This window comes from Pseudomonas sp. WS 5071 (assembly GCF_012985765.1).
GTDB lineage: Bacteria > Pseudomonadota > Gammaproteobacteria > Pseudomonadales > Pseudomonadaceae > Aquipseudomonas > Aquipseudomonas lundensis_A.
This window is the reverse complement of sequence record NZ_JAAQWY010000028.1, coordinates 1-57,671: the sequence shown is the minus strand read 5'-3', so window position 1 is coordinate 57,671 and position 57,671 is coordinate 1. Positions and strand designations below refer to the sequence as shown.

Sequence of the window (57,671 nt, the reverse complement as noted above, 5' to 3'; positions counted from 1 at the left end):
CAGAAACATGGCCAGTCCGACTTCTTGCACGTTCAAGCCTTTGCGCACTCTGGGTAGTGGTACAGAAAGGCTTTTTAAGCGCTGATACTTTGGTTTCGCGACCTACCCACAAACAGACCAGGCCAGGTTGTTCGCGAAGCCGCAGTAGGTACGCTATGTCTCGTAGCAGGTGTGCCATTGATGGCCCATGGTGCTAATAACATTTATGAAAACGGGCGCAATCTTTTAGTGGATCGATCTGATACAGAAGGTCCCGTCAGGAAGGGTTATCAAGCAATAACAAAGTCGGCGGGCTATGAAGACCGCGAGGGGAATTTAGCCTACAGTTCCGTTGACTTAGGCCTGTCTGTCTATGGCCTTACTCGACACTTATTAAAGCCAGGTGCCTGGCGTTTATTTAGATATGTCAGAACGGACTATGTGCGCTCTTATAAGGAAATGGGGGTTGGCGCATGGGGCCTTGAAATACAGACTGATTTCCAAACAGGAAAGCAGATCTATCAAGAGGTCAAAAAATGATTATGTGGGTTTTTCCTGCGCTGGCCGTGTGCGGCATTTTTTTTGCCTACTGTCTAAAAATACATTTTTCAGGGAGTGACTTAAGTAAAAGTAAGCTTTTTTTCTGCTTGATCTTTAATGGCTTCTTTGTCGTGCCCTATATAGAGATTATTGAAAATAATTATTTTCCATTTTTAGGGTGTCGACCCGACATCATGTCAGAACGCCCATTTATCGGCTGGGTGGCTTTTGGTTGCATTTTCATTCATTCCTTTTCACTGCCTGTTAAGCGGAACGTTAAATGGTTGTTTTCAAGGACGTGAACTCACACCGTATCAATACCCATTAAGGAAGATTTTCATAGACGCGTCCTGGTTATCCTCACTGGATTACGCAGTGGCTACAGCTCATCTCGTGCGACTATCACTGCATTGCTGAACAGACCGCGCACTAGGGTCTGTACGAAATGTTTTCGAGCGAAGGTTAGGCAAGGCGAAAACTGGCGAGGAAGCGGAGTTTACGGGGTGTAAATGAGCATTCCGAGCCTGTTTTCAACGCGGCATAACCGAGCGCAGATACATTTCGTACAGAGCCTAAGGCTTCCAGAACTTCCCTGGGCATCGTCATGCACAGTTGCCTCCTGACAAGGCGTAAATCGCCATTGGTGGGATGCGTCCTTTCACGGGTGTCAGCGCAAATCCACACGTCCTTATAAACCGCAGGCAACCCGAGGGTATTCATGCGGCACAAGACCGCGGAGGGTGTTCAACCAAGCAGTGGATGTTATAAGGTAACCATTGATGCAGGTATTAACCTGCTGCCATTCCGACTAATCCTTGCTTGCGATCCTTTCAATGCCCCACTCGTCCCCTGTTGCGCCGCCCCAGTCACAACGCTTGCTGTCCATCGACGCCCTGCGCGGTCTGGTGATTCTGTTCATGCTGCTGGACCATGTGCGTGAAACGTTCTTCCTGCACCGCCAAGTGGCCGATCCGATGGCGATCGACAGCACCGACCCCGCACTTTTTATCAGCCGCACCCTCGCCCACCTCTGCGCACCGGTCTTTGTGTTGCTGACGGGGCTGTCGGCCTGGTTGTACGGGGAGAAATACCACGGTAAAGCCGATGTTGCGGCGTTTCTGTTCAAGCGTGGTCTGTTTCTGGTGGTACTTGAATTCACGCTGGTCAACTTCGCCTGGACCTTTCAACTCCCGCCCACTGTGATCTACATGCAAGTGATTTGGGCCATTGGCGTGAGCATGATCGCGCTCTCGGTGCTGGTCTGGCTGCCCCGCCCTGCACTGTTTGCAGCAGCGCTGGTGATTGTGGCCGGGCACAACTTGCTGGACAGCCTTCATTTCCCTCAAGGGTCATTTCTGCATGTGCCGTGGGCGATCCTGCATGACCGAGGCTGGATCGACTTCTCGGGCAGCCTGCGCCTGCGCACGTCGTACCCCGTGTTGCCGTGGATCGGTTTGATTGCGCTGGGTTACTGCATCGGCCCATGGTTTTCGCGTGGCGCCTCAGCCCACGAGCGTCCACGCAATTTGTTGCGCGCTGGCGTGGGGTGCTTACTGGGTTTCCTCGTCCTGCGCCTGTTCAATGGCTATGGCGAAGCACCCTGGGTCCATTACGAGCAGCTGTCACACAGCGTCATGAGCTTTTTCAATATCACCAAATACCCGCCTTCGTTGCTGTTCCTGACGCTGACCCTCGGTGTTGGGTTGCTGCTGTTGCTGGCCTTTGAACGCGCGCAACAAAGCCGCTGGATCAGCACGCTGGCGGTGTTTGGCGCGGCGCCGATGTTTTTTTACCTGCTGCACCTGTACGTGCTTAAAGTGCTGTACTTGCTCAGCAGTGCCGTGTTCGGGCTCAATCAGGGTGCATGGTTCGGGTTCGATCACATCAGTGCCATCTGGCTGACCGCCATCGCACTGACCGTCGCACTGTATTGGCCGGTGCGCTGGTTTGCAGGGCTCAAGGCACGTCGCCGCGACATCACCTGGCTCAAGTATTTTTGAGGGCGCGAAGAGCCTGCGCGTGAGCACCCTTTGAACGGTTTATGGATAAATGACATGCAACGTAATTCAGTGCTACGCAACCGATCAGCGTGGCTGATTGCACTGGTCAGCCCTTTGGCTATGGCCGAGTCGGCCCAATCGCAAAGCCAGGGGGTTATCGAGGACAGCACCTGGAGCGCGGTTAACCGCACGGTTTATGACAGCCGCGAATACCGGCATGGCGCGCGCAACAGCGGTTCACGTAATGCCTACAAATCCCGGTATGCGCGTAATGGCTATGCCGAGGAATGGGCCTACGGGCTGATGAGCTCCCTGCAATCGGGATTCACCCAAGGGCTGATAGGTGTCGGCGTCGATGCTCACGCGTACCTGGGGGTCAAACTCGACAGTGGCGGCGGACGTGCGGGTAAAGCCCGCTTGCTGGGGCTGGATAACGAAGGCTATCCCAAGAACGACTTTAGTCGCGGCGGGGCCGCGTTGAAGCTGCGCCTGTCCAATACCGTCGTGTCATGGGGCGAACAGCGGGTCAAAACGCCGGTGTTCAGCTCTTCAGACAGCCGCCTGCTGCCCGAAACAGCAACCGGGGTGTTTCTCAGCAGCAGTGAATGGGAGAACGTGAGGATGGTCGGCGGGCATTTCACTGAAAGTACCGACCGTAATGCCAGCAGTCATCATCAGGGGTTCGTGGTCAATTACTCCAATGCGATCAAGGGCAATGCATTCGACCTCGCCGGGGTGGTCTATACCCCTAGCAAACAAGTGAGCACCAGCGTGTATACCTCGCGCTATGAGGACACCTGGAACCAGCAGTACATGGGGGTTATCGTCAGCCAGCCCCTCGATGAACAGCGCGCACTGGCGTTCAATTTCAATCTGTACCGCACGACCGACACAGGCAAAGCCCTGTCCGGCGCCCTGGACAACACCACCTGGAGCCTGCTGTCCAGCTACTCAAATGGGGCGCACCGCTTCAGCCTCGGGTATCAAAAGGTGCATGGCGATACACCGTTTGACTATGTGACCCGCGGCGCGATCTTTATCACCAATGCTGTGCAATTATCTGACTTCAATGCGCCGAATGAGCAGTCCTGGCAACTGCGCTACGACCTGGACATGTCGCCGTGGCACCTGCCGGGCCTGATGCTCAGCGCTGCGTATGTTCGGGGCAGCGACATTGACGGCAGCCACTTCGACCCGCGTGGCGGTTACGCCTATCTGGGCTATGGCAAAGACGGGAAACACTGGGAGCGGGATCTTGAGGCGCGCTATGTGGTGCAGAGCGGCGTCGCCAAAGGCGCAGTGGTGTCACTGCGCCATAACGTACACCGCGGTAACACCGCGCAAGCAGAACTGGATACGGATCAGATCCGCCTGGCCCTCGAGTATCCCCTCAGCGGGCGTTTCTGAAGCTTCACGGGCAACAACCGCACGCTGTCATCGCCCGACCGAGCCGTCTATCAGTGCATGTTGCCGTGGTCATGCATGGCGTCGTGACCGTGCATGCCCTTGTGGTTCATCGGCATGCTATTCAATGCCCGGGCTTTGGCCTGCACCTCAATGGACGCTTTGGTGCCCTGTGTATCTTCAACCGTCAGCGTGAGCGGAACGGTATCGCCTTCTTTGATTTGACCTTTCAGGTCAATGAGCATGACGTGATAGGCCTCGGGCTCGAGCGCCACGGTCTGGCCAGCTGGCAAGTTAATGGCCTCCACCGGGCCCATGCTCATCACGTCGCCATTCATGCTCATCTGGTGGATCTGCACGGTCTTGGCGACGGGGGACGTGACGGCCAGCAGCTTGCTGTCTGTCGTCGAGGTGATGCGCATAAACGCACCGCTTGACGGCTGCCCCGGCACGGTGGCGCGCACCCACGCATCATCCACAGTGGTTTGGGCCGAGACATGCAGGCTCATGCCCAGCAACGACAACATCAGGTACTTGACGGGTTTCATAGTGTTGGCTCTCAAAGATGCGTTGAATCAGCAGACGGACATCACGGTAAGCAAATCTTCGGTGCACTGCTTGGCCGACAACGAAGGTGAAAGCCCCAGGCGCAGCACGCCCCGTGAGTCAAAGACAAAACTGGTGGCGGTGTGCGACAGCGTGTAAGTAGCGCCGCTCGGCACCTTCTCGTAGAAGACTTTGAACTCCTTGGCCGTGGCGGCTGTTTCTTCCAGCGTGCCGGACAACGCCATGAAGGTCGGGTCGAAGGCCTTGACGTAGGCATCCAGCACCGCCGGGGTATCACGCTCAGGGTCCAGGGTGATGAACACCACCTGCAGCCGGTCGCCGTCCGGGCCCATCATCTTCTTGATTTGCGCCGCCCGCGCCAGTGCGGTAGGGCACACGGCCGGGCACTGGGTGAAACCGAAGAAAATCATCGGCATCATGCCGCGAAAGCTGCCCAGCATCACGTCGTTGCCTTGAGCATCGTGGAGCTTGAACTTGCGCCCCAGAATCTCGTTGCTTAAATCCTTACCGTACTTGTACGACAAGCCACTGCCGGGGTCGCATCCGGCAAGTACGCCCAGACTGAGCAAGCCCAGGCCCTGAACAACACGGCGGCGAGTCAGTAAATCATTCATGTGAAGGTTCCTTTGGCGCACGACAGATCACCGATTCAAACCACGAACCGGTGAAATTCGGCGTTTTGGCGTTACAACAGAGGATCGATATCAGGGTGACGAGTTTCATGGGCGCAGAATTTACCACTCTCAGCCCTCGGGAGCACGTGGCGTTAGACAAGAGGTGGCAATGCAATGGCATTGATGCCTGCCGGACGCACATTTTTTTCACGTCAATTTCATACCCGGCACGCCATTGTGCGCGCAGCCCGGGAGGACGTTCATGCAACCGATTCAGCGATGCGTCAGGTTCTGCCGTTTAGCATCGATCGCGGCCAAACGACGCACCTGTCAGCGGCGATTTTCATCAGGATTGAGTCCGGACTGCGATGAACCACAGCAAACACACGTTTCAGGCCTTAACACCCCTGTTGCTACTGCTGGTGACGACCGCATTACTGCTGTTGCTGGGGCTAGGTGCGCGCGAACTCTGGGGCCCTGAAACCCGCTGGGCCACTATCGCTTTGCAAATGCTACAAAGCGGCGACTACCTTGATCCCTACCTCAAGGGCACGCCTTACTACGATAAGCCATTGCCCTCTTACTGGCTGATCACGGCCACTGCGGGCGTACTGGGGCGCCTGGATCACTGGGCGTTGCGTCTGCCTGCAGTGATTGCCGCCTGGTCAAGCGTGTGGTTGCTGTATTTGATCGGTGAACGCCTGTTCCGCAAAGGCACAGGGCTGATTGCCGGCTGGATGCTGGCCACAACCTTTTATTTTCTGTTTTGGGCACGCGTGGCCACAGCCGACATCCTCACCGTCTGTGGGGTGCTGGCTGCTGTGTGGTGGTATTGGCGCGCACCCGATGACACGCGCTTGAGCCGTTACTGCGTATTTTTTTTGTTGCTGGCCCTGACGTCGCTGTTCAAGGGGCTGATTGGCTTCATCTTGCCGGGGCTGCTGTTATTGCCGCATCTACTGGGCGAGCAACGCTGGAAGCGCCATTTCAATCTGCGCTTGTGTGCCGCCCTGTTGCCGGCCGCGGCCATGTACATGCTGCCGTTCATGCTTTCTCACCTGTATGGCGCGCCGACCTACGGCGAAAGCGGCCTGGGGCTCGTTCTGCGGGAAAATGTGGTGCGTTTTTTCCAGCCTTTCGACAACGTTGGACCGATTTATACCTACCTGATTTATTTGCCGGTCTACACCTTGCCCTGGGCACCCTTCTGGATGATCGGCGCGTGGGTGGCCGTGCGCCACTGGCGGCAGATTGAACCCGAAGCCCGCTGGCTGGTGGCAGGTCTGGGCTTGCTGTTTCTGTTCTTCACGGCCAGCGGCAGCCGCCGCAGTTATTACGTGTTACCGCTGGTGCCCTTCGCACAGCTGCTGGCCGCCTGGTGGGTGACCCGCAGGCTGGCGCATGGCAAGGGCCAATGGCGGCGCTGGGGCATGGCGTTTGCAGGCACGTCTATCCTCATGCTGGCCGTGCTGGGCGTGGTTTACCCGTGGACTAACAGCGGGGGTGGGATCATGCAGTTTGGCGCTGATGTCAAAACAGCGGCAAGTTACCAAGCCCCCTGGGAGAAATGGCGCATGGTGATGATCGACGTCGACAACAAACTGCCCTTGTATGTGCAGAACGATGGTGCGCCGTTCTATTTCATTGGGGGCGCGGCGGATTACCCCCACGACGGCAGCAGCGCTGATTTCATGGCCTGGCTCGACCACTCCAGCGGCCAGCACTTTGACCCCAGACGCACCCTGATTTTCGTTCAGCACGGTCATGGCAAACCCCTGCCGCTGAGCTTCTTACAGGCCGACCATCAAACCGTTACGAGCCAGCCCAACATGGGGCAGCGACTGCTTCATCAGCACGGCGATGAAAGCGTGGCGTACGTGCCTGTGTCGCCTTGAGTCAGCATGGCACGTTGCCCGGCAGCGGGTTAAGACTCAACGCGAAGCGTCAACGCCAAGCCCTCGCAGATCTTCAAAGAATGCCTTGCCCTTGGGCACTCGATCAGAGGCTTTGGGGATCGCCGGCCCTTGCGCCTCCTTACCCTCCACGTACCAGTAACAATGCGTGATCGCCCGTGTAATACCGACGTAAGCCAAGCGCAGCACTTCATCTTTTTGCGCGGTGTCGTAGGCCTCGGGGTCGCCTTCATTGCCCAGGCCCGCCATGCGGTAGACCTGATTTTTGTAGGGCGATGAGGTCAGGTGCTGACAGTCTCCAAGCAGAAACACAGCATCGGCTTGCAAGCCTTTTGCGCTATGGAACGTCAATTGTCTCAGCCTGCGCGCTTCAGGTGGCAATCTAGAATCCACATTAACAATCGACTGAATATCCTTTTCAATCAGTGCCTTATCGCTGCTTTTTCGAAACAGCATTAATACCCGATCACCTGCGTTGTAATGCTCGGTCAATTTCGCCACCAAAGCGGCATCGTCCCTGTCCAGTACTTGGACGGGGACCAGCGGTTTAGCTTCGCCACAGGCCTTGGCCCGTTTACCCGGTATGGAAGGCGCGGCACGGACGATATGTTCTGCGGCATCAATGATGTGCTGCTGGCTACGGAAGTTGTCACTGAGCATGACCCGCGTCGTGGACGGCGAGACAAACGTTTTGTCGAAGGCCATGAAGTATGTGGGCGAACTGCCCCGCCAGCCGTAGATCGATTGCCAGTCATCGCCCACACACAACAAGGAAGAGCGTTGCGCAGCCCGCCCCACATGCATGGCGGGGCCACGGCTGCGAATTTCGCGCAGGCTGGCGCGCAACCACGAAACGATTTGCGGCGAGACATCCTGAAACTCATCGATCATCACGTGCGACAACGGGCGCAACTGCTCGTGGCTGAGCAGTTTGAAATTCTGCGCGGTGTGCTCCCCGAACAATGAAAACATGCGGTTGTAGGTCATGACCGGAGGCGTTTGTGCCAGCAGATGGCTTTCGAGCGCGCGCCAGAACAGGCTCAGCGCCTCGAAGAAAAAGCGGTCAGGGTCGTCTTTGGCAAACCGCATGTCGCCCACGGCAGATGCGACGTCCAGCCCCAGGTTCTCGATAAAGCTGGCGGCGGTCACAAAACAGTCAAGGAGCGGCGCCGGACTCAGTTCACCCTTGAGCTTGTATTCAACGCCTGGCCCGGCGCTGGTGTCCCCGGACAACGTGGATAATACGCGTCTGGATTGATCGTAAGATTCGAGCCATATCAAGGGCTTATCGCAGAAAGCTCGAAACAGCGTTCGCTTGACTGCCCATTCTGCACGCACGCTCAATTTGGCATTGGGCCTGCTAATCTGAGGATTTTCACGGGGATCGAAACCCAGCACCACCCACGCATCCAGTTGCGCAATGTAACCGTGGCAATGGAACGTCGAACCGTTGATGGTTACTGTTTCACGGCTCGGCTCGATGCCTTGAATCGGCCAGGCACCGGCGGCAAACCACAAGTCTTCGAGGGTGTCGCACAGTTCCTCATCACGCTTGGCCGCCAATTCTGTCACCGCCATGCGTTTTTGCACGTCCGGATGATCCCGCTCCAGTTCTTTGAGCTGCAACGCATGCCGGCACAACACGCCCATCGTCTCGCGAAAACGCTCATTTTGGCTGTACAGGCCGTGATAGCAGGCATTCAGCTGTTGGCGTTGAGCATCATTGATACGCAAATCAAACGGGTTGCTGTCGGCGTCATCATCGCTAGTGCCTCGGTTGCTGAGGGTTTCGAAGGCCTGCAGCTGCGCGTAACCCGGCAGGCTGCGCACCATCGGCAAGATCCGCGAGTGGAAGGTGCGCACCACGTCCCGGGCTTCCTTGAGGCTAAGCGTGCGCCCCCATAAGGCGAAGATTTCCTGCAGTTTGGCGATGAAATCCTTGCGCGATTCGCGGGTGAAAGTCACCACCGTCATGGAGCTCAATTCAAAACCGAGGTAGTGACTGAGCAGCAAAATGCGCAGTACCAGCGACGTCGATTTGCCCGCCCCGGCGCCTGCCACCACGGATGTGGAAGGTGTGTCGCTGAAGATCATCTTCCACTGCGCCGCGCTGGGCTGTGCAGAGGCCGATAGCCGCGCCGAGACATCGGCTTTGATCTGCTTTTTCAGTTCCGCGCCCAACGGCAGCCGCCTGTCATCGAACAGGTTGTCATCGATGCCCGGGGCACGCAGCACGTGCGAGCGGGTGTCATTGATAAACAGCACCTGACGGCCTTCTTCCAACCCGTCTGAATGCCCCTCTTCATAGCCGTAATCCACACCGGCACTGTGCCCGCTGCGAAAACCGTCCGCCTGCCCCTGCAGCCAGGACGCAGCATGTTGGGCGCGCAAGTGACTTAAACCGCTGCCAAACAGGCGTGCTGCCAGACGCTTGAGCAGCGGCAGTTGAGTAACCGGGGAAAGGGGTTCGGGCAAATCTGATGTGTGTTGCGGCACGCTGACTCCAGGGTGTGAGGCTGTCCGGGCGGATGGGCTATGTTCGCTCCATTGCGCCGGGAGTTCTAGTAATTGCTTGAGCATCAGCTGTTTAGCAGCCGTTTCGACCATCAAGGTTGAAGATTGCGCGTCGATAAGTATCGATTTAATTGATTGGTTTTACGTACTTTTTAAACTTTTTATCGATGATTCAGAGGCGCACACTTTCTCCATTCTCATTCGGGACACCGTTCATTCCCCCCCCGACTGACCAGAACAGGAGAGGCATCATGCTTGAACTCAGACCCTTCAACACCTTGGGCGGCGCTCACCACGGCTGGTTGGATGCGCACCACCACTTTTCGTTCGCCGAGTACTACGACCCGCAGCGTATGGGATGGGGCAATCTACGGGTATGGAATGACGACATCATTGCGCCCGGTACCGGTTTCCCGAAACACCCCCATCGCGACATGGAGATCATCACGTATGTGCGTGAAGGGGCCATCAGCCACGAAGACAACCTGGGTAATAAAGGCCGTACTGAAGCGGGCGATGTACAGGTCATGAGCGCCGGCACCGGTATAGCCCACAGCGAATACAACCTGGAGTCGACAGCAACAAAGATTTTCCAGATCTGGATTATGCCGAATCAGGCCGGGGACCCGCCTTCATGGGGTGCCAAGCCGTTCCCTAAAGGCCAGCGTGAAGGCTTTGTGACATTGGCCAGCGGTAAGGACGGGGATCAGGAAAGTTTGCGCATTCGCGCCGACGCCCGATTGGTGGCGGCCAACCTGAAAGCAGGTGAAACCGCGGAGTATCAGCTCGATCAGGGGCGACGCGCCTATCTGGTTCCTGCCACCGGCCTGATTGAGGTCAACGGGTTGCAGGCCAGCGCTCGGGATGGTGTAGCGATCGTCGATGAGCGCGTGCTGCGGGTAACGGCACTCGAAGACAGTGAGATTGTGCTGGTCGATGTGGCCTGAACAGGGTTACTCACAGGCCGTATTCCCACCCGGAACTACGGCCTCTTCTGCGCGCGCGGTGTATCAGGTCAAAGGGTTATCAATCTGGATATACAGTGAGAAGGCCCCTAGCACCATCCAGAAGATGGCAAACAGCCACGGGGAACGCACTGAAAACATCAATGATTTCTTGTACCCCTTGTGGGTGGATTCCATTTCGCAGAACAGCGGCGACTCGTCGTACGCCATCCCCATTTGCGGTTCACTGCTCAGCAGCTCACTTTGCTTGAAATGCCAATGGTCAATGATGTCGTACGCTGCGCGAATGCCCGGCCAGGCATTCAATGAAATCATCAGCCCCAGCACAGCCAGTAGCGGCGGCACGGTCAGGGTGAAAAACTTGCCCCACTCCGGGTTCAGGTTGGCCATGCACGATGCAAATGCAATCACCAGAAATGACTGGGCGGCCAGATAGGCGTCCGTTCGATGGGACAGGATGCTGGTTTCGTACTGTATTTCACGCCGGTAAAAATCCAGCCGGTCCTTGGGTGATCCGAACATTTTCGCATCATGTTCGGAATGCACCTGTTCAGGGGTTTCAGGGGTAATGATCTGGGTCATCCAACACGCTCACAGTGCAACTCGATGAGGTTTGGATGCCCCCGTTCGCGACAAAGTTCAGCGCGTTGCAAGACGTTCGGCAGTGGCCCTGCGGCGTTGGATCAGGTAACCGAGCACCGCCACGGGCGCCGAAGCCAGCATCACCTCCACCGTAATGTCCAGCGGGTGACTGATGTACGCCGATACCACCAGGCTACCGAGAAAGCACAACCCCAACTGCAGGGTGTTTTGTAGCGCTGCGGCCTTGCCGGAGTTTTCCGAAAATGGAAGCAGTGCATTGGCCACCACAATCGGGTAACTCGCGCCGTTCACCAGTGCCATCAGGCAAAACGGAATCAGCAATGTGGCCAATGTGGGTTGAGTCTGTGTCGCCACCACGTACAGCCCTACCATGCTTGCGCAGTAAGCCAACAGCAGCCATGGCAGCAAAGTGCGGCCTTTGATGTGTTGCAACGCGCTGCGGCAACTGTAGCCGCCGATCAAAAAGGCCAGCGTCGGGAAGGCGTAACTCAGGCCAATGTCATTCGGGCTGTAGCCCATGTCGCCCAAAATGAAAGGCGATGCCGTCAGCCAGGCAAAGAAACTCGCGGAACAGGCTGCAAATATCATCACGTTGCCGCTAAACGTTGATGAGCTGAGCAGTTGCCAGTAACTCACGCGCACGATGTTGTGTTGCTCAAGGCGCGGGCACACTTTCTCTTTAAGCAATAACGTGGGCAGCAACAGCATCACGGCGATGCCAAACAGAACAGTGAAGATCGCCTGCCAGCCCAAGTGATTAAGTACCAGCGCGCCCAATAAGGGCGCCAGCGCCGGAGACAAGCCCATCAACGGCATGATGCCTGCGAATACGCGGTTGGCTTTGTCGGCCGGGTAGCGGTCGATCACCAGTGCTTGCCAGGTAACCGCCGCGGCGCAGATGCCGATGGCCTGAATAAAGCGCAGGCTTAGCAGCCACACAGCATCGTTGACCCAAAGCATGCCCAGACAGCCCAGGGCAAACATCGTCAGCCCGGCCAGTAACACGGGTTTTCGTCCCAGCCGGTCCGACAAAGGCCCCCACAACAATTGGCCCACGGCAAAACCGGCGAGAAAAATACTTAAACTGGCGCCGACAGCGCCTGCGGACAATTGCAGTTCAGCGCGCAATGTGCCGAATGCCGGCAGGTACATGTCCATGGCCAGATAACCCAGCATGCTGAGCCCGGCCAGATAAAGCGTGAATCCCAACGAGTTTTTCATGTGCACCTAATACTTCCCATCAAACAATTTGTTGACTGGCGCGCATTATCCGGCTGAGGATCTGCTTGTGAAGCGATAATATTTTCTATTTGGCATCAATTAATTTGAAGGCAGCGCTGTGTGGTCTGAATACTCTCTGGATGTCATCGATGCCGTGGCCCGACATGGCAGCTTCAGCGGCGCGGCTCAGGAACTGCATCGCGTGCCCTCTGCCGTGAGCTATACCGTGCGCCAATTGGAAGTGTGGCTGGCGGTGCCATTGTTTGTGCGTCGCCATCGCGATGTAGAACTGACCGCCGCCGGGCAGCTGTTCGTGAAGGAAGCCCGCGATGTGATGAAAAAAATGCTGGGCACCCGGCGCTTGTGCCAGCAGGTGGCCAATGGCTGGAGCGGTCAGTTACGCGTCGCTGTGGACTCCATCACCAAACAGCCGCGCTGCCAACAGATGGTTCTCGACTTTTACCGCCACTTCCCCGATGTGGAATTAATCGTCCACTACGAGGTGTACAACGGTGTGTGGGATGCATTGGTGGACGGTCGAACCGACCTGGTGATTGGCGCTACCCGCGCCATACCGGTCGCGGGTAGCTTTGCCTTCCGCGACATGGGGCTGTTGCACTGGATCTGCGTGGCAAGCCCGGATCACCCGCTGACGGCGTTCGAAGGGTTGTTGAGTGACGAGCAGCTACGGCCCTATCCATCCTTGTGCATGGACGACACATCGCGCAGCTTGCCCAAACGTGACACCTGGACGCTCGACAACCAGCGGCGGATGATGGTCCCGGACTGGCCATCGGCCTTGGCCTGCTTGAGTGAGGGCCTGTGTGTCGGCATGGTGCCTGCCCATCTCGCTCGCCCGCTCATTGAGCAAGGGCGGCTGGTGGCCTTGCACTTGCAACGGCCCTTCCCTGCCAGCCCGTCCTGTATTGCCTGGGTCCAGAACAATCACTCGCCCGCCATGAGCTGGCTACTGGACTACCTGGGGGATACCGACACGCTGAGTCAGGAATGGCTCAACGACGCTGAAGAACAGGATCAGTGATCAAACACAATCGGATACAACGACAGCACCAGCAACAGCGCCATGCTGAGGTTAAACACCATGAGCCATCTGGGTTGGCTCAGTACCGAACGTAATGCGCTACCAAAGCCGGCCCACACGCAGACGCTGGGTAAATTGATGATGGCAAACACCAGTGCAATCACAAAGACGTTGGTGATGTAGCCCTGCGAGGGTGTGTACGTAGTGATCGCGCCCACCGCCATGACCCACGCTTTTGGATTGACCCACTGAAAAGCGGCTGCGCCCCAAAACCCCAGTGGTTTGCCGTGCGCGGTGTGTGTGCAGGATATCGGCCCGGAACTCGCGACTTTCCAGGCCAGATACAACAAGTAGGCCGCGCCGAGGTAACGCAATACGGTGTACGCCATGGGCACAGCCTTAAAGACGCCTCCCAACCCAAGCCCCACTGCCACGACTAAAAACATGAAACCGAAGCTGATACCCAGCGCATGAGGAAGGGTGCGACGAAAACCGAAGTTGACCCCGGAGGCCAACAGCATGGTGTTATTGGGGCCAGGCGTGATGGACGAAACAAAAGCAAACAACGTGAAAGCAGAGATCAACTCGAGGGAAAGCGGCATGAAGACGTCCGGCTGGCAAGGGAGAGATGAATGACACCCTAGCGGATCGCTTGCTGCGCCTTGCGCTACAGCTGAGCTGTATTTTTACCGAACACTTTGCGGGTCTTTACTGTTTTGAATACATGCATTTCACATGGTATTCACATTCCGGGGTCTAGATTGAACTCACTCCTTTAGTGAATCCCTCTTGGCCCGCTTCCCCCAGCGGGCCTTTTTTTGGCCGTGACTTCAGTCTTCCAGCGGTTTGGCAGGTTTAGCGGGTTTAACGTGCTTGCCGGACTTGTCAGGCTTGCCCTGAGTGCCAGGCGTGACCGACGTTTCAGGCTCCGTTTGGGCTTGCAACGTTTTTTCGGCAGGCGGCAAGGCATCGACGGTTTTAAACAGCGTTTCGAGGTCCGCGTCACCTTCAGACTTGAACTTGACCTCGCCGTCCTTACCGATCAGAAACACTTTGGCCTTATCAATGATCATGCCCGGTTTGAGTCCCCGGATCAGCGACATGGTTGACTGCGGCTCAAGGTCTTTGCCGTCACGCTTCCCGGTGATGCCAACAATGGTGTACAGCACCATGTTGCGCTCATCGAAAGCCTTTTTTTGAGCCGGGTCTTCGAGGGATTTTTTCAGGGTCGATAAGGTGGGGTCAGCCTCTGTGCGCGCCACAATCACCAGTGGTCTTGCCTTTGCGCGGTCCTGTTCGAGGGGGTTGGGGACTTCAACGGCGTGCGCCATTCCCGTGACCAGCACACTGGCGAGGATCATTGAGCGTATCAACATGCGGACCTCCTTTCTTGTCATCGGACCGGCGCGCAAAGGTCGTGAACACGGCATGAAAACCTCGGCTCAGAGCCGCTAAACAAGAGTCTAGGCCAAGCGGTTCATCACGCAACCGGGTTGCCGGACTTTGCCTTTCAAGCGTGATTTTTGCAACCGCACACCCTCCATGGGCGCTACAGGCTGCGCACCCAGCCTGGCTAAATGGTTTTGCGCGTTGAGCTGAAATGGCGGATCAGTCCCACGACCAGCACCAGGACGACCACCCCCAGGGCAATCGGCAAGCGATAAGGTTTTAAATCCCCTAACAGATGCTGCAGGAACTCTCCCGACCAATACCCTGCGCTGGCAAACAGCGTGGCCCACACCACCGCGCCTAACAGGTTGATGCACGCAAACTTGACGGGGGACACCTTACTCGCGCCAATCACCATCGGCCCCACCAGGCGCATGCCGTAAAGAAAGCGCACTGCAAAAATCGACACGGTCGGGTGGCGATTGATCAACGCCGTGACCTTGTCGATAGCGGCCTGTTGTTTATGCAAGCGCGGTAACAGGCGCTCACCAAAATAGCGTCCCGCCCAGAACAACAACTGATCACCCAGCATGCCCGCCAGGCTGGCATAGCCGATGACCGGAAGCAGTTTGAGGACATGCTGGTGAGCTGCCATGCCGCCCAGAATCAGGATGGTTTCGCCTTCCAGCAGGCAGCCGATAAAGATGGCCCAGTAACCGTAGGTGGCCAGTAGGTAATTGACATCGACGTGTTCAAACATGCGCGCTCGTGTGCTCCGTTATAGGCCGGGGACTTCAGGGTCAGTGCCGGTGCCTGTGATGAATATCCGGGAAGTGAGGATGAAAGTGGCGTACAGGCACATGGACATGTGCATGGGTATGGGGTTCCTGAGCCGGGTCATCTGCTTCGTGAGTGTGTTGATGGTGCTCATCATGGTGATGTCGATGGGTATGCTCCAGGCGCGCATGCTGGTGCTCATGTGCATGCACCTCAGTCAAGTGCAACCACACACCCAGCCCCATGAAGGCCGCCGCGACCCAAAACAGCCACGAGACCGATTCGCCCAGTATCACGATTGAAATCACAGCCCCCAAAAAAGGTGCCGTGGAAAAATACGCCCCCGTTCGCGCCGCCCCCAGACCGCGCAAGGCCAGTACGAACAGCACCAGACTCACGCCATAACCCAAAAAACCAATCAATAACGTCGGAGACAGCACCTGCGCCGAGGGCCATTGGGCACCCAGCGATGTAGCAATTGCGCAGTTCACCAACCCGGCACACAACCCCTTTGCCCCGGCAATGTAGAGCGCGTCAGACGCCGACACTTTACGCGTAAGGTTGTTGTCCACGGCCCAGCACAAACAGGCAAACGCCACTGCAAGCGGCCCCAGCCACGAACCCGTGTCGTTTGCACCCTGCCCTGACGGCAAGGACAGCACCACACCCCCCGCAATGATGGCCAGCATTCCCGCTACAATCCGGCGATCAGCATTTTCCTTAAACACCACCCACGCCAGCAGCGCGGTCAGTACGGGCTCCAGGTTCAGCATGAGCGAGGCCGTGGCTCCGGAGGTCAGCGTCAACCCGAACATGAGCGCCACAGGGCCCAATACGCCCCCAAAGGCAATTGCACCCGCCAACCATGGCCATTCACCTGCGCTCAGACCGGAACGCTTCCACCCGCGATCCCGCATGCAGCGCACCAACAACAGGCCCGCCCCGCTCCCCAAATACAGCAACCCTGCCAGCAGCACGGGCGACACGTCGGCCCCCAGCAGCTTGGCCAGCGGCGTACTGGCGCCGAACAGGGCTGCCGCAATGAGCGCGTAGAGGACACTTGAATTCATTTCACCCACTTCTGTCTCGGACCTACACACACCCTAGCCTAGCCCTCCCAAAAAACTTACATATAAGCCTGATACTTTCTTCCAACGATTTGGATAACCCCCTTCGAGTAAACTCCCCGAGGCCATAGGCTTCTGATTTTTCGAGGGTTTTATTAAGCCCCTCGATAAAAAATGTGCCCTCTCAAACTTGCGTCATCGCATAAGCCTCTATATATTCGTCCACCTGTCACACAGGCTGGGGGACTGAGATTCAGTAAAACCAGCCGGTTTGATCGCTACATAGCGCTACCGCCCGAATGGCGAAATTGGTAGACGCATGGGACTTAAAATCCCCCGTTCGAAAGGACGTGCCGGTTCGATTCCGGCTTCGGGCACCAAACATATCAAGGGCTTGCATGAGATTCTTCATGCAGGCCCTTTGTTTTTTTGTTCCGCAAAAAATCAAGCCGCTGCGCAATTCCGGTGCTACCGCCATCCTGCCGAACACCTACAAACCCATTAGTCCGCTTCATCTGGAACACGGTCTGGCCTTGTGCGCACCTGATTATCGGGCGCCATCCGACCCGCAAGTCTTTGTGATTGATAGTCCCCTAACGAAAAGCACAGGCTAGAGGGCTTCGCTCGGGTTTATATCATTCCGGATGATAATGACCTTCGCTGGGTTCGATTCGTGCGCCAGCACCCGCGCCAGCATTATCCGCCCCATCTCAACAGATTGGCGGACTCCCCCTCATGGAACAGTCACTTAAACATTTGCGCTTCCCACTGGCCGCTTTGGCCATCGTGGTGATGAGTGCATGCGGCAAAACTCCACAAGCGACTGCTCCGGCGCCTGCTGCAAAAGTCAGTGTGGCCAAAGTGCTTGAGCAGCCTGTGAATGAATGGGACGAGTTCACCGGTCGGCTGGAAGCGCCGGAAACGGTGGAAATTCGCCCTCGCGTGTCCGGGCAGATTGATCAGGTCGCTTTCACCGAAGGTGCGTTGGTGAAGAAAGGCGACCTGTTGTTCCAGATCGACCCGCGCCCGTTTCAGGCGCAAGTACGCCGCCTTGAGGCACAGGTCCAACAAGCCCGCGCCAATGCCACCCGCAGCGAAAACGAAGCCCAGCGCGGCGAGCGCCTGCGCCAGAGCAATGCCATTTCGGCCGAGCTGGCCGACTCGCGCAGCACCGCTTCGCAGCAAGCACGCGCCGCCGTCGCGGCCGTTCAGGCCGAGCTGGATCTGGCCAAGCTGAACCTGAGTTTTACCCGCGTCACCTCCCCGATAAGCGGGCGTGTGAGCCGCGCGGAAATTACAGCGGGCAACATCGTGACGGCGGATGTCACACCGCTGACCAGCGTGGTTTCAACCGACAAGGTGTATGCCTACTTTGATGCCGATGAACGTGTGTTTCTCAAGTACACCCAACTGGCCCGTGAAGGCCAACGTGGCCAGACCACACCGGTGTACCTGGGCCTGTCCAATGAAGACGGCAACCCGCACCTGGGGCAAATGAACTTCGTCGATAACCAGGTCAACCCCAAAACCGGCACCATCCGTGGCCGCGCGGTGTTCGATAACGCCGACGGCAGCTTCACCCCGGGCCTGTATGCACGCCTCAAACTGGTAGGCAGCGGGACGTATTCGGCTGTGCTGATCAACGACGAAGCCGTCGGCACCGACCTGGGCAAAAAGTTCGTGCTGGTCCTCGATGGCGACAACAAGTCGATCTACCGCGCCGTTGAGCTGGGGCCGAAGATCGAAGGGTTGCGCATTGTGCGTAATGGTTTGCACAAGGACGACACCATCATCGTCAAAGGCTTGCAGCGGGTGCGTCCTGGCTCGCCGGTCACCCCTGAAGTGATCCCGATGGCGACCGAACAAACCCTCGCTGCACTGGCGCTCCAACGACAAGCCCTGGAAGCCAGCAACCTGCCACAGGTCAAGCCCGCCAACAGCGCGCCGAAGCTGGCTGGCGTCGCGACTCCTCGTGGTTAAGGGACGATAACTCCGATGAATTTTTCTCAATTTTTCATTCAGCGGCCGATTTTCGCCGCTGTGCTTTCCCTGCTGATCCTGATTGCGGGCGGCATTTCGCTGTTCCAGTTACCGATCAGTGAATACCCGGAAGTGGTGCCACCCACCGTCGTGGTGCGCGCCAACTTTCCCGGTGCCAACCCCAAAGTGATCGGTGAAACCGTGGCCGCGCCGCTGGAACAAGCCATCACGGGCGTTGAAAACATGTTGTACATGTCTTCACAGTCCACGGCCGACGGCAAGATCACACTGACGATCACTTTCGCCCTGGGCACTGACCTGGACAACGCACAGGTGCAGGTGCAAAACCGCGTGACCCGCACCCAGCCCAAATTGCCCGAAGAAGTAACCCGCATCGGTATTACGGTCGACAAAGCATCGCCCGACCTGACGATGGTGGTGCACTTGACCTCGCCGGATCAGCGCTACGACATGCTGTACCTGTCCAACTACGCCATCCTTAACATCAAGGATGAGCTGGCGCGCCTGAACGGCATTGGCGATGTACAAATGTTCGGCATGGGCGACTACTCGTTGCGCGTGTGGCTGGACCCGAACAAAACCGCGTCACGCAACCTGACTGCAACCGATGTGGTGAATGCCATTCGCGAGCAGAACCGTCAGGTCGCAGCCGGTGCGCTTGGCGCGCCCCCTGCCCCGAATGCCACCAGTTTCCAGCTTTCAGTCAACACTCAGGGACGCTTGGTGACTGAAGAAGAATTCCAGAACATCATCATTCGCGCCGGCGATGATGGCCAGATCACACGCCTGAAAGACATTGCGCGGGTTGAGCTGGGCTCCAGTCAATATGCGTTGCGTTCGCTGCTCAACAACCAGCCCGCGGTGGCGCTGCCGATCTTCCAGCGGCCGGGCTCCAATGCCATTGATATCTCGAACGACGTGCGGGCGAAAATGGCCGAACTCAAGCAGAGTTTCCCTGAAGGCATGGACTTCGACATCGTCTACGACCCGACCATTTTCGTTCGCGGTTCTATCGAGGCGGTGGTTCACACCTTGTTCGAAGCCCTGATCCTTGTGGTGCTGGTGGTTATCCTGTTCCTGCAAACCTGGCGAGCCTCTATCATCCCGCTGGTGGCCGTGCCTGTGTCGTTGATCGGTACATTTGCCGTGATGCACATGTTCGGGTTCTCACTTAACGCCTTGTCGCTGTTCGGGCTGGTGTTGGCCATCGGGATTGTGGTCGATGATGCCATCGTGGTGGTGGAAAACGTCGAGCGAAACATCGAGCTGGGGCTTAATCCGGTCGATGCTACCAAGCGCGCCATGCGCGAAGTGACCGGGCCGATCATTGCCACGGCGCTGGTGCTGTGCGCCGTGTTTGTACCGGCTGCGTTCATCTCCGGCCTGACCGGACAGTTCTATAAGCAATTCGCCTTGACCATTGCCATTTCCACGGTGATCTCGGCGTTCAACTCGCTGACACTGTCTCCGGCGCTGGCCGCCGTGTTGCTCAAAGGCCATCACGCGCCCAAAGACCGTTTTACCCGCTTGCTGGATCGCCTGTTCGGGGGCTGGCTGTTTGGCCCGTTCAACCGTTTCTTCGTCAAAGCCAGTAATGGCTATGTGGGGGCGGTCCGCCGGATCATCCGTGGCAGCGGTATCGCGATGTTGCTGTATGCAGGTTTGATGGTGCTGACCTGGGTTGGTTTTGCGCATACACCGACCGGTTTCGTCCCCCCGCAAGATAAACAGTACCTGGTGGCTTTCGCGCAACTGCCGGATGCCGCGAGCCTGGATCGTACCGAAGCGGTGATCAAACGCATGTCCGAAATTGCTCTCAAGCAACCGGGCGTGGCGAACTCAGTGGCATTCCCGGGCCTGTCGATCAACGGGTTCACCAACAGCCCCAACAGCGGCATCGTGTTCACCCCGCTCAAACCTTTTGACGAGCGTAAGGACCCGAGCCAGTCGGCAGCAGCTATTGCCGCAGCCTTGAATGCGCAATTTGCAGACATTCAGGATGCCTACATCGCGATCTTCCCGCCGCCGCCAGTACAAGGGCTGGGCACCATTGGCGGTTTCCGCCTGCAAGTCGAAGACCGCAGCAACCTGGGTTACGACGAACTGTACAAAGAAGTGCAGAACATCATTACCAAGAGCCACAACGTGCCGGAGCTGGCGGGGTTGTTCACCAGTTATCAAGTCAACGTGCCGCAAGTGGATGCAGCGATCGACCGCGAAAAAGCCAAGACGCACGGTGTGGCCATCAGTGACATCTTTGACACGCTGCAGGTCTATCTGGGTTCGCTGTATGCCAACGATTTCAACCGCTTCGGCCGTACCTATCAGGTCAACGTGCAGGCTGAACAGCAGTTCCGCCTGGAACCTGAGCAGATCGGCCAACTGAAAGTGCGCAATAACAAGGGCGAAATGATCCCGCTGGCGACCTTTATCAAGGTCAGCGACACCGCCGGCCCCGACCGGGTCATGCACTACAACGGCTTTGTCACGGCCGAGATTAACGGCGCAGCAGCGCCGGGCTACAGCTCGGGTCAAGCCGAGACTGCGATTGAAAAACTGCTCAAAGAAGAATTGCCCAATGGCATGACCTATGAGTGGACCGAACTGACGTATCAGCAAATTCTGTCAGGCAATACCGCACTGTTTGTGTTCCCGCTCTGCGTGCTGCTGGCGTTTCTGGTGCTGGCCGCGCAATACGAGAGCTGGAGCCTGCCGCTGGCGGTGATCCTGATCGTGCCGATGACCCTGCTGTCCGCGATTACCGGGGTGATTCTGTCGGGGGGTGACAACAACATTTTCACCCAGATCGGCTTGATCGTATTGGTCGGACTGGCGTGCAAGAACGCGATTCTGATTGTCGAGTTTGCCAAGGATAAACAGGAAGAAGGCCTCGACCCGCTGGCTGCGGTGCTGGAAGCCTGCCGTCTGCGTTTGCGGCCGATTCTGATGACCTCGTTCGCGTTCATCATGGGCGTGGTGCCTTTGGTGCTGTCGAGCGGCGCAGGGGCGGAAATGCGCCATGCCATGGGCGTCGCGGTGTTCTCCGGGATGCTGGGCGTGACCTTCTTCGGTTTGCTGCTGACCCCGGTGTTCTACGTCCTGATCCGTCGCTACGTGGAGCGCAGTCAAGCGCGCAAAGCCGCCAGGCACATGACGTTGGAGTCGCAACCATGAACGTGAACGTATTCTTGCCGAGCCTGTTGGTACTCGCGTTGAGCGCGTGCGCCGTCGGCCCGGATTATCAAACGCCGAAGACCGAGCCGGCTCAGATCAGCGCCGATAACCTCAAAGGTTTTGACCGTGCCCATTTCGAAGCAATCTGGTGGCAACAGTTCGACGACCCGACCCTCAACCGGTTGGTGACGCGGTCGCTGGCAGGCAACCGTGAGCTGCGCGTCGCGTTTGCCCGGCTGCGGGCTGCCCGGGCGATCCGCGATGACGTCAGCAACGACGCCATGCCAACCATCACCAGCCGCGCCAGCAGCGAGCTGGGCAAAGGGCAGATTCCGGGGCAGACCGAAAAGCGCGTCAACAGTGAGCGGTACGATCTTGGGCTGGACATGGCGTGGGAACTCGACCTGTTTGGCCGTATCCAGCGTCAACTGGAAGCCAGCGATGCGGACGAACAGGCCGCCGCAGCGGATTTGTATCAGTTGCAAGTGACCCTGATTGCGGAATTGGTGGACGCCTACGGCGAACTGCGCGGCGCGCAACTGCGTGAGCACATTGCGCTGGCCAACCTGAAAAACCAGCAGGAATCCAAAGCCATCACTGAAAGTCTGCGTGATGCGGGTGTCGGTGATGAGCTGGACGTCATGCGCGCTGACGCACGTCTGGCGGCCGTTGAAGCCAGTGTGCCGCAGTTGCAGGCGCAGCAGGTACGTGAACGCAATCGGATTGCCACCTTGTTGGGCGAGCGTCCGGAGCAACTGAGCGTCGATTTGAGCCCGGCCAAACTGCCCGCGATTGCCAAGGCCCTGAACATTGGCAACCCTGGCGACCTGCTACAGCGACGCCCGGACATCCTCAGTGCGGAACGCAAACTGGCGGCCGCAACCGCCCGGATCGGCGTGGCCAAGGCAGATCTGTTCCCGCGGGTCAGCCTCAGCGGGTTCCTTGGGTTTACCGCTGGGCGAGGCTCGCAGATCGGCTCAGCAGCCGCCAATGCCTGGGCTCTGGGCCCGAGCATTACCTGGCCTGCCTTTGATTTGGGCAGTGTGCGAGCACGTTTACGTGGCGCGGATGCCGAAGCCGATGGCGCACTGGCCCGTTACGAACAACAGGTGTTGTTGGCGCTTGAAGAGTCGCAAAACGCGTTCAGTGATTACGGCAAACGTCAGCAACGCCTGGTGTCGCTGATACGTCAGAGTGAGTCGAGCCGCACCGCAGCCGATCTGGCGGCGATTCGCTATCGCGAAGGCACGGTGGACTTCCTGGTGTTACTCGATGCCCAGCGTGAACGGCTCGCAACAGAAGACAGTCAGGCACAGGCCGAGGTTGAGTTGTATCGCGGCGTGGTGGCGATCTACAAAGCGCTGGGCGGCGGCTGGCACGTTGAAACGGTGGCCAGCGCGCACTGATGTGCACCTGATTTAACGGCTCCTTTGGTTGGTCGCATCCAACCGTTTAGCCCCGCGTTCATTCGGTCGCGGGGCTTTTTTTGGCCTGCAGTTCAGGCGGTTGGCCGTGCCTGTACAAGGGGCGTGTGGGGCAGCAGTTGGACCCCAAGGTATAACGCCAGCATCCCGTTCAGGCTCAGGGGGTCAACCCCGCTCAGCTCGGCAATCCGTTCCATCCGGTACCGCAGGCTATTGCGATGGATGCCCAGCGCATCGGCGCACGCCTGACTTTGGCCGTCATGCTCGCACCAACTGCGCAAGGTTGCGATCAGTTGGCCATTGCTGTCCTTGGCGACCACTTTGTGCAGTGGATTGAGCAGTTCTTCCAGCGCATCGTCATTGCGATGCCGCCACAGCATCACCGGCAAGCGGTAGCGGTCAAGACTCAGTAAACGCGTGTCCGGCAACACATCACGGCCATAGGCCAGCAAATCCCCCACGCGTCGATAACAACGGCGCAGTCCTTTGAGTGCATCCGCCTGCCCGCCTGCGGCGATGCGCAACACGTTCCAGCCGTGGCCGTCGAGCCGTTCCAGTAGCCGCGTGTCGTCCAGTGTGGTGGTTGACGGGCGGCACCACAGCAGCGAGGCATCGGCCGGGCACACGCACCAACTGTCCGGGTAGCGTGATTGCAGCCACACGCTCAGGGCCTCGGCACTCTGGCCCTTGCCCAGTTCAAACAAATAAGGAATGCGCGATAGCTGCGGCTTGAGCCCCAGTTGTTGGGCTTCGTCGATCAGGCGCGGTGAGTCGCCGCTTTCACTCAACAATATGGCCACCAGGTCGTCGCAACGTTGACGACGCCATTGCTGTTCGGCCTGTTGATGGCGTTGGCCCACCAGCATTTCGGCCGTCATGCGCACCAGTTCGGCGTAGGTGCGCAGCAATTCAGGTTCACCGGTCAGCCCCAGCACGCCGATCAGGCGCTGATCGAGCAGCAATGGCAAATTGATTCCCGGCTGCACGCCTTTCAGGCATTTGGCGGTTTGCGCATCGATTTCCACTACCCGTCCGTTGGCCAGCACCAATTGCGCGCCTTCATGGCGGGTATTGATACGCTCGGGCTCGCCGCTGCCGAGGATCAACCCCTGGCTGTCCATCACATTAACGTTGTACGGCAAGATGGCCATCGCGCGATCCACGATGTCCTGCGCCAAATCATGATCGAGTTCGAACATAGGGTGACAATCCTTGGAAACATTTGTTCGTGCGCACAGCCTCAGCAGAAAAACACTGTGCAGCAGCACAAAGACAGCAACGTTTGGGTGACCGAGACTCACGCAGCGACCAACGTTAACCTCGGATCGCGAAAAAACATAATAAAGAGAGACATGAGATGTCACAGAGCGCCCCCGCTTCGCTGACCGGCGATGACGATAAAAACGCCATCTACAAGCGCATCACCCTGCGTTTGATCCCCTTCATTTTTATCTGCTACCTGTTCAATTACCTCGACCGGGTAAACGTTGGCTTTGCCAAATTACAGATGCTTGATGCGCTGAAATTCAGCGAAACGGTCTACGGCTTGGGTGCCGGGATTTTCTTCATTGGCTACGTCTTGTGCGGGGTTCCCAGCAACCTGGCATTGACCCGATTCGGGCCTCGGCGCTGGATCGCCGTGATGATGATCACCTGGGGCGTGCTGTCCACCTGCCTGATGTTCGTCACCACCCCGACCCAGTTCTATACCCTGCGCCTGTTCACCGGCGCCGCCGAAGCGGGTTTCTTCCCAGGGGTTGTGCTCTACCTCTCACAATGGTTCCCCACGTTCCGTCGTGGCCGCATCATGGCGCTGTTCATGTCTGCAATCCCGGTCTCCGGCTTGATCGGCGGTCCCTTCTCGGGCTGGATTCTTAGCCATTTCGCCGCAGGCCAGGGCGGACTTGCCGGATGGCAGTGGATGTTCCTGCTGCAAGGTATTCCCACCGTTGTGTTGGGTGCGCTGGCGATCTTCCTGCTCAGCGACAGTTTTGCCAATGCCAAGTGGCTAACGGCTCACGAGCGCGCCGTGCTCGACGCTGACCACCGCCTGGACACCGTCAACAAACCCGCCACCACTTCTGATTCGCTGCTTGCCGTGTTTAAAAACCCGGCCATCTGGGCGTTTGGCCTGATCTATTTCTGCATCCAGAGTGGCGTGTATGCGATCAACTTTTGGCTGCCGTCGATCATCAAAAACCTGGGGTTCAGCGACACGCTGGTGATTGGCTGGTTGAGTGCGATTCCTTACTTGCTGGCTGCTGTGTTCATGTTGCTGGTGGGGCGCTCGGCTGACTTGCGCAAAGAGCGTCGCTGGCATTTGGTCGTGCCAATGTTGATGGGGGCGCTGGGCTTGGTGATTGCTGTCAACTTCGCCACGCAACCGGCCATCGCCATCTTGGGGCTGACAATCGCGACCATGGGCGCCCTGACCGGCTTGCCCATGTTTTGGCCGGTGCCCACTGCCATGCTCAGTGCAGGCGCGGCCGCTGGCGGCCTGGCCTTGATCAACTCCATGGGTCAAATGGCGGGGTTCCTGAGCCCGTATCTGGTGGGTTTTGTCAAAGACGCCACCGGCTCGACCGATGCTGCGCTGTACCTGTTGGCGGCGGTGATTGTGGGCGGCAGTGTGCTGGCCTTGCGCATGACCCGCGGCATGCGTCACGCCTGACGCCATCGGTTTTGCTGCGCAGGGGGCGTTTTGCGGGCCTCTGCGCAGGCAATCGGCTCAGCAAGATTTGCCCTACAGCCTTTGGAGCCTCAAGCTACGCGTCTCTAATAATCAAAATGCGCGTTTCAACGAGGCTGTTGTGTCTAAAGGTATTGTTTTATCGGTTCTGGCATCGAGCCTGTTCGGTGTCATGTATTACTACACATCCCTGCTCTACCCTTTGAGTGGCGCCGAAATTTTCGGCTGGCGGATGCTCCTCACCTTGCCCTGCATGACCCTGTTCATGTGTTTTTCGGGGGATTGGCGGCTGGTGCCGACGATCTTCTCCCGCCTGCAGCAAACCCCCCGGCTGTGGATTGCCCTGTTTGCCTCCAGTGCGCTGGTGGGCCTGCAACTGTGGCTGTTTCTGTGGGCGCCCCTCAACGGCCACAGCCTGGACGTGTCACTGGGGTACTTTTTGTTGCCCCTGACCATGATTCTCACGGGCCGCGTGGTGTATGGCGAACACCTTTCCCATCTGCAAAAAATTGCTGCCGCGCTGGCGATACTCGGGGTCGCCAACGAGGTGTACCGGGTCGGCGGTTTTTCCTGGACCACCCTCGTAGTGGCCATCGGTTACCCGCTGTATTTTGTGCTGCGCAAACGGGTCGGGACCGACAATCTGGGCGGCCTGTGGATCGACATGCTGCTGCTCATGCCCGCGGCGTTCTTGTTTGTGCAAACAGGCGAACACGGCTTCGATGTGGCCAGCCAACGTGCGGCACTGTACACGTTGATCCCGGTACTGGGCCTCATCAGCGCTCTGGCCTTGATCAGTTACATCATGGCCAGCCGCATGCTTGCCTTCAGCCTGTTCGGTCTGCTCAGTTACGTTGAGCCGGTGCTGCTGGTGTGCGTGGCGTTGTTGCTGGGTGAAAGTATCAGCGCCGGGCAATGGCTGACCTATTTACCGATCTGGCTGGCGGTGCTGGTGTTGATGTTTGAAGGGTTCAAGCATTTGTTGCGTCAGCAAAAATCCGTGTAAAGGCAATGCAATGGGCTGGTTTCACAGCCCATTGCCACCCTCGAGGTAGATGAAGCCGCTGCAAGGACTACCGTTTATCATTTTTTTCAGCGCGTGCGAACGAACGTTTTAAACGGTTTTGGCCCAGTATTTGCTTGCTCGTTTCACGTATCACCTTCCGGACTAGCTTTTTAAGCCAACTGATTGGTTTAAAACATATTTGCCAATGGTGTTCCACAGCCTCAAGCTATGTGCCCACTCATACGAGTAACGCTGTAGATCCATTGAGGTTGTTGTGTCCAAAGGTATTGTTTTATCGATTCTGGCTTCCTGTTTATTTGGCGTCCTGTACTACTTCACATCCCTTCTGCGACCGCTGGACGGTCAAGAAATTTTCGGTTGGCGAATCCTAATATCGCTGCCCTTCATGACACTCTTTCTCTGCCTTTACGGCGAATGGAAGTGGGTTGCGCTCATCTTTCAGCGCTTGCGCGCCCGGCCTGCATTGATCCCCTGCGTCATGTTGACCAGTTTTCTGGTGGCGGTACAACTGTGGATGTTTATGTGGGGGCCTTTGAACGGTCATGGGCTCGATGTTTCATTGGGTTACTTCCTGCTGCCACTGACGATGATTCTCACGGGGCGCATCGTCTATGGTGAGCACCTGTCGCATCTGCAAAAGATCGCGACGGCGCTCGCGGTGCTGGGTGTGGCCAATGAACTGTACCGCACGGGCGGTTTCTCCTGGACCACGTTGGTGGTCGCCTTGGGTTACCCGATGTACTTTGTACTGCGCAAAAAAATCGGTATCGATAACCTCGGCGGCTTATGGCTGGACATGCTGCTGATGGTGCCCGTGGCGCTGTGGTTTGTGTTGGCAGGCGAGCATGTCGACCTTCAGGCGCAACGCTCAACGCTCTACGTACTGGTGCCGATGATGGGCATCATCAGTGCCGCTGCAGGTTTCGCTTACATCTTGGCAAGCCGCTTGCTGCCGTTCAGCCTGTTCGGATTGCTCAGCTATGTCGAGCCTGTGTTGTTGGTGGCCGTCGCCCTGCTATTGGGCGACAGCCTGGAGGAAGGTCAATGGCTGACCTATGGCCCGATCTGGCTGGCGGTGGGTGTGCTGGTACTCGAAGGTCTCAAACATGTGAGCCGGCAACGCCGCTATCTGAGCTAAACCGGTAGCCACAACCGGAAGCGCGCTCCGCCCAGGGGGGAAGGCTCAATACTGAGCGTTCCACCTTGTGCTTCGAGGGCGCGCCGGCTGATCGCCAAGCCCAGACCAAAGCCCCCCGTGGCGCGGTCGCGGCTGCGGTCCAGGCGATAGAAAGGTTCAAACACGCGTTCGCGGTCCGCTTCCGGGATGCCGATGCCGTCATCGTCGACCCACAATTCACAGCCGTGTGCAGTGACATTCACCCCCACCTGAATGCGCCGATCGCAGTAGCGCATGGCGTTACGCAGCAAGTTTTGTAACGCGCGCGCGGTGAGTCTCGGGTCCAGCGCAAAGCGCTCCTGCGAGCCGTGCAGCAGCACGTCCAGCACGATGTCGGGGGTTTCCAGCTCTTCGTCGAAACTGCCCAGAATACTGTCGACAAATTCATCCAGCGACACCTCCACGCGCTCCGGCACCAGCGCCGGGTTTTGCAAGCGGCTAAAAGACAGCAACTCCAGCACCAATTCATCCAGTTCGCGGATATGCCCGACCAACACCTGCAACCGCTCGCGGCTGGCTGGCGGCAAGTCGTCGCATAACACCAGCGCCAAACCGAAATCAAGCCGCGTCAGGGGTGTGCGCAGTTCGTGGGAGACCGCATTGAGCAGGTCGCGTTGCTGGTTGAGCAGGCTTTCGATGTCTTGGGCCATGGTGTCAAACGCACTGGCCAGCCCGTGAACGTTCGACCGTGGCGAGATCTGCGTGCGCTCGCTCAATTGCCCCTGACCAATCAACGCCGCTGTGCGCTTGAGACGCTCCAGGTCGCGCCAGTGAGGACGCAGCCACAGCAATAAACACCCGAGCAATGCCGCGCCGATCAGTACGTTAATGCTCCAGTACAGGACGTTCATGTCGAAGGGATCGGGGGGCATCACCAATTCAATAGCCTGTTGCTTGTCCAGCGGTGACACCACCAGCGTGCGCCAGCCCCATTCGCCAATGCGCAACACGCCCTGCCCTTGCTGTAACTGGCGCTGTTCATCGGCATCGAATTTCGGGTCATTGACTGACAGCAGATTGACCCGCAACGGCGAGAACTGGCTGTCCAGCTCCCGGGCCAGCGCGGGCCATTGTTCGGCGGGTAATTGATGAAATTGTTTGACCAGCAGGGTTTGCATGCCGCGGGACATGTCGATGTTGTAATTCATGAACCGATCATGAAAGACCGTAACGATCAACTCGGGTACCAGGTAGATGGCTGCCCCGAATGTGACCATGGTTACCAGATATAGCCTTAGCAGGACCTTGAACATGGTTTCAGCATTCCCACTCGGAACGGCTGAAGAGGTAGCCTTTGCCCCACACGGTTTTGATCTTGCGCGCTTCCCCCGCGCAGTCATCGAATTTGCGCCGCAACTTGGAAATCGCCACGTCCACCGAGCGGTCTGTGCCGTTGAATTCAATGCCACGTAAACGCTGGAGGATTTGATCGCGGCTGAGCACTTCACCGGCATGCCGGGCCAGGACCACCAACAGGTTGTATTCACCGCTGGACAGCTCAATGTCTTGCCCGCGCCACGTGACGTTGCGTTCTGACAGGTCAATGCACAAGTTGCCGATGACGATCCGGTCATTGGCCACCTGCGGCTCGATCAGGCTGCTGCGGCGCAGTAACGTCCTCACGCGCGCCAGTAATACCCGCGGCTCGCAAGGTTTTGTCACATAATCGTCGGCGCCCATCTCTAGCCCCAGCACCTGATCATGACTATCGTCGCGGGCCGTCAACATCAGGATCGGCAGGCTGGCCGAGTCAGCACGCAACAAGCGGCACACTTGCAGGCCATCAAGGCCCGGCAACATCAGGTCAAGAATCACCAAGTCCGGCGGGTTGCTTTTAGCCCGGTCACGCACCAGGTCGCCACGGGCAATCACGCTGACCTCGTAGCCATTGCGCTCCAGGTAACTGGCAATCAGCTCCGAGAGCGCGGCGTCATCTTCGACCAGCAAAATAGTGGGCATAATAAATGCTTACAACTCGGGGAAAGCCAAAGGATATACAACCTCACACGGATAGGAGCATTACCTTCACACTTTTTCACACACCGCCTACACAGCTTCACAACGCCTCTTGCGTGCTGCCCTTAGCATGCGCAAGCACTTACAGAACTATCCTGCATTTATAAGAAGGCTCGCTCATTGAAAAAGCTCTTTGCCCCGCTCTGCCTTTCAGCGCTGGCACTGGCCCTCGCGGGGTGTGGCAAGAACCCCGACGCTGAAGAAAAAACGCCCCTGGTCAAGGTGCGAACCGAAGTCATCGCCACCGCGCCGCTGTCGATCAATAACGAATTGAGCGGACGCATCGTTGCCCCGCGCGTGGCCGAAGTGCGCGCCCGCGTGGCTGGCGTGGTGCTCAAGCGGGTGTACGAAGAAGGCAGCGAGGTCAAACAGGGGGACGTGTTGTTCCTGATTGATCCTGCGCCTTTCAAGGCCGATCTGGACAGTGCGCTGGCCGCCCTGCGCAAATCCGAAGCGCAGGCTTTGCAAGCCAGGTTGCAGAGTGAGCGTTACGCTGCGCTGATCGAAAGCAACGCCATCAGCGGTCAGGAATACGACAACGCCCGCGCCCAAGCGCAGCAGGCACACGCCGATGTCGCAGGCAATAAGGCCGCGGTGCAGCGTGCCCGCTTGAACCTGGGTTATGCCACGGTCACCGCGCCGATTTCCGGACGCATCGGCCGCGCACTGGTCACTGAAGGCGCTTTGGTCGGTCAGGGCGAAGTCACGCCGTTGGCACGGATTCAACAACTCAATCCTGTGCACGTAGATCTGACCCAGTCCACCCGCGATCTGGACAACCTGCGCGAATCCTTCCGCGCTGGCGAATTGCAAAAGGTCGGCAACGAGCAGGCCCGCGTCACCCTTGTCCGTGATAACGGCAGCCTGTACCCGTTGCCCGGCAAACTGCTGTTCACCGACGTTAACGTAGACCCGAGTACGGGCCAGGTGATTCTGCGCAGCGAGTTTCCCAACCCGGATAACGACCTGCTACCCGGCAGTTTTGTGCGCGTGCGTCTGGAACAGGCTTTTAACAAGCAAGGCATCAGCGTGCCGCAGCGCGCTATTTTGCGTGACAGCGCCGGGGTGGCTCAGGTGTTGTTGGTTGAAGCGGACAATCGCATCAAGCAGCAGCCGGTGCAGCTGGGCAATGCCCAACAGGATCGCTGGATCGTCAATGCCGGCCTGAAAGCTGGCGACCGCATTGTCATCGAAGGCCTGCAACATGCCCGCCCGGGCGAACAGGTGCAGATCGATGACCCCGCTCTTCCCCTCGTACACTCCACGGATCGGTGAGCATGCCGCAGTTCTTTATCGATCGGCCCATCTTTGCGTGGGTCGTCGCGTTGTTCATTGTGCTGGCGGGGGCTTTGGCCATTCCGCAATTGCCGGTCGCCAAATACCCAAACGTCGCACCGCCCAAGGTTGAGGTCTATGCGGTCTACCCCGGCGCTTCGGCCCAGACGCTGGACGAAAGTGTGGTCAGCCTGATTGAGCAAGAGCTCAACGGCACGGATGGCCTGATGTATTTTGAGTCTCAGAGCAGCCTGGGCAGCGCCACCATTACCGCCACGTTCAAGCCGGGCATCGATCCGGAAATGGCGCAGGTCGATGTGCAAAACCGCCTCAAGGCCGTCGAGTCACGTTTGCCACAGGCGGTCATGCAACAGGGGTTACAAGTCGAGAAAGTCTCGTCCGGCTTTTTAATGCTGGTAACGCTCACGGCTAATAACAGCCCGCTGGACGAGGTCGCGCTCAGTGACTACCTCGCCCGCAACGTCATGAACGAAATCAAGCGTATAGAAGGCGTGGGCAAGGCCCAGCTCTATGGCGCCGAACGGGCCATGCGCATCTGGATCGATCCGCAAAAGCTGATCGGCTTTCACTTGACCCCTGCTGACGTCAATCAGGCAATTGCCAATCAGAACGCTCAGGTTTCGGCGGGCAGCATCGGTGATTTGCCAGGACGCCCGACGCAGGAAATCACGGCTACGGTGCTGGTTAAAGGCCAGCTCTCGACCCCTGAAGAGTTTGGCGACATTGTGCTGCGCGCCAATCCGGACGGCTCCACGGTGCGCGTGCGCGACGTGGCGCGGGTCGAAATTGGTAGTCAGGAATACCAGTACGGCACACGCCTCAATGGCAAGACTGCCACAGCCTTCAGCGTGCAGTTGGCGCCCGAAGCCAACGCCTTGAGCACTGCGACCCTGATTCGCGCCAAGATGGACGAGTTGAGCCGGTACTTCCCTGCGGGTGTTGAGTACACCATCCCGTACGACACATCGCCGTTCGTCAAAGTCTCGATTACCAAAGTGATGTACACCCTGGTCGAGGCGATGGTGCTGGTGTTTGCCGTGATGTTCCTGTTTTTACAGAACATCCGTTACACCCTGATCCCGACACTGGTGGTCCCGGTCGCGCTGATGGGCACGTTTGCCATGATGCTGGTGCTTGGCTTCTCGATCAACGTACTGACGATGTTCGGTATGGTGCTGGCGATCGGGATTCTGGTGGATGACGCCATTGTGGTGGTGGAAAACGTCGAGCGGATTATGCTAACCGAGGGGCTGTCCCCACGCGAAGCCACACGCAAGGCCATGACCCAGATCAGCGGCGCTATCATCGGTATCACCCTGGTATTGGTGGCCGTGTTTATCCCGATGGCGTTCATGCCGGGCTCGGTGGGGGTGATTTACCAGCAATTCTCGCTGTCGATGGCCACCTCAATCCTGTTCTCGGCTTTTTTGGCCCTGTCGCTGACCCCGGCGTTGTGCGCCACCCTGCTCAAGCCCATTGCCAAAGGCGAGCATCATGCCAAGGGCGGTTTCTTTGGCTGGTTCAACGCGCGGTTTGAGCGGCTGTCCCAAGGCTACGAGCACTGGGTGGTGCATGTGATCAAGCGCAGCGGGCGCTATTTGCTGGTCTACGGCGCACTGCTGGTGATGTTGGTGCTGTGTTTTGCCCGTCTGCCTTCCTCGTTTTTGCCGGTTGAGGATCAGGGCTACACCATTACCGACATCCAGTTGCCGCCGGGGGCGAGCCAGGTGCGCACGATCAAGGTGGCTGAACAGATCGAAGCGCACAACGCCACTGAGCCGGGGGTGGGTAACACCACGATGATTCTGGGCTTCAGCTTCTCCGGTAACGGCCAGAATGCCGCGCTGGCGTTCACGACCATGAAGGATTGGTCCGAGCGCGGCGTAAAAGACTCAGCTTCGGCCATCGCCGACCGCGCCAATGCGGCGTTCAGTGACCTCAAGGATGCCGTGGCATTTGCCATTCTGCCGCCACCAGTGAGCGGGCTGGGGACCTCGAGCGGTTTTGAGTTCCGTCTGCAAGACCGTGGTGGCGTCGGGTATGACGTGCTGATGCAAGCACGCAGCGAGTTACTGGCTTTAGCCGAGAAAAGCCCGGTGCTGACCAATGTGCGTGAAAGCGCACTGGCTGAGAGCCCGCAGGTGCAACTGGAGGTTGACCGTAAGCGCGCGAATGCATTGGGCATTTCCTTTGCCGACATCGGAAACGTGCTCTCTACGGCCGTGGGATCGGCTTACGTCAATGACTTCCCGAATCAGGGCCGCATGCAGCGCGTGGTGGTACAGGCCGAGGGCGATCAGCGCAGTCAGGTTGAAGACCTGCTCAAGATCAATGTGCGCAACAACCTCGACAAGATGGTGCCGTTGTCGGCCTTTGTCGAAGCGCGCTGGATTCAGGGGGCATCGCAGTTGACACGTTACAACGGTTACCCGGCCATCAGCATTTCCGGCGAAGCGGCCGTCGGCCACAGCACTGGCGAAGCGATGATCGAGATCCAGCGTCTGGTTGCACAGCTGCCCGCTGGCATGGGCATGGAATGGACCGGCCTGTCGCTGGAAGAAAAAATCTCCGGAGCACAGGCGCCGATTCTGCTGGGCCTGTCGTTGCTGGTGGTGTTCTTGTGCTTGGCAGCCTTGTACGAGAGTTGGTCGATCCCCACTGCTGTATTGTTGGTGGTGCCTTTGGGCGTATTGGGCGCAGTGCTGGCAGTGACGTTGCGAGGAATGCCCAATGACGTGTTCTTTAAGGTGGGCTTGATCACAATCATTGGCCTGTCGGCCAAGAACGCGATCCTGATCATCGAGTTCGCCAAGACCTTATATGACGAGGGCCATGATCTGGTGGATGCCACTGTGCAGGCGGCGCGCTTGCGTCTGCGTCCGATCGTAATGACTTCACTGGCATTCATTCTCGGCGTCGTGCCGTTGGCCATTGCCACCGGCGCGAGCTCCGCGAGTCAGCAAGCAATTGGTACGGGCGTTATCGGCGGCATGATCGTGGCCACGCTGGCCGTGGTTTTCGTGCCGGTCTTTTTTGTTGTGGTGATGAAACGGGTGAGCAGAAAACCGCGAGCGCATTAAGCATCGTCGGCGCGTGCTAAGGTTCAGCACTACCACGTTACAGGGACTGTTTATGCCGCACCTTGCACGCACTCACCCTCGCCTGACCGCTGCCACTGTTCTGGGGGTTGCGGTCGGGATTTTCGCACCCGCCGCGACCCTGACCACCCAGTTTCTGCTGGGCTGGAATGCCGGTGTCTGGCTGTACCTGGCGTTGACGTTCTGGCTGGTGGTTCGCTCCAAAGCCTGCGACGTCAAACGCACGGCGGAAGTTGAAGACGAAAATGCCAGCATGGTGTTGTTCACTGTCTGCGTGGCTGCAATCGCCAGCCTGGCAGCGATCACCCTTGAGCTCTCCGGTAATAGCAAACTGAGCAACACCGACCAGGTGATGCACTACGCCTTCACGGGTATGACCATCGTCGGTTCGTGGTTGATGATCGGGGTTATCTTCAGCCTTCACTACGCCCGACTCTTTTACAACAATGATGGCCCTGAACCTGCGCTGCGTTTTCCTGAAGGTGAGCTGGACCCAGACTACTGGGACTTCCTGTACTTCTCTTTCACGTTGAGCGTAGCGGTACAAACCGCTGACGTTTCAATTGCCACCCGCGAGATGCGTAAAGCTGTATTGGGCCACTCCTTGTTGGGTTTCTTGTTCAACACGGCTGTATTGGGTTTCTCCATCAACATTGCCGCAGGCTTGTTTTAAGCCCATAAAAAAACGCCCGCCCCTATGACAGGGCGGGCGTTTTTTTGTGCGCCAGAATCAGTCTGCGGTCAATACACCGCGACGCACCTGATCACGCTCGATGGATTCAAACAGGGCCTTGAAGTTACCTTCCCCAAAACCGTCGTCCCCCTTGCGCTGAATAAACTCGAAGAACACCGGGCCCATCAGGGTTTCGGAGAAGATCTGCAGCAGCAAGCGCTTGTCGCCCTTATCGGACGAACCATCGAGCAAGATCCCGCGTGATTGCAGGGCCTCTACCGACTCGCCATGATTTGGCAAGCGGCCTTCAAGCATTTCGTAATAGGTGTCCGGTGGAGCTGTCATGAAGCGCATGCCGATTTTCTTCAGCGCGTCCCAGGTCTTGACCAGGTCGTCACTGAGGAAAGCCACGTGCTGAATGCCTTCGCCGTTGAACTGCATCAGGAACTCTTCGATCTGCCCGGCACCCTTGGACGACTCTTCATTGAGCGGGATGCGGATCATGCCATCCGGGGCTGTCATGGCCTTGGACGTCAGGCCGGTGTACTCACCCTTAATGTCGAAGTAACGAATTTCACGGAAGTTAAAGAGCTTTTCGTAGAAATTGGCCCAGTAAGCCATACGCCCGCGGTACACGTTGTGGGTCAGGTGGTCGATGATTTTCAGGCCTGCCCCCACGGGATGACGGTCCACGCCTTCAATGAAAACAAAGTCGATGTCATAGATCGAACTGCCTTCGCCATAACGGTCAATCAGGTACAGCGGTGCACCACCGATGCCTTTGATCGCAGGGAGGTTCAGTTCCATTGGACCGGTCGGGATTTCAATCGGTTGCGCGCCCAGTTCAAGTGCCCGGGCATAAGCCTGCTGCGCATTGCGCACGCGAAATGCCATGCCGCAAACGGACGGGCCGTGCTCGGCAGCAAAGTAGGAGGCTACGCTGTGAGGCTCATTGTTGAGGATCAGGTTAATGTCGCCCTGGCGGTACAGGTGCACAGCCTTGGAGCGGTGGGTGGCGACTTTGGTAAAACCCATGATTTCGAAAATGGGTTCAAGGGTATTCGGTGTTGGGGATGCGAACTCGATGAATTCAAAGCCCATCAGACCCATTGGGTTTTCGTATAGATCAGCCATTTTGGCGCCTCATCTTTGTCATTTTTAGAATTAACGTAGGGTTATTTGCTAAGAATGCCGAAGCATTGAGGCGGCGCGCAGGAAATGCCACGTACACTGCGCGCAAGGAAATCTCCGTGAATCAGTTGGAACCCGAATATCTTCATGTCGACCCATCTCTTGCGGGCGGGGCTTCTGCTTGCAGAAGTCATTATTCTTGTATGCGTAAGCGGATTCTACATGGCGTAATCAGGTTTGTCCCGGCCACCCGTGAATTTGTGGCGTACCAATGCTAGCCTTTTCCTATTACCGCCTACCCTCTTTCTATCGATAGCCCTTGTGTGCGCAGGAACCTGAATGCCTTTAACGCTGAAAATGACCCGCAAATGGACAGAGCGTTACGCGTTGGTTGTGCTCAGTGGATTACTGCCTGTGGTGCTGGGGTTGTGCATCATTGTCTGGCAGGCTGATCGTTCTTTGAAACTGGTCGCTCAACAGACCTCGACCGAGGCGGTCAGGCAATTCGATCAAATGCTCGACAATGCAGCACTGGCCTCGGAGGTGGTGCTGCCTTTATCCGGTCAGGCCTGCCCCCAGATCGAACTTGCGCTACGCGATCAAGTTACTCGCCGCCCCTTTGTTCGCTCGGTCAACCTGGTATGGGATAACCAACTGTACTGCTCCTCGCTGTTCGGCAACTTCAAGGAAACCGTCAACCCGGATAATTATGCCGCCGGGCGGTTGTGGTTAATGGCAGGCAATCCGGTCACCCCGAACGAACCCCTGCTGATCCTGCGCAAACAAAAAAACGCTCAAGGCGTTCTGGTCAGCCTGTATGGTTTTCACTTGGTCAATGTATTGGGCCTTATCAATCATAAAACCCTTTTATTGATACAAGTGGGCGATGCCTGGATTGACCGTTATGGCGTCGTTCGCACTACGCCTGTACCGCAATACCCTGTGGCGCAAGTTAGCTTGCCATCGTCTGAATACCCCTACCGTGTCGTGGCGGGTTTCAGCGACGGTGAAGTGTGGCGTTTTGCTGTGGTGGAATACCCCGGTTTACTCGCATTACTGATCTTTTTGGGCGTGGTGTCGGCGGCCACTGTTCGCTGGTTACAAAAGCGCGCGTCATCTCCCAGCCATGAACTCCAGCGGGGGTTGGAGGCAGGAGAATTCATTCCCTTTTTCCAGCCTATTGTGCGCGCCGCTGACCGGCAGTGGGCGGGCGCTGAAGTATTGATGCGCTGGCAACATCCACGCGAAGGTCTGGTCGGGCCTGATTTGTTCATTCCATTTGCAGAGCACTCCGGGCTTATTGTGCCCATGACGAGGTCGTTAATGCAGCAAACCGCAAAGTTGCTGGCGCCACAGGCCAATCGTCTGGAGACCGGTTTTCATATTGGGTTCAATATCACGGCCCGGCACTGTCAAGACCTTGAACTGGTTGAAGACTGCCGGTCTTTTCTTAAGGCTTTTGCACCCGGGCATATAAAACTCGTATTGGAGTTAACAGAGCGTGAATTGATTGTCCCGAGTGAGGTGACCCACCGCTTATTTGCCCAATTGCATGAGCTGGGGGTGATGATAGCCATTGATGACTTCGGCACAGGGCACTCAAGCCTGGGCTACCTGCATGAATTCAATGTGGATTATTTAAAAATTGATCAAAGTTTCGTCGCCATGATCGGCGCGGATGCCCTGTCCATTCATATTCTTGATGCCATTATTGAGCTCAGCGCAAAACTGGGGCTGGGGGTTGTCGCGGAAGGGATTGAGACCGAGGAACAAAGCGACTATCTGGCAGCCCGTGGCGTGGCGTTTTTGCAGGGGTACTTGTTCGCACGCCCTTTACCTGCAGAGCAGTTTATCGTGTCTTTGCACGAGCGCCCGACCGCATAGATGTAAACGAAGCCAAACGCTTTAATCAGGTGTTATAGAGCCGATCATCTGTTGTGTGGCAGTTTGTAAATTAACTACTACAATTTTTTTGACCGGATTCAGGTCGTCCAATTCCTTATGTTACTGAGCAGTCATTTGCAATGAACCGCTGAAGTACTGTTCTGTCTACCTTATGTTGCCCGTCCATCTTTCATCACATCGGTCAGGTACAGACCGAACCCACGATCGGAGTAATGACTTTGAGCAGACTTGCCGAGTTTCGCGCCGCTGAAAAGGCGCTACAAGAACAAATGGCGCAGTTGGAAGCCTTGAAAAATGATGCCGGATTAAAAAAGGAGATTGAATTCGAGCAAAAACTTCAAGGGTTGATGAAATCTTACAATAAGAATCTGCGTGACATCATCGCGATTCTTGATCCTCACCCCGTGACATCCAAGCCTTCAGCAGCCCCTAAACAGCGCAAAGCCCGTGTTGTGAAGGTTTATCACAACCCACATACCGGTGAACTTATTGAAACCAAAGGCGGTAACCATCGCGGGCTTAAAGCATGGAAGGAAAAGTACGGCGCATCAACCGTCGAGCGTTGGGTTCGCAGCTGACCCTTCCTGTAAAAGCCCTGTTTATCAGGGCTTTTTTGGGCAAGTAATTTATAGCGCCCTCTTTACAGCACATTGAAGGCTCACCCATGTCCACCGGCGCCGATAGTGCGAGGACCATTCAGCCGGGTTACGGGTCCGATAGTCGCAAGCGCATCGATATTCACAAATTTTTCACACCCATAGTTTCAGGATGAAGGCTGCTAAAGGACTAGCGCCCCATGCCCGCTTCGGCGGGCTTCTTTTTGCCTCGGATTTATCGAGCGCCCGCTCTACATCAACATCGCCATCCGTCCCATGAGCCGAATCGGGTTTGGCGCATGGCGTCACATTCCGTATCATTCCCTTCATCACGCTTAACGTAGCGACCAATCATCCAAGCATCATCTTCGGAGGGTTCATGAGCCTGCAAACACTGAACAGCATTCCCGGCGTTACTGCCACACCGGATAGCGCTACCCAAAATTTCGTGTTCAACCACACGATGCTGCGCGTCAAGAACATCGAGAAATCCCTGGATTTTTACACCCGCATCCTGGGTTTCTCATTGGTGGAAAAGCGCGACTTCCCTGAAGCAGCGTTCAGCCTGTACTTCCTGGCGCTGGTCGACAAAGCGCAGATCCCGGCGGATGACGCCGCACGCACCGAATGGATGAAGTCTATCCCGGGCATTCTGGAACTGACCCACAACCACGGCTCGGAAACCGACGACAGCGTTGTTTACCACAATGGCAATACCGATCCGCGCGGCTTTGGCCATATCTGCATTTCCGTGCCTGATATTGTCGCGGCCTGCGAGCGTTTTGAGGCACTGAATGTCGACTTTCAGAAGCGTCTGAGCGATGGCCGCATGAAGTCCCTGGCCTTCATCAAAGACCCCGACGGCTACTGGGTCGAGATAATTCAGCCCACCCCGCTGTAATAAGCAGCGCAAAAAAAACCCATGATTGCTCATGGGTTTTTTTCTGTCCGAACCATCAATCAGGAGCAGACGTGCGGATCAAATGATCGAAGGCACTCAGCGACGCCTTGGCGCCCTCGCCTACCGCAATCACGATTTGTTTGTACGGCACTGTAGTAACGTCACCGGCTGCAAAAATACCGGGGATCGACGTTTCACCCCGCGCATCCACCACAATTTCGCCACGTGGTGTCAACTCGACAGTCCCTTTGAGCCAATCAGTGTTAGGCAACAAACCGATCTGGACAAAAATCCCTTCCAGCTCGACAGTGTGCACGTCACCGGATTGACGATCTTTGTAACGCAAGCCATTCACTTTCTGACCGTCGCCAGTCACTTCCGTGGTTTGTGCCTGGGTGATGACAGTGACATTTGGCAAACTGTTGAGTTTGCGCTGCAAGACGGCATCGGCCCGCAGCTTGGTGTCGAACTCAAGCAAGGTGACGTGAGCAACGATGCCGGCCAAGTCAATGGCTGCCTCAACCCCTGAGTTACCGCCACCAATGACGGCCACGCGCTTGCCCTTGAACAGCGGCCCGTCGCAGTGCGGGCAGTATGCAACGCCACGGCTGCGGTATTCCTGCTCGCCGGGCACGTTCATTTCACGCCAGCGCGCACCGGTCGCCAGAATCAGCGTTTTGGCTTTCAACGACGCCCCACTGGCAAATTTGACTTCGTGCAGCTCGCCGGCCTTACCCGGAATCAATTGGTCTGCGCGTTGCAGGTTCATGATGTCCACGTCGTATTGCTTGACGTGTTCTTCAAGTGCCGTGGCCAGCTTCGGCCCTTCGGTTTCTTGAACCGAGATGAAGTTTTCGATGGCCATGGTGTCCAGCACCTGACCGCCGAAACGCTCTGCTGCCACGCCGGTGCGGATGCCTTTACGGGCAGCATAAATAGCCGCTGCTGCGCCGGCCGGGCCGCCGCCAATCACCAGCACATCAAAGGCATCTTTAGCGCTGATTTTCTCGGCCTGACGCTCAATGGCGCCGGTGTCCAGCTTGCCGAGAATCTCTTCAAGACCCATGCGGCCCTGACCAAAGTTGACGCCGTTCAGGTAAACGCTGGGAACCGCCATCACCTGGCGATCATTGACCTCGTCCTGAAACAGGGCGCCGTCAATCGCCACGTGGCGAATATTGGGGTTGAGCACGGCCATCAGGTTCAGCGCCTGAACCACGTCCGGGCAGTTTTGGCAGGACAGGGAGAAGTACGTCTCGAAGTTGAACTCGCCTGTGAGCGAGCGAATTTGTTCAATCACTTCGGGACTGGCTTTCGATGGGTGGCCGCCTACTTGCAGCAAGGCCAGTACCAGCGATGTAAATTCGTGGCCCATGGGGATGCCTGCAAAACGCAGACTGATATCACCGCCCGGGCGATTCAACGAGAACGATGGTTTGCGCGCATCGGTACCGTTGTCCAGCAACGTGATCTGGCTGGAAAGGCTGGCGATTTCTTTCAACAAGTCATGCATTTCACGGGATTTCGCACCGTCGTCGAGGGATGCAACGATCTCGATCGGCTGGGTGACCCGCTCCAGGTATGACTTCAACTGAGCTTTTAAATTGGCGTCCAACATACGGGCGATCTCCTTAACGGTTTAAGACTGTGTAAAAAAAACGCCCGAGCGAATCTCGCCCGGGCGTTTTGAGGGCGATGCTGCTAACAACTCAGGTGCGGATCACCGCCCTTGGCTGGCTCACAGGCTTAGATCTTGCCGACCAGGTCGAGCGATGGCGCGAGGGTGGACTCACCTTCTTTCCACTTGGCCGGGCACACTTCACCCGGGTGGGCAGCGACGTACTGGGCAGCCTTGATTTTGCGCAGCAGTTCGGAAGCATCACGGCCAACGCCGCCATCGTTCAGCTCAACGATTTTGATCTGACCTTCAGGGTTGATCACGAACGTGCCGCGATCCGCCAGGCCCGCTTCTTCGATCAGAACGTCGAAGTTGCGAGAGATAGTCAGCGTCGGGTCGCCGATCATGGTGTACTGGATTTTGCCAATGGCTGGCGAAGTGTTGTGCCATGCAGCGTGAGCGAAGTGAGTGTCAGTGGACACGCTGTAGATTTCCACGCCGAGTTTTTTAAACTCTTCGTAGTTGTCAGCCAGGTCTTCCAGCTCGGTTGGGCATACGAATGTGAAGTCAGCCGGGTAGAAGAACACAACGGACCATTTGCCTTTCAGGTCGGCGTCCGACACTTCTACGAAGCTGCCGTTTTTGTAAGCGGTGGCTTTGAACGGTTTTACTTGGCTATTGATGATAGGCATCTTTGACTCTCCGTCAGGGTTGAAAAGTTGATGGGGTGAATCCTAACAACACATGTTGTATCTGGCTCATTGGGAAAGCTGATGCTGGTGATTGGTTTTGGCTATCAGGTTGCCCTATTAATAGAAGAAACCCGAATATCACTTTCTGCCAGCCCGCCAACCCGCATCTTGATCCCGATCAAGGCCCGATACGTTTTTCTGCCGCAATGCTCATCCCGGTAAACGGGGACGCTTCAACATAGCGCATCGCTGACTTAACGTCCTTCCAGCCGACGTAATTCATCAGGGACTTAAGGTCCCAGCCACTTTGATGCGCCCATGTTGCAAAACCACGTCGCAACGAATGGCTTGTGTACTGTTCGGCGGGAATGCCAGCTCGCTCCAGCGCTTGACGCAACAAGGGAATAACACTGTTAGCGTGCAAGCCCTCCTCACCCAGATTGCCCCAGCGATCGATCCCTCTGAATACCGGGCCGCGGACCAGCGCTGAAGCATTGAGCCACTCGATGTAAGCGCGCACCGGGCACAGGCGAAGCAATGCCGGGGTCTGGAAGGTTTTACCGAGGTTGTCTCGGTCACCTTTACTGCGCGGCAGATACAGGGTGATGCCCGAACCTGCGAGTGCTTGCACGTGTTCAATCTGCAAACGGCACAGCTCGTCACTGCGAAAGCCCCGCCAAAACCCCAGCAGAATCAGCGCCGTGTCGCGACGCGCACGCAGCCATCCCGGCTTATCGGCATTGGCTTGAGCCGCTTGGGCCTCACTTTCGAGCCAATCAATCACTTTCTCCAGATGCTGCAATTGCAACGGTTCTGCCTGCTTTTCTTGCGCCGGGTGTAACGCACGGATGCCTTTGAACACTTTGCGCACCACCGGCGCCTTTGTGGGGTCGGCAAAGCCTTGGCTGTTGTGCCATTGAGCTATGGCCGACAGACGCAATTTCAAGGTGTTGATCGAGAGCTGGCCTGCGTGCGCCACCAAGTAACGGACCACGCTGTCACTGGTGGCAGGCAAAAAACCGCCCCATGTCACTTCAAAGTGCTCAATGGCGGCGCGGTAACTGCGTCGGGTGTTATCGCGGGTAGCCGCGTTCAGATAGCGATCAAGATCGCTCATTGGGGCATCTCTCACATTTGCGTACTGGAAACAGGCCTGAAAATCACAAAACAGCCCTTGACGCGGGATAATACCAGTATATCCCGCCTGATAATTCATAAAATATGACAGAAGATTCAATTCAATATAGTATGTAATTACATGATACATACCACAGTACATAATCGTAGGAGATACCCATGGCTCGCGGCGGCGTAAACAAAGCAGTGGTGCAAATTGCACGCGCGGCAATCCTGGCCCGTGGTGAACACCCAAGCATTGATGCGGTGCGGATCGAGATGGGGAATACCGGCTCAAAAACCACTATTCACCGATATTTGAAGGAGTTGGACGACAGTGACAGCCGTCGAGGTGTTTCCCATGAAGCGCTTGGCGATGAGCTGGCAGACTTGGTCTCCCGCCTCGCCCATCGGCTGCAAGAGCAAGCACAAGAACCGATTGATCGCGCCCAGGCACATTACGAACAGCTGAAAACGCAGCTGCAGACCCAATTGTCTGAAGCTCAACTGACGCTGTCTGCGCTGAAACAGGAGCTGGATATTCAGGCGACAGCCTTGAACCAGGAAACCGCTCACCTCGAGTCCACGCGCTCCATGCTGCAGACCGAGCAGACGCGTAATGCGGCTCTAAATCAGGCGTGCAGCGATTTTGAACTGCGCCTCAAAGACCGTGACGAGCAAATACGTTCGCTGGAAGAAAAACACCTCCATGCGCGCGATGCGCTGGAGCATTACCGCAGCGCTGCCAAAGAGCAGCGCGAGCAAGATCAGCGGCGCCATGAGGGTCAGTTGCAACAGGTGCAGATGGAACTGCGACAGGCGCAGCAAAGCGCCCTTGTGCGGCAGGATGAAATCACACAACTGCACCGCGATAACGAACGGGTGCTCAGTGAAAACCGTGCGCTGGCCAAGGAAATCCATCAGGTCAATGAGCAGCAGAAAAAGCTGGCGCAACACAACCAACACTTGAGCAATCAGGTGAGCCAGTTGGAGGGGGAGCGCACCCTGCTCCAAGAACGGTTGCGGGTGGCAATCCATGAGGGCGAAACGCTTAAGCATGTACAGACCGAAGCTCAACAGGCTGTCACAGGCCTCACCATGCGTGCGATGAAGGCTGAGGCAGCACTTGAAACCTTTAAGGCACTGAGAGAACACGAAGCGCCTTTACCCGTCACGCCGCCCGGCGAATGACGCAGTAGAAGCAGTAGCCTGCTGCCAGACGCTCAGTCCTGTTTGCCGAAGGCTGAGCGCCTGACCCAGGCGATTTAAAGTCCCGGACTGGCCGGCTTCTTTTCCGCAGCCGGGTCAGCTCGAGATACGGTGATCTTCCAGGTAGACGTCACCGTCCCCACCTCCCCCCACGCAGGGCTGCCAACCAGCACCTGCAATGAACCCGATCGTGCAACCAGGCTGATGTATTCACTGGGCTTTAGCGCATTGGCGCGCAACTTCATCTGAAGTGCATTTTTTCGAACACATTCAAGCTGATCCGCCCTGGGCGTAATTCTCTCCATCAGCCGACCTTCACGCTCGGAACCGCTCGGCGTGTACTTGATGAGCGCACCATCGTGCCCAAAAAAGTATCGGTATTGCGCCCACTGACGCTCATCAATGGCAGCCCGCAGCTCATGAGGTTCAAGCATGTTGCGATACAACTGCTCTTCTTCAGCCGAGCGCCATAACTGTAAAGGCTGCACCCGGTGAGTGTGGTAAACCGCAACCACCCGGTAGCCTTCAGGCATTAGCGCAGGCGATTCAGCAGGATAAACACTCATGGGATCGAATGTTTCGCTGTACGACGCGACAGGCTCGGTGGCCGTAAATAAACCATCTGCGCGCTGACAGATGAGCCCGCCAAACACGCGATCACTCTCACGCTTAATGTGCTGGTGCACATGCAGGGCGACAGCGTCAGCATCCCTGAAAGCAGGACTCCAGTCGCGCTCGGTGACGTGCTTGTAGGGCTGCCAGTGTGCGTCTACTCGTCCAACTGCGCCCCACATATCAGTGGCATCAATAACACTTAGCTGAACAGTGGCAGCAACCGTGCAAATGTAGTCGCGCATCGCTACCGTCCCCGCCAACACGTTATTAGGTGTATACCGAGGTGACGCCGCACCTGACTCATCAATCAACTCGGACAGGCACCTAACACTGTTGTTATCCGGCATAACCCTTAATACCGCCCCCTCACGGGCGTTGATATAAAGAGGGACCGGCCGTTCAGTGCGCGAACATGCCGCCTTGATACCTGCCAATAAAAACTCAGGGTCAATAAAGTGTTTAAACAACCCGCGATCACGTGGCGGCAAGCGCTTGGGCGAGTGATAAAGAGAACTGGCGCAGTAGAAGCCATGAACCTCATAGCCGTCAGGCAACTGGACGCCCCCTTCAGCACCCGCTCCAAACACTCTGCTAAGCGAAAAGTCCACCTCACCCAAAACGGGCTCGGAAGCAATAAATTCTTGCCGCGTTAAATGTTGCAAAATTACCCCATAGTGACGCTCACTTGATTGGTGACTGCGTGACTTTGCATCCTTAATGGCCTCTTCGAGGGTTGGGTTGACCGCTCCGAATGCCGGATGCTCAACGATTCTGGGAGCAAGATCCAGATAACTCGAAGGCGTATACACCTCAAAGTCCGCGCCAACCCTGCCGACCTTTCCGCGCCACACCTCACTGGACTGAATGACCGACAATTTTCCTAGCGTAGCGGCGCCCCGGATCTGCTCGGTGAGAACCTCAAACAGCGTTGCCTTAAACATGGCCTCGACCATTACATCTTCAAGCGCGTCATCCTGCTCAGCCCCTTTGGACTGATATTTAATTAACGAGCCATTCAAGCCTGACAAATAATGCACGCTGATGAATGTGGCTATATCCGTATTGCGAAACACATCGTTGGGCGTAAAAAACTGTCTCGCGTATAAAGGGCCGCTATTTCACGCAGGTCATTCTTCGCGGGGCTGGGCTCATAGTCATTGGTATGCGAATGATAAAGGGCATAGCAGATAAAGCCGGGGGGATGACTTAGCTTTCCGGTCTCATCGACAGGAAGCAAGCGATAAGGGTTGTATTCGTCGGTCTCCGTAAAGAACGGCAAGGTCGCCACATACTTGCCATCCTCTGCTTTGAGGATTAGCCCTCCACACTCTTTAGCGTGCGTGTGATCGATTAATGCATGGACATAACGCGCGGCATCATCAGCACTCAGAAAATCAGGGCTTAAACCTGGCAGTACAGCATCTGCACGCTCATCAAATTGCCGCCGTACTCGAGTCGGTATCGGTTTCATGGCCTTCATCCGTCTGTGATTGATAAATCAACATTTCCAGACGGGATGATTGATGAACGCACGCACATGCGGGTGGTTGATATATACAGCGCATACAGCGTGATGGATGCAGAGCGACTGCCGCAGGCGTATGGCGTCGCCTGCGGCAGTCTCCGCACCCACAATCAGTCAGCGCTTAACGGGCGTGCGCATGGTGACGAATTCTTCTGCGGCAGTGGGGTGCACACCAATGGTTTCGTCAAAGTGTTGCTTGGTCGCCCCGGCCTTCATGGCAATCGCCAAACCTTGCACAATTTCTCCAGCTTCAGGACCGACCATGTGACAGCCCAGTACTTTGTCCGTTTCAGCATCAACCACCAGCTTCATGAACGTGCGTTCCTGGCATTCAGTCAACGTCAGCTTCATCGGCCGGAAACTGCTTTCGAAGACCTGCACCGTGTGACCTTCTTCGAGGGCCTGTTCCTCGCTCAAGCCCACCGTCCCGATATTGGGCAGGCTGAAGACGGCTGTTGGAATCATGTTGTAATCCACTGGCCGGTATTGCTCGGGCTTGAACAGACGACGCGCCACTGCCATGCCTTCTGCGAGCGCTACTGGTGTCAGCTGCACGCGGCCGATGACGTCGCCGATGGCCAGGATCGAAGGTTCGTCGGTTTGGTACAGGTCGTTGACTTGAACAAAACCGCGCTTGTCCAGTGTGACGCCCGTCGCTTCAAGGCCAAGGTTGTCGAGCATCGGCCGGCGCCCCGTCGCATAGAACACGCAATCGGCTTCAAGCACACGCCCGTCCTTGAGCGTGGCGCTCAGACTGCCATCTGCCTGCTTGTCAATTCGCGCAATATCGGCGTTGAACTGAACGTCCATACCACGCTTAAGCAGCTCTTCATGCAAATGCTTGCGTACAGAGCCATCAAACCCCCGCAGGAACATCTCACCGCGATACAGCAGCGAGGTCTCGGCGCCCAAGCCCTGGAAAATCCCGGCAAACTCGACGGCAATGTAGCCTCCGCCCACGACCAGTACACGCTTTGGAAGCTCCTTCAGGAAGAACGCTTCATTGGAGCTGATGGCATGCTCACGACCCGGAATGTCCGGAATCTGTGGCCAGCCACCTGTGGCGATGAGGATATGTTTTGCAGTATGGCGTTGACCATTGACCTCCACCTCGTTTGGCCCGGTCAATCTGGCGTGCCCTTCAAGCAGCGTGACACCACTGTTTACCAGCAAGTTGCGGTAGATACCGTTGAGACGATTAATCTCACAGTCCTTGTTGGCAATCAGCGTTGACCAATCGAAGCTGGACGTGCCCAGCGTCCAGCCAAAGCCTGACGCTTGCTCGAACTCTTCAGCAAAGTGGGCGCCGTAGACCAACAGCTTTTTGGGTACGCACCCCACATTGACGCACGTTCCGCCCAAGTAGCGGCTTTCAGCCACGGCCACTTTTGCACCAAAGCCTGCTGAAAAACGGGCAGCCCGTACACCGCCGGACCCGGCTCCAATCACAAACAAATCAAATTCGTAGGACATCACTATCTCCTGAGCAGTCCATCAGCATAATCCCTACAGCACGATTGACCAGCGCCGAGGGTGACTGAAATCGGAAAACGAGAAAGCCACCCGTAGGTGGCTTTCCCTTGAAGCAGTCAGCAAACTCGCGTTACTTAGTAAGCTTTGCCGGTTTTGTAGAAGTTCTCGAAGCAGAAGTTGGTAGCTTCGATGTAGCCTTCAGCACCACCGCAGTCGAAACGCTTGCCCTTAAACTTGTACGCGATCACGCAGCCGTTTTGCGCCTGCTTCATCAGCGCGTCGGTAATCTGGATTTCGCCACCTTTACCCGGTTCGGTTTGCTTGATCAGATCAAAGATGTCAGGGGTCAGGATGTAACGACCGATGATCGCCAGGTTGGAAGGCGCGTCTTCAGGCGCTGGCTTCTCAACCATGTTGCGCACGCGGTACAGGTCATCACCAATCAGGTCACCGGCGATTACGCCGTACTTGTTGGTTTCCTGCGGATCAACTTCCTGAATGGCGATGATGGTGCAGCGGTACTGGTTGTACAGTTTGACCATTTGGGTCAAAACGCCATCGCCTTCAAGGTTGACGCAGAGGTCATCCGCCAGCACGACAGCAAAAGGTTCGTCGCCGATCAGTGGACGGCCAGTCAGAATAGCGTGACCCAGGCCTTTCATTTCGGTCTGACGGGTGTAAGAGAACGAGCATTCGCTCAGCAGGCGACGGATACCTACCAGGTATTTCTCTTTATCAGTGCCCTTGATCTGGTTTTCCAGCTCGTAACTGATGTCGAAGTGGTCTTCAAGTGCGCGCTTACCACGTCCGGTCACGATAGAGATTTCGTTCAGGCCTGCATCGAGTGCTTCTTCAACACCGTACTGGATCAGTGGCTTGTTCACCACCGGCAGCATTTCTTTAGGCATGGCTTTGGTCGCTGGCAAAAAGCGAGTGCCGTAGCCGGCTGCTGGGAACAAGCATTTCTTGATCATATGAGTCCTTAAAAGGGCTGTGCGTACGGATTTGGCGCAGTCTAATCAGGCGGCAGCAACCTTACAATGCCCCCGATAGCATCCTGATACCAACATAGAGAAAATATGTGCCACTTAGTTCCTTTTTAACTTTTTTTTCATGTGCCAGTGTCATTTACGGAACCTCTGAAATAACGCCAGGGTCTGCTTGAGACTAGTGGCACTTAAACATCCTTGACAGCGCAGGCCCCGGTTTGGCGGTACCATACGTGCTTTTCCAAGCAGAGGATCTAATTGCCATGTCGGATGTAAAAAAAGTTAACGGGTATCTGATTAAAGAAATCCAGCCAGGTGAGTGGTGGATCTTAGGCAACACCGAAGAGCAGGTTGCAGGCGCTTTTGTGACAGAGGCGGCCGCCATCGAAGTGGCCGCTGTGCTTCAGGACCTCCCCCCTTCACCGGTGCGCAAGCGTAATAAATCCTCCTGACCTTCTTTGCGAAAACTGGCACTCAATGAAAAAGATTCTGATAGGCGTACTGTTGACCCTCGGAGGCTGCGCAACAGCATCCAACACCTACTTGCCTGACGGCCAGCAGGGACTGAGCATCGACTGCTCCGGTGAGGCCATGTCATGGGGCAAGTGCTATGAAAAGGCGGACGCTTCATGTGCTGGCACGGGGTACACGATTGTTGGCACAGATGGCTCTTCGGCCGTCAAGGAAAGCGAAAAGACCATGGGTGTCGATGTCGGAAATTTCACCAGCCGTACGATTATCGTGATGTGCAAATAGCTCCAGCCTCAGAGGTGCACTTCGACGAACTTGATACCCAGTGAACGCAGCGTTTCCACTAACGTATCCAGGCCTTCGAAAGACTCAACTTCGTCGTTGTCATCCACCAAAAAGAAACTGCGCCCTGCACTCTTCTTGAAAAAAACAATCCACTCATCGGTCGCGGCCGGGTTGGGGATGGCATGGGTAGCTGTAATGCTGCCTTCGGCATGACGCTGCCGGACAAGCGCTCGTTTCATCGCGTTCTCCTGAAAAACTGCCGTGGCTCTACACGTTTTTAACGGCAGTGAGGTTCAAGGGGCACAGTTTACGGGATACCTTGCCCGATCAAAACGCCATTAACGGTTTGCCCATACGCATTGACCCCGTCATTGGCGTGAAACTTCACGCGTGTTTTTTCAATCGACCCCTCCACCAAACGCGGGTCTTGTGGTCGCTCGCGCGTATTGACATACGCCGCCACATCCCAAGCTTGCTCGTCGCTCAAACTGCCGGGTTTACCCAAGGGCATATTGTGCTTGATGAACGACGCCGCCGTATTGATGCGATGCATGCCCGCCCCCCAGTTGTAGGAGTCTTTACCCCACAAAGGTGGCATCACGTAATCGGTTCCAACCTTCTGGCCTTGCCCCTCATTGCCATGACACAGCGCACAGTGCGCCTGATAAACAGCTGCGCCACGCACCAAGTCGTAGCCGCCAGCGGGTTCAGGCACCTGCGGATAGCCGCGCCCGGGCAGCTCGACCCCAACGGGCGCTTTTGTCGACAACCAATAGGCATACACCGACAAGGCTGTGATTTCACGACTGTCTGCGGCCGGTGGCGTGCCGCCATTCATACTGAACTGAAAACAGCCCTGCAGGCGTTCGGCAAACGTATTGACCTTGTCATTTTTCTTGCGATACGCGGGGTACATCGGGTAAGCCCCCCACAGCGGCGCGGAGTTCGCCAGTTTTCCCTGATCCAGATGGCAATTGGTGCAATTGAGGCCATTGCCGACGAATTGGGGCGCCTGACGTTTGGTGTCCACAAACAGTGCGTACCCGTCCATGACCATCTTTCCATAGGCATTGTCGGGAAGTTCGCTTTGCTGCGGCGGACGAAAATAGGCATTCGGGTGCTTTGCCGCAGACGGGATTTTAAGCTGCGACTGATCTTCCATGGCAATGGTGGCTGCACCCGCCATCGGTGCAACCAGCACACAAAACGCATACACGGGCAACAGACGTTTCATTGCGCAGCCTCCTGAGGTGCCAGGGTGGCGAAATACTCAGCGACCGCCTTCACTTCTTCTGCTGTCATGGCTTTGGCAATATGCCCCATCAGGTCGCTCGGGTCGTTGCGGCGCAAGCCTTCACGCCAGGCATTAAGCTGTCCGGCAAGGTAAAGGGCGGGTTGATTGGCCAGTGGCGGAAAGGCGCTGCCAACCCCTGCACCGCCAGGCCCATGGCAGCTCACGCATTCAGGAATGTTGCGCTCCCAGGCGCCGCGAAGGGCCAGTGACTGACCCACACTTTTGACCACCTGGCTGCGACTTACAGTAGGCGCAGTTGGCGCAGGCATGGCGGCTAAGGCTGTGGTCACTGAACGGATCTCATCCGACGTCAATGCACTGGCCAACGGCTGCATCACGGGACTTACCCGCGAGCCCTCTCTAAAGTCACGCAGCTGTTTGCTGAGGTAATCGGCAGAAAGACCTGCCAATCGCGGAAATCCTGCCGGGGCGACGCCCATGCCATCCATGCCATGACACGCCATACAGGCTGTGGCCCCAGGCTGACTGCCACCTTGCAGGAAGATGTTGCGAGGCTCCGCGGCCTGAACGCTGCTGATAGCAAGCAGCACCAAACCACCGGCCAGTGTTCGCTTAAGTGGCACCATGGCCCGCTCCATTATTGTTATATGCTTAGGCTTAACCCTTATAAGCACACAAATAGTAAGCTAATGGCCATTTGCCTGCAATGCGTAGTCCTCACTATCCGGCAGGCGTAAGAAAAAAACCTGACAGTTGCAAGAAGCAAGTGTCAGGTTTTGTGTTTGCCGCAGGAAGAATGAACGGAAGCTTTATTCGCCTGAGATGCAGTGCGTGGCTGCCGCGCGAATATCCCCTGGCCGAATCGGCACGTTAGACATGCTTTCGTAAACCTTGATGCTGCTTCCCGCCGAACGCTCTTCGATATCAATCACCGCTGTGGGCCCCGAGGTAAGCTTTTGCGGAACAATCACCCGCAAACCATCCTTGTGCGGCTCAATTTGCGGGGCTTTGCGCGTGCGTGACAATTGTTGCACCAGGCACTGAGCGTAGGCATTGGGCTTCTTGCCCGAAATCACACTCATCGTCGGCAATGTCTGCTCAATGTCCGTTACGGATGCACAGCCGCCCAAAGCCAACACTGCCACCAATACGCCCCACTTCATACAAATCCTCCGATAAAGATCCTACGACCATGGATCTTTAAAATTTCTCCCTGCCAGCAGGGAATTAATACTCAAAAAGTAGCAATTTTAATTTGCCAAACGTCAGATTCATCTGCACGGCAGCATAATAAGCTGGTTTAGCCTCCAACTTGGACTAAAGCACATGCTATCGTCCTGTTTTTTTAGCAAAAGCGCCCATCGGAGCCCCCATGAAATTCATTCACCAGCGTGAGCACCTCAACGAAGATGACATTGTCGTCATCGAGTGCTCCCATCCCTGCAACATTCGCCTGATGAGCGATGCGCACTTTCGCAGCTTCAAAAATGGCGGCCGCCACTCCTACCATGGTGGGGCATTTGACAAGTTTCCGGCCAGGATCACCGCGCCGAGCACCGGCTTCTGGAATATCACCATCGACACAGTCAGCAGCCGCGCCATCAGCGTGACCCGCAAGCCGACCTTGAAGCACTCGATCAAAATCGTTCGCCGGTCCAGCTCCAAGCTCCGTTAAACCTGACACCGTCTCTTAGCGACAGGAACTCCCGTGACAACCACTAAATACGTCATCAAGTACACGCTCAACGGCGAGCGCCGTTTTGAATTCGCGCAGCTCGAGTCCGCAACCGTGGAAGAAGCCCGCGCAGCGCTTGAGAAGATTCACGGCAAAGAAGAAATCATCGCCGACATTAAAGTGAGCAAGGCGCTCTAATCCGTCATGTCTTTCGACCTGTTTGACGAAAGCGATCTGCAACAACCCGCCCGGATTGAACAATTCAGTACGCAAGCGTTTGTCTTGCGTGGATTTGCCCTGCCCTGGGTCGAGGCATTGTTGACGGCACTTGAGCGCGTACTGAATGAATCGCCGTTTCGCTCTATGCAAACACCCGGCGGTTTTACCATGTCAGCGCGCCTGAGCAGTTGTGGCGCGCTGGGGTGGACGACCAGCGCTCTAGGCTACCGTTACAGCCCGGTTGACCCCTTGAGCGGCAAACCTTGGCCTGCGATCCCCCCTGTGTTGCTGAACCTCGCTGAAACCGCTGCGGCTACCGCAGGCTTTGAGGAGTTTGTGCCCGATGCCTGCCTGATCAACGCTTATGCGCCCGGCGCCAAAATGTCATTGCATCAGGACAAGAACGAACGTGCGTTCACAGCGCCGATTGTTTCGATCTCCCTCGGGTTGCCGGCAGTTTTCCAGTTTGGCGGCTTTGAACGCAGCGATCCTGTGCAGCGCATCTCGCTGTTTCATGGTGATGTCGTGGTCTGGGGGGGCGTCGATCGCTTGCGCTACCATGCGATCTTGCCCATCAAGCCCGGCACCCATTCATTGCTGGGCGACCAGCGCGTCAATATCACCCTGCGCAAGGCAGGCTGAAGTGCCCCTACGCAGGCGACCATGATGGCCATTTGAGAATAAAGCGCTATAAACTTTTTGCTATAGCGATTATCTTCTCGTTGCCCGATGCTGCGCGTTACCCCGGGCGACCCTCGCCATTACATGGAGTTTCCCGATGACCGCGCATGCAGTGCGTTTTGTCCCCTTGGTAATCGTCGCGTTTTTCGGCGCTGGCTTGGCCATGAACGTGCAGGCTGGTGACGTTCAAGTCGCCGTTGCCGCCAATTTCACAGCCCCGATTCAAGCCATTGCCAAGGATTTTGAAAAAGATACAGGCCATAGATTGATCGCAGCCTACGGTGCGACAGGCCAGTTCTATACCCAAATCAAGCATGGCGCCCCGTTTGAAGTGTTTCTGGCGGCCGATGACACGACGCCCGAGAAACTCGAAAAAGAAGGTGACGTCGTGCCGGGTAGCCGTTTCACCTATGCCGTTGGCACGCTGGCATTGTGGTCAGCGGATAAGGCGTTGATTGACGGCACTGACAAAGCCTTATTGGCCAACCATTACACTCATCTGTCCATCGCCAACCCCAAGGCTGCACCTTATGGTCTGGCGGCCACACACGTGCTGGCCAAGCTCGGCCTGACGGACAAGGTCAAAGAAAAAATTGTCGAAGGGCAAAACATCACACAGGCTTATCAATTCGTTTCGACAGGGAATGCCGAACTCGGTTTTGTCGCGCTGTCTCAAATCTACAAAGATGGCAATATCACCAGCGGTTCAGCGTGGATCGTGCCTGGCACGATGCACGCCCCCATCAAACAGGACGCCGTGATCCTTAAAAAGGGTGATCACAATGCCGCTGCACAGGCATTGGTGGACTACCTGAAAGGCCCCAAAGCGGGGGCCATCATCCAATCCTTTGGTTATCAACGCTAAATGCCGCTGTCCAGTGCCGATTTCGCCGCCATTTGGCTGACCCTGAAACTGGCGTCACTGACCACCGCCATTTTGTTGGTGATAGGGACGCCACTCGCTTTATGGCTGGCCCACACCACGTCGAGGTGGCGCGGCCCTGTGGGCGCAGTGGTGGCTTTACCACTGGTGTTGCCACCGACAGTGATCGGTTTTTACCTGCTATTGGCGATGGGCCCCAATGGCGTTGTGGGGCAGCTCACCCAGTTCCTGGGGCTCGGCACCTTGACCTTCAGCTTTGCCGGGCTGGTGATCGGCTCCGTGATTTACTCCCTGCCTTTTGTTGTACAGCCTTTGCAGAATGCCTTCATGGCAATCGGCCGACGACCGCTTGAGGTGGCTGCGACCCTGCGCGCCAATCCCTGGGACACCTTTTTCTACGTCACGCTGCCGCTGGCACGTCCAGGTTTTATTACCGCTGCGATTCTCGGGTTTGCCCATACAGTGGGCGAATTCGGTGTAGTGCTGATGATTGGTGGCAACATTCCTGAGAAAACCCGTGTGGTCTCTGTGCAGATCTACGATCACGTCGAAGCCCTGGAATATGCCCAGGCACATTGGCTATCCGGGGCCATGCTGGTGTTTTCCTTTATCGTTCTGCTGGCGTTGTACTCCAAACGCAGCCCCCCGAACCAATGGAGCTGAACATGCATTCGCAGCTTAATGTGCGGCTCACACTGAGTTACAGCGGCTTTTCCCTGGACGTAGATCTCCAGCTTCCGGGCAAAGGCGTGACAGCCCTTTTTGGCCATTCGGGCTCAGGTAAAACCACCTGTTTGCGTTGTATTGCGGGCCTTGAACGTGCTCGCGAGGCGTATATCGAAATCAATGGGGAGGTGTGGCAAGACAGCGCGCGCAATGTCTTCATGCCTGTTCATAAGCGTTCATTGGGCTATATCTTCCAGGAGGCCAGCCTGTTCCCCCACCTTTCGGTACGCGCCAACCTTGAGTTTGGGTTGCGCCGCATTGCGCGCCACGAGCGCCGTGTGGAGTTGGTTCAGGCCGCGCAATTACTAGGCATCAGCCACCTGCTTGAACGTGCCCCCGCGCATTTATCAGGGGGCGAGCGCCAGCGGGTGGGGATTGCGCGCGCCTTGCTCACCAGCCCAAAATTGTTGTTGATGGATGAACCGCTCGCTGCGCTGGACAGCCAACGCAAGCGCGAAATACTGCCCTATCTGGAGCGTTTGCATGCAGAGCTGGAGATCCCGGTGCTGTATGTCAGTCACTCACAAGAGGAAGTCGCACGACTGGCTGACCACATTGTATTGCTCAGCGAAGGCAAAGCACTGGCCTGCGGGCCGCTGGCTCAAACACTCTCCAGACTCGATCTGCCGTTGGCGCAAGGGGATGATGCAGGCGTGGTGATTGAAGGCCAGGTCACGCACTACGATGCTGACTACCAATTGCTAACCCTGCAACTGCCGGGCACTGAACAGTGCCTGAGGGTTGCTCATGGGCCTCTGGCGGTAGGCCAGACATTGCGTATCAAGGTTCAGGCCCGGGATATCAGCCTGAACCTGAAGCCGGGCGAACACAGCAGTATTCTTAACTGCTTGCAGGCCACGGTCATCAGCGAGGCGCCTGCTGACAACCCGGCTCACAGGCTGGTACGCCTGGATGCAGGCGGTACCGCCTTGCTGGCACGCATCACGCGGTACTCGCGGGATCAGTTAAAACTCGTGCCAGGGCAAGTGATTTGGGCGCAAATCAAATCTGTCGCTGTACTTTTTTAACCGATTACGACGCTACACGGCGGCTGACAACCAAAAAACGCACCGTGGCGATGCCCAGCCCCAGCAAACAACCCAGTATCAGACCTAGCCCGACAATCAGCGCCTTTTTGGGCTTGCTCGGACTGGCCGGTGTCTGTGCCTTACGATCGATGCTGACAATTCCCAGCTTGCTCATGTCGGTATTCAAATTGCCAAGACGTACAACTTCAGCTCGCAGCGGCTCGATGTTTTTCAGGAACAAATCTTCATTCGAGCGTTTTGCGAGCTGTTCAACCTGTCGATTGACCTCCAGCATCTGCAATTTTTTGCCGATGGTTGAGATGCGTTTGTCGGTGAAATCGTCCGATGTCCGTTTAAGCAACGCGGCGCGCTCGGCTTCAAGGGCTTGAGTGCCCATGAAATACAACGGAATGCTTTGAGAGGTGATTTCCGTGCGCATCACTTGGGTTGAGCCTTTACCGGCGTCCGACATCGCAGAGGGTGTTGTGGGACGGGTAATACCCAATGAACGTGCAATCGAAATGGCTTCCGAGAGCTGTGCAATACGCGACTCGCGTTCGGTTTTTAACTGCAGGCGCAATGCCTGCAACTCATCTTTCAGTTTTGCGCGCTCAAGCGTATCGGTTTCAATCAGTGTGGCAATCTTGCCTTCTTTATCTGACTTGTAACCGGAGCGAGCAGCATCAATTTTTTCTTCCAGCTCTCTAAGTCGGTTATTAATGATGACTTTGAGGTCTGCACCAATTTGGGCACGCTGATTATTGATCGCGTATTCAACAAAACCGTTAAGAATTTTTACCCCGTCAACACTCTCGGGATACGTCATTTCCAATTTGAGGAAAGGGCTGAGCGAATCCTGCTTTTTTGGATCCGGTTGTATGAGGTTGATGGCATCGCGGTTAAAAATTTCGAAACTTTGCTCGAGCGTTACGCCTTTTTTTTGCAACGGCTCAAACAGTTCCTGATGCGATTCAAAAAAATTGAAGCGCGTTTCGTAGGAATCCAGCGCTGCACCAACTTTGAGCAGGGCTTCGGTCGGTGGCAGCTTGTAGACCTCCGAACGGTTGAGGGCATCCAACTCATTGATCGCCGCCGGCCTGAGCACGGTGCTGGCCTGGTACTCACGCGGAGCAAGCATGGCGTAGCCCAAGGCCAGGGCGCCTACCACACAGGTGGTGCCCAGGATCAGTTTCTTTTGTTGCCAGAGTGATTGAATCAGAGCAAACAGATCAATTTCGTCAGTCGAAGTTTCTGCTAGGGAATCTCCGAACAAGCCTTCAGTTATGCGAGAATCCCCGCAACACCTGATCCGAGCCGCCCATGAGCCAGATGAGCTTTTCCGACTTTGAGTACGCCGGCAAGCGCAAGCAAACCCGCCGAGAGCGCTTCCTCGCCGAAATGGATCAGGTGGTGCCCTGGGCAGGCCTGCTGGAGCTGATCGAACCGTTCTACCCCAAGGCCGGCGGCGGTAGAAAACCCTATCCTCTGGAAACCATGCTGCGCATCCA

Annotated in this window: 53 protein-coding genes and 1 tRNA gene; 29 read left to right on the top strand and 25 right to left on the bottom strand. The window is 56.6% G+C overall.

Going from position 1 to position 57,671, the window contains the following annotated elements:
• Window positions 1-81: 81 nt before the first annotated feature.
• The 3 genes from HBN61_RS17150 to HBN61_RS17140 all read left to right on the top strand — a co-directional run bounded on the left by HBN61_RS17150 (window position 82) and on the right by HBN61_RS17140 (window position 3,926).
• The gene (locus HBN61_RS17150) at window positions 82-519 is read left to right on the top strand and encodes a DUF4225 domain-containing protein (protein WP_170047335.1); all 438 of its coding nucleotides are present in this window, start codon (window positions 82-84) and stop codon (window positions 517-519) included.
• Window positions 520-1,352: 833 nt separating this feature from the next.
• Window positions 1,353-2,519 (top strand): acetyltransferase domain-containing protein, encoded by a 1,167-nt coding sequence (locus HBN61_RS17145; RefSeq protein ID WP_170047322.1) that lies wholly within the window; start codon window positions 1,353-1,355, stop codon window positions 2,517-2,519.
• Between the two features lie 54 nt (window positions 2,520-2,573).
• Window positions 2,574-3,926 carry an OprD family porin gene (locus HBN61_RS17140; RefSeq protein ID WP_170047320.1) on the top strand — a complete coding sequence of 451 codons (1,353 nt, stop codon included), beginning with the start codon at window positions 2,574-2,576 and terminating at the stop codon, window positions 3,924-3,926.
• A 50-nt stretch (window positions 3,927-3,976) separates the two neighbouring features.
• Here the strand turns inward: HBN61_RS17140 and HBN61_RS17135 are convergent, their stop codons facing one another.
• Together HBN61_RS17135 and HBN61_RS17130 are read right to left on the bottom strand one after the other, a co-directional pair.
• Window positions 3,977-4,471, bottom strand: a complete 495-nt coding sequence (locus HBN61_RS17135; protein ID WP_170047318.1) for a copper chaperone PCu(A)C — start codon at window positions 4,469-4,471, stop codon at window positions 3,977-3,979.
• A 27-nt stretch (window positions 4,472-4,498) separates the two neighbouring features.
• Window positions 4,499-5,104, bottom strand: a complete 606-nt coding sequence (locus HBN61_RS17130) for an SCO family protein (RefSeq protein ID WP_094993555.1) — start codon at window positions 5,102-5,104, stop codon at window positions 4,499-4,501.
• 368 nt (window positions 5,105-5,472) lie between these two features.
• Between HBN61_RS17130 and HBN61_RS17125 the strand changes: the two genes are divergently transcribed.
• A complete protein-coding gene (locus HBN61_RS17125) occupies window positions 5,473-6,999 on the top strand; it encodes an ArnT family glycosyltransferase (protein WP_170047316.1) in 1,527 nt (508 codons plus the stop codon).
• Between the two features lie 36 nt (window positions 7,000-7,035).
• Here HBN61_RS17125 and HBN61_RS17120 read toward each other — a convergent pair whose 3' ends face one another.
• Window positions 7,036-9,513, bottom strand: coding sequence for a UvrD-helicase domain-containing protein (locus HBN61_RS17120; protein WP_170047314.1), 2,478 nt, complete (start codon window positions 9,511-9,513; stop codon window positions 7,036-7,038).
• A 269-nt stretch (window positions 9,514-9,782) separates the two neighbouring features.
• Here HBN61_RS17120 and HBN61_RS17115 point away from each other — a divergent pair, with 269 nt between their 5' ends.
• Window positions 9,783-10,478 carry a pirin family protein gene (locus tag HBN61_RS17115; RefSeq protein WP_094993551.1) on the top strand — a complete coding sequence of 232 codons (696 nt, stop codon included), beginning with the start codon at window positions 9,783-9,785 and terminating at the stop codon, window positions 10,476-10,478.
• Between the two features lie 63 nt (window positions 10,479-10,541).
• Here HBN61_RS17115 and HBN61_RS17110 read toward each other — a convergent pair whose 3' ends face one another.
• Together HBN61_RS17110 and punC are read right to left on the bottom strand one after the other, a co-directional pair.
• Window positions 10,542-11,078 carry a hypothetical protein gene (locus HBN61_RS17110; protein WP_094993550.1) on the bottom strand — a complete coding sequence of 179 codons (537 nt, stop codon included), beginning with the start codon at window positions 11,076-11,078 and terminating at the stop codon, window positions 10,542-10,544.
• Between the two features lie 57 nt (window positions 11,079-11,135).
• On the bottom strand, window positions 11,136-12,320 hold the full coding sequence (gene punC, locus HBN61_RS17105; RefSeq protein ID WP_170047312.1) for a purine nucleoside transporter PunC: 1,185 nt from the start codon (window positions 12,318-12,320) through the stop codon (window positions 11,136-11,138).
• A gap of 118 nt (window positions 12,321-12,438) precedes the next feature.
• Here punC and punR point away from each other — a divergent pair, with 118 nt between their 5' ends.
• A complete protein-coding gene (punR, locus tag HBN61_RS17100; RefSeq protein WP_094993548.1) occupies window positions 12,439-13,362 on the top strand; it encodes a DNA-binding transcriptional activator PunR in 924 nt (307 codons plus the stop codon).
• Here punR and HBN61_RS17095 read toward each other — a convergent pair.
• The 4 genes from HBN61_RS17095 to HBN61_RS17080 all read right to left on the bottom strand — a co-directional run bounded on the left by HBN61_RS17095 (window position 13,356) and on the right by HBN61_RS17080 (window position 16,598).
• On the bottom strand, window positions 13,356-13,964 hold the full coding sequence (locus HBN61_RS17095) for a LysE family translocator (RefSeq protein ID WP_170047310.1): 609 nt from the start codon (window positions 13,962-13,964) through the stop codon (window positions 13,356-13,358). The genes punR and HBN61_RS17095 overlap by 7 nt on opposite strands.
• A 228-nt stretch (window positions 13,965-14,192) precedes the next feature.
• On the bottom strand, window positions 14,193-14,738 hold the full coding sequence (locus HBN61_RS17090) for a DUF4174 domain-containing protein (RefSeq protein ID WP_170047308.1): 546 nt from the start codon (window positions 14,736-14,738) through the stop codon (window positions 14,193-14,195).
• Window positions 14,739-14,935: 197 nt separating this feature from the next.
• Window positions 14,936-15,511, bottom strand: a complete 576-nt coding sequence (locus HBN61_RS17085; protein ID WP_094993545.1) for a DedA family protein — start codon at window positions 15,509-15,511, stop codon at window positions 14,936-14,938.
• A 40-nt stretch (window positions 15,512-15,551) separates the two neighbouring features.
• Entirely contained in the window at window positions 15,552-16,598 is a 1,047-nt protein-coding gene (locus HBN61_RS17080) for a DMT family transporter (protein ID WP_094993544.1), read from the bottom strand.
• A gap of 290 nt (window positions 16,599-16,888) precedes the next feature.
• Here HBN61_RS17080 and HBN61_RS17075 point away from each other — a divergent pair.
• From HBN61_RS17075 to HBN61_RS17060, 4 genes are all read left to right on the top strand, one after another.
• Window positions 16,889-16,975, top strand: a tRNA-Leu gene (locus HBN61_RS17075).
• Window positions 16,976-17,330: 355 nt separating this feature from the next.
• Window positions 17,331-18,575, top strand: coding sequence for a multidrug efflux RND transporter periplasmic adaptor subunit MexE (gene mexE, locus HBN61_RS17070; RefSeq protein WP_094993543.1), 1,245 nt, complete (start codon window positions 17,331-17,333; stop codon window positions 18,573-18,575).
• 15 nt (window positions 18,576-18,590) lie between these two features.
• The gene (locus HBN61_RS17065; RefSeq protein WP_170047306.1) at window positions 18,591-21,770 is read left to right on the top strand and encodes an efflux RND transporter permease subunit; all 3,180 of its coding nucleotides are present in this window, start codon (window positions 18,591-18,593) and stop codon (window positions 21,768-21,770) included.
• Window positions 21,767-23,176: an efflux transporter outer membrane subunit gene (locus HBN61_RS17060; protein WP_170047304.1), complete on the top strand. Its 1,410-nt coding sequence runs from the start codon at window positions 21,767-21,769 to the stop codon at window positions 23,174-23,176. Before HBN61_RS17065 ends, HBN61_RS17060 begins: the two co-directional genes overlap by 4 nt.
• Before the next feature lie 92 nt (window positions 23,177-23,268).
• Here the strand turns inward: HBN61_RS17060 and HBN61_RS17055 are convergent, their stop codons facing one another.
• Window positions 23,269-24,393, bottom strand: a complete 1,125-nt coding sequence (locus HBN61_RS17055) for a sugar diacid recognition domain-containing protein (RefSeq protein ID WP_094993540.1) — start codon at window positions 24,391-24,393, stop codon at window positions 23,269-23,271.
• A gap of 158 nt (window positions 24,394-24,551) precedes the next feature.
• Here HBN61_RS17055 and HBN61_RS17050 point away from each other — a divergent pair, with 158 nt between their 5' ends.
• The 3 genes from HBN61_RS17050 (at window position 24,552) to rarD (HBN61_RS17040) (ending at window position 28,048) form a co-directional block, all read left to right on the top strand.
• Complete coding sequence (locus HBN61_RS17050; RefSeq protein WP_170047302.1) at window positions 24,552-25,865, top strand: MFS transporter; 1,314 nt, start codon at window positions 24,552-24,554, stop codon at window positions 25,863-25,865.
• Window positions 25,866-26,004: 139 nt separating this feature from the next.
• The gene (gene rarD / locus HBN61_RS17045; protein WP_094993538.1) at window positions 26,005-26,889 is read left to right on the top strand and encodes an EamA family transporter RarD; all 885 of its coding nucleotides are present in this window, start codon (window positions 26,005-26,007) and stop codon (window positions 26,887-26,889) included.
• A gap of 274 nt (window positions 26,890-27,163) precedes the next feature.
• Window positions 27,164-28,048 (top strand): EamA family transporter RarD, encoded by an 885-nt coding sequence (gene rarD / locus HBN61_RS17040; protein ID WP_094993537.1) that lies wholly within the window; start codon window positions 27,164-27,166, stop codon window positions 28,046-28,048.
• Here the strand turns inward: rarD (HBN61_RS17040) and HBN61_RS17035 are convergent.
• The gene (locus HBN61_RS17035; protein ID WP_169962886.1) at window positions 28,045-29,340 is read right to left on the bottom strand and encodes an ATP-binding protein; all 1,296 of its coding nucleotides are present in this window, start codon (window positions 29,338-29,340) and stop codon (window positions 28,045-28,047) included. The two genes, rarD (HBN61_RS17040) and HBN61_RS17035, sit on opposite strands and share 4 nt — an antisense overlap.
• Window positions 29,341-29,344: 4 nt before the next feature.
• Complete coding sequence (locus HBN61_RS17030; RefSeq protein WP_094993535.1) at window positions 29,345-30,046, bottom strand: response regulator; 702 nt, start codon at window positions 30,044-30,046, stop codon at window positions 29,345-29,347.
• A gap of 177 nt (window positions 30,047-30,223) precedes the next feature.
• Here HBN61_RS17030 and HBN61_RS17025 point away from each other — a divergent pair, with 177 nt between their 5' ends.
• The 3 genes from HBN61_RS17025 to HBN61_RS17015 are packed head-to-tail and all read left to right on the top strand — an operon-like array spanning window position 30,224 to window position 35,170.
• Window positions 30,224-31,378: an efflux RND transporter periplasmic adaptor subunit gene (locus HBN61_RS17025; protein WP_094993534.1), complete on the top strand. Its 1,155-nt coding sequence runs from the start codon at window positions 30,224-30,226 to the stop codon at window positions 31,376-31,378.
• Window positions 31,379-31,380: 2 nt separating this feature from the next.
• Window positions 31,381-34,479 (top strand): multidrug efflux RND transporter permease subunit, encoded by a 3,099-nt coding sequence (locus HBN61_RS17020; RefSeq protein WP_170047300.1) that lies wholly within the window; start codon window positions 31,381-31,383, stop codon window positions 34,477-34,479.
• A gap of 52 nt (window positions 34,480-34,531) precedes the next feature.
• The gene (locus tag HBN61_RS17015; RefSeq protein WP_169962889.1) at window positions 34,532-35,170 is read left to right on the top strand and encodes a DUF1345 domain-containing protein; all 639 of its coding nucleotides are present in this window, start codon (window positions 34,532-34,534) and stop codon (window positions 35,168-35,170) included.
• A gap of 57 nt (window positions 35,171-35,227) precedes the next feature.
• Here HBN61_RS17015 and hppD read toward each other — a convergent pair whose 3' ends face one another.
• Window positions 35,228-36,304: a 4-hydroxyphenylpyruvate dioxygenase gene (gene hppD / locus HBN61_RS17010; RefSeq protein ID WP_094993531.1), complete on the bottom strand. Its 1,077-nt coding sequence runs from the start codon at window positions 36,302-36,304 to the stop codon at window positions 35,228-35,230.
• A 336-nt stretch (window positions 36,305-36,640) separates the two neighbouring features.
• Here hppD and HBN61_RS17005 point away from each other — a divergent pair, with 336 nt between their 5' ends.
• From HBN61_RS17005 to gloA, 3 genes are all read left to right on the top strand, one after another.
• On the top strand, window positions 36,641-38,185 hold the full coding sequence (locus HBN61_RS17005) for an EAL domain-containing protein (RefSeq protein ID WP_170047298.1): 1,545 nt from the start codon (window positions 36,641-36,643) through the stop codon (window positions 38,183-38,185).
• Window positions 38,186-38,424: 239 nt separating this feature from the next.
• On the top strand, window positions 38,425-38,784 hold the full coding sequence (locus tag HBN61_RS17000; protein ID WP_094993579.1) for a histone-like nucleoid-structuring protein, MvaT/MvaU family: 360 nt from the start codon (window positions 38,425-38,427) through the stop codon (window positions 38,782-38,784).
• 397 nt (window positions 38,785-39,181) lie between these two features.
• The gene (gene gloA / locus HBN61_RS16995) at window positions 39,182-39,703 is read left to right on the top strand and encodes a lactoylglutathione lyase (protein WP_094993529.1); all 522 of its coding nucleotides are present in this window, start codon (window positions 39,182-39,184) and stop codon (window positions 39,701-39,703) included.
• Window positions 39,704-39,758: 55 nt separating this feature from the next.
• Here the strand turns inward: gloA and ahpF are convergent, their stop codons facing one another.
• From ahpF to HBN61_RS16980, 3 genes are all read right to left on the bottom strand, one after another.
• Window positions 39,759-41,321, bottom strand: a complete 1,563-nt coding sequence (gene ahpF / locus HBN61_RS16990) for an alkyl hydroperoxide reductase subunit F (protein ID WP_170047296.1) — start codon at window positions 41,319-41,321, stop codon at window positions 39,759-39,761.
• 128 nt (window positions 41,322-41,449) lie between these two features.
• Window positions 41,450-42,013, bottom strand: coding sequence for an alkyl hydroperoxide reductase subunit C (gene ahpC / locus HBN61_RS16985; protein ID WP_016780891.1), 564 nt, complete (start codon window positions 42,011-42,013; stop codon window positions 41,450-41,452).
• Between the two features lie 178 nt (window positions 42,014-42,191).
• Entirely contained in the window at window positions 42,192-43,130 is a 939-nt protein-coding gene (locus HBN61_RS16980; protein WP_169962900.1) for a site-specific integrase, read from the bottom strand.
• Window positions 43,131-43,309: 179 nt separating this feature from the next.
• Between HBN61_RS16980 and HBN61_RS16975 the strand changes: the two genes are divergently transcribed.
• The gene (locus HBN61_RS16975; protein ID WP_094993526.1) at window positions 43,310-44,320 is read left to right on the top strand and encodes a DNA-binding protein; all 1,011 of its coding nucleotides are present in this window, start codon (window positions 43,310-43,312) and stop codon (window positions 44,318-44,320) included.
• A gap of 74 nt (window positions 44,321-44,394) precedes the next feature.
• Here HBN61_RS16975 and HBN61_RS22845 read toward each other — a convergent pair whose 3' ends face one another.
• The 4 genes from HBN61_RS22845 to galU all read right to left on the bottom strand — a co-directional run bounded on the left by HBN61_RS22845 (window position 44,395) and on the right by galU (window position 48,925).
• Window positions 44,395-46,026 carry a DUF4329 domain-containing protein gene (locus HBN61_RS22845; protein ID WP_170047295.1) on the bottom strand — a complete coding sequence of 544 codons (1,632 nt, stop codon included), beginning with the start codon at window positions 46,024-46,026 and terminating at the stop codon, window positions 44,395-44,397.
• Complete coding sequence (locus HBN61_RS16965; RefSeq protein WP_170047293.1) at window positions 46,005-46,424, bottom strand: hypothetical protein; 420 nt, start codon at window positions 46,422-46,424, stop codon at window positions 46,005-46,007. The genes HBN61_RS22845 and HBN61_RS16965 overlap by 22 nt, the downstream gene beginning before the upstream one ends.
• A 168-nt stretch (window positions 46,425-46,592) precedes the next feature.
• Window positions 46,593-47,951: a glutathione-disulfide reductase gene (gene gorA / locus HBN61_RS16960; protein WP_170047291.1), complete on the bottom strand. Its 1,359-nt coding sequence runs from the start codon at window positions 47,949-47,951 to the stop codon at window positions 46,593-46,595.
• A 134-nt stretch (window positions 47,952-48,085) separates the two neighbouring features.
• The gene (gene galU, locus HBN61_RS16955; protein WP_047274668.1) at window positions 48,086-48,925 is read right to left on the bottom strand and encodes a UTP--glucose-1-phosphate uridylyltransferase GalU; all 840 of its coding nucleotides are present in this window, start codon (window positions 48,923-48,925) and stop codon (window positions 48,086-48,088) included.
• Between the two features lie 278 nt (window positions 48,926-49,203).
• On the opposite strand from galU, the gene HBN61_RS16950 reads away from it, so the two are divergent.
• On the top strand, window positions 49,204-49,392 hold the full coding sequence (locus HBN61_RS16950) for a hypothetical protein (protein ID WP_094993523.1): 189 nt from the start codon (window positions 49,204-49,206) through the stop codon (window positions 49,390-49,392).
• Between the two features lie 25 nt (window positions 49,393-49,417).
• Window positions 49,418-49,696, top strand: a complete 279-nt coding sequence (locus tag HBN61_RS16945; protein WP_094993522.1) for a hypothetical protein — start codon at window positions 49,418-49,420, stop codon at window positions 49,694-49,696.
• A gap of 8 nt (window positions 49,697-49,704) precedes the next feature.
• Here the strand turns inward: HBN61_RS16945 and HBN61_RS16940 are convergent, their stop codons facing one another.
• The 4 genes from HBN61_RS16940 to HBN61_RS16925 all read right to left on the bottom strand — a co-directional run bounded on the left by HBN61_RS16940 (window position 49,705) and on the right by HBN61_RS16925 (window position 52,114).
• Window positions 49,705-49,935 (bottom strand): hypothetical protein, encoded by a 231-nt coding sequence (locus tag HBN61_RS16940; RefSeq protein WP_094993521.1) that lies wholly within the window; start codon window positions 49,933-49,935, stop codon window positions 49,705-49,707.
• 68 nt (window positions 49,936-50,003) lie between these two features.
• A complete protein-coding gene (locus tag HBN61_RS16935) occupies window positions 50,004-50,930 on the bottom strand; it encodes a c-type cytochrome (RefSeq protein WP_170047289.1) in 927 nt (308 codons plus the stop codon).
• Window positions 50,927-51,577, bottom strand: a complete 651-nt coding sequence (locus HBN61_RS16930; protein ID WP_170047288.1) for a c-type cytochrome — start codon at window positions 51,575-51,577, stop codon at window positions 50,927-50,929. Before HBN61_RS16930 ends, HBN61_RS16935 begins: the two co-directional genes overlap by 4 nt.
• Window positions 51,578-51,760: 183 nt before the next feature.
• A complete protein-coding gene (locus HBN61_RS16925; protein WP_094993518.1) occupies window positions 51,761-52,114 on the bottom strand; it encodes a hypothetical protein in 354 nt (117 codons plus the stop codon).
• A gap of 209 nt (window positions 52,115-52,323) precedes the next feature.
• Here HBN61_RS16925 and HBN61_RS16920 point away from each other — a divergent pair, with 209 nt between their 5' ends.
• The 6 genes from HBN61_RS16920 to modC all read left to right on the top strand — a co-directional run bounded on the left by HBN61_RS16920 (window position 52,324) and on the right by modC (window position 56,163).
• Window positions 52,324-52,626, top strand: coding sequence for a DUF1883 domain-containing protein (locus HBN61_RS16920; protein ID WP_047274675.1), 303 nt, complete (start codon window positions 52,324-52,326; stop codon window positions 52,624-52,626).
• A gap of 33 nt (window positions 52,627-52,659) precedes the next feature.
• Window positions 52,660-52,824, top strand: coding sequence for a hypothetical protein (locus HBN61_RS16915; protein ID WP_094993517.1), 165 nt, complete (start codon window positions 52,660-52,662; stop codon window positions 52,822-52,824).
• 6 nt (window positions 52,825-52,830) lie between these two features.
• Window positions 52,831-53,487, top strand: coding sequence for a DNA oxidative demethylase AlkB (gene alkB / locus HBN61_RS16910; RefSeq protein WP_094993516.1), 657 nt, complete (start codon window positions 52,831-52,833; stop codon window positions 53,485-53,487).
• 136 nt (window positions 53,488-53,623) lie between these two features.
• Entirely contained in the window at window positions 53,624-54,391 is a 768-nt protein-coding gene (gene modA, locus HBN61_RS16905) for a molybdate ABC transporter substrate-binding protein (protein ID WP_094993515.1), read from the top strand.
• Window positions 54,392-55,072, top strand: a complete 681-nt coding sequence (modB, locus tag HBN61_RS16900) for a molybdate ABC transporter permease subunit (protein WP_094993514.1) — start codon at window positions 54,392-54,394, stop codon at window positions 55,070-55,072. It abuts the gene before it with no gap.
• Between the two features lie 2 nt (window positions 55,073-55,074).
• Entirely contained in the window at window positions 55,075-56,163 is a 1,089-nt protein-coding gene (gene modC, locus HBN61_RS16895; RefSeq protein WP_170047286.1) for a molybdenum ABC transporter ATP-binding protein, read from the top strand.
• 4 nt (window positions 56,164-56,167) lie between these two features.
• On the opposite strand, the gene HBN61_RS16890 is transcribed toward modC, so the two are convergent.
• A complete protein-coding gene (locus HBN61_RS16890; protein ID WP_262498787.1) occupies window positions 56,168-57,436 on the bottom strand; it encodes a Wzz/FepE/Etk N-terminal domain-containing protein in 1,269 nt (422 codons plus the stop codon).
• 47 nt (window positions 57,437-57,483) lie between these two features.
• On the opposite strand from HBN61_RS16890, the gene HBN61_RS16885 reads away from it, so the two are divergent.
• Window positions 57,484-57,671: transposase (locus tag HBN61_RS16885; protein WP_524539063.1), on the top strand; the 188-nt coding region annotated here is incomplete at its 3' end.

Coding starts and splice junctions, on each gene's coding strand:
- HBN61_RS17145 (WP_170047322.1), top strand. CDS start 1,353: ATGCCCCACTCGTCCCCTGTTGCGCCGCCCCAGTCACAACGCTTGCTG.
- HBN61_RS17140 (WP_170047320.1), top strand. CDS start 2,574: ATGCAACGTAATTCAGTGCTACGCAACCGATCAGCGTGGCTGATTGCA.
- HBN61_RS17135 (WP_170047318.1), bottom strand. CDS start 4,471: ATGAAACCCGTCAAGTACCTGATGTTGTCGTTGCTGGGCATGAGCCTG.
- HBN61_RS17130 (WP_094993555.1), bottom strand. CDS start 5,104: ATGAATGATTTACTGACTCGCCGCCGTGTTGTTCAGGGCCTGGGCTTG.
- HBN61_RS17125 (WP_170047316.1), top strand. CDS start 5,473: ATGAACCACAGCAAACACACGTTTCAGGCCTTAACACCCCTGTTGCTA.
- HBN61_RS17115 (WP_094993551.1), top strand. CDS start 9,783: ATGCTTGAACTCAGACCCTTCAACACCTTGGGCGGCGCTCACCACGGC.
- HBN61_RS17110 (WP_094993550.1), bottom strand. CDS start 11,078: ATGACCCAGATCATTACCCCTGAAACCCCTGAACAGGTGCATTCCGAA.
- punC (WP_170047312.1), bottom strand. CDS start 12,320: ATGAAAAACTCGTTGGGATTCACGCTTTATCTGGCCGGGCTCAGCATG.
- HBN61_RS17095 (WP_170047310.1), bottom strand. CDS start 13,964: ATGCCGCTTTCCCTCGAGTTGATCTCTGCTTTCACGTTGTTTGCTTTT.
- HBN61_RS17090 (WP_170047308.1), bottom strand. CDS start 14,738: ATGTTGATACGCTCAATGATCCTCGCCAGTGTGCTGGTCACGGGAATG.
- HBN61_RS17085 (WP_094993545.1), bottom strand. CDS start 15,511: ATGTTTGAACACGTCGATGTCAATTACCTACTGGCCACCTACGGTTAC.
- HBN61_RS17080 (WP_094993544.1), bottom strand. CDS start 16,598: ATGAATTCAAGTGTCCTCTACGCGCTCATTGCGGCAGCCCTGTTCGGC.
- mexE (WP_094993543.1), top strand. CDS start 17,331: ATGGAACAGTCACTTAAACATTTGCGCTTCCCACTGGCCGCTTTGGCC.
- HBN61_RS17065 (WP_170047306.1), top strand. CDS start 18,591: ATGAATTTTTCTCAATTTTTCATTCAGCGGCCGATTTTCGCCGCTGTG.
- HBN61_RS17060 (WP_170047304.1), top strand. CDS start 21,767: ATGAACGTGAACGTATTCTTGCCGAGCCTGTTGGTACTCGCGTTGAGC.
- HBN61_RS17055 (WP_094993540.1), bottom strand. CDS start 24,393: ATGTTCGAACTCGATCATGATTTGGCGCAGGACATCGTGGATCGCGCG.
- HBN61_RS17050 (WP_170047302.1), top strand. CDS start 24,552: ATGTCACAGAGCGCCCCCGCTTCGCTGACCGGCGATGACGATAAAAAC.
- HBN61_RS17035 (WP_169962886.1), bottom strand. CDS start 29,340: ATGTTCAAGGTCCTGCTAAGGCTATATCTGGTAACCATGGTCACATTC.
- HBN61_RS17030 (WP_094993535.1), bottom strand. CDS start 30,046: ATGCCCACTATTTTGCTGGTCGAAGATGACGCCGCGCTCTCGGAGCTG.
- HBN61_RS17020 (WP_170047300.1), top strand. CDS start 31,381: ATGCCGCAGTTCTTTATCGATCGGCCCATCTTTGCGTGGGTCGTCGCG.
- HBN61_RS17015 (WP_169962889.1), top strand. CDS start 34,532: ATGCCGCACCTTGCACGCACTCACCCTCGCCTGACCGCTGCCACTGTT.
- hppD (WP_094993531.1), bottom strand. CDS start 36,304: ATGGCTGATCTATACGAAAACCCAATGGGTCTGATGGGCTTTGAATTC.
- HBN61_RS17005 (WP_170047298.1), top strand. CDS start 36,641: ATGCCTTTAACGCTGAAAATGACCCGCAAATGGACAGAGCGTTACGCG.
- gloA (WP_094993529.1), top strand. CDS start 39,182: ATGAGCCTGCAAACACTGAACAGCATTCCCGGCGTTACTGCCACACCG.
- ahpF (WP_170047296.1), bottom strand. CDS start 41,321: ATGTTGGACGCCAATTTAAAAGCTCAGTTGAAGTCATACCTGGAGCGG.
- ahpC (WP_016780891.1), bottom strand. CDS start 42,013: ATGCCTATCATCAATAGCCAAGTAAAACCGTTCAAAGCCACCGCTTAC.
- HBN61_RS16980 (WP_169962900.1), bottom strand. CDS start 43,130: ATGAGCGATCTTGATCGCTATCTGAACGCGGCTACCCGCGATAACACC.
- HBN61_RS16975 (WP_094993526.1), top strand. CDS start 43,310: ATGGCTCGCGGCGGCGTAAACAAAGCAGTGGTGCAAATTGCACGCGCG.
- HBN61_RS16965 (WP_170047293.1), bottom strand. CDS start 46,424: ATGAAACCGATACCGACTCGAGTACGGCGGCAATTTGATGAGCGTGCA.
- gorA (WP_170047291.1), bottom strand. CDS start 47,951: ATGTCCTACGAATTTGATTTGTTTGTGATTGGAGCCGGGTCCGGCGGT.
- galU (WP_047274668.1), bottom strand. CDS start 48,925: ATGATCAAGAAATGCTTGTTCCCAGCAGCCGGCTACGGCACTCGCTTT.
- HBN61_RS16950 (WP_094993523.1), top strand. CDS start 49,204: ATGTCGGATGTAAAAAAAGTTAACGGGTATCTGATTAAAGAAATCCAG.
- HBN61_RS16945 (WP_094993522.1), top strand. CDS start 49,418: ATGAAAAAGATTCTGATAGGCGTACTGTTGACCCTCGGAGGCTGCGCA.
- HBN61_RS16940 (WP_094993521.1), bottom strand. CDS start 49,935: ATGAAACGAGCGCTTGTCCGGCAGCGTCATGCCGAAGGCAGCATTACA.
- HBN61_RS16935 (WP_170047289.1), bottom strand. CDS start 50,930: ATGAAACGTCTGTTGCCCGTGTATGCGTTTTGTGTGCTGGTTGCACCG.
- HBN61_RS16930 (WP_170047288.1), bottom strand. CDS start 51,577: ATGGTGCCACTTAAGCGAACACTGGCCGGTGGTTTGGTGCTGCTTGCT.
- HBN61_RS16925 (WP_094993518.1), bottom strand. CDS start 52,114: ATGAAGTGGGGCGTATTGGTGGCAGTGTTGGCTTTGGGCGGCTGTGCA.
- HBN61_RS16920 (WP_047274675.1), top strand. CDS start 52,324: ATGAAATTCATTCACCAGCGTGAGCACCTCAACGAAGATGACATTGTC.
- alkB (WP_094993516.1), top strand. CDS start 52,831: ATGTCTTTCGACCTGTTTGACGAAAGCGATCTGCAACAACCCGCCCGG.
- modA (WP_094993515.1), top strand. CDS start 53,624: ATGACCGCGCATGCAGTGCGTTTTGTCCCCTTGGTAATCGTCGCGTTT.
- modB (WP_094993514.1), top strand. CDS start 54,392: ATGCCGCTGTCCAGTGCCGATTTCGCCGCCATTTGGCTGACCCTGAAA.
- modC (WP_170047286.1), top strand. CDS start 55,075: ATGCATTCGCAGCTTAATGTGCGGCTCACACTGAGTTACAGCGGCTTT.